The organism is Neobacillus sp. NRS-1170, from assembly GCF_050468025.1.
The window spans coordinates 1-57,671 of record NZ_JBITPF010000006.1 but is presented as its reverse complement, the minus strand read 5'-3'; the positions used below and the strand labels follow the sequence as shown (position 1 = coordinate 57,671).

General features: G+C 38.7%; 53 protein-coding genes and 1 other annotated feature. Of the genes, 12 read left to right on the top strand and 41 right to left on the bottom strand.

Annotated elements, in window-relative coordinates; translation table 11 throughout:
* A complete protein-coding gene (locus ACIFOT_RS01665; protein ID WP_430061043.1) occupies window positions 1–594 on the top strand; it encodes a YdcF family protein in 594 nt (197 codons plus the stop codon).
* 33 nt (window positions 595–627) lie between these two features.
* On the opposite strand, the gene ACIFOT_RS01660 is transcribed toward ACIFOT_RS01665, so the two are convergent.
* Together ACIFOT_RS01660 and proS are read right to left on the bottom strand one after the other, a co-directional pair.
* The gene (locus tag ACIFOT_RS01660) at window positions 628–1,188 is read right to left on the bottom strand and encodes a GNAT family N-acetyltransferase (protein WP_430061042.1); all 561 of its coding nucleotides are present in this window, start codon (window positions 1,186–1,188) and stop codon (window positions 628–630) included.
* Between the two features lie 192 nt (window positions 1,189–1,380).
* Complete coding sequence (proS, locus tag ACIFOT_RS01655; protein WP_430061040.1) at window positions 1,381–2,820, bottom strand: proline--tRNA ligase; 1,440 nt, start codon at window positions 2,818–2,820, stop codon at window positions 1,381–1,383.
* Window positions 2,821–2,859: 39 nt separating this feature from the next.
* Window positions 2,860–3,074 (bottom strand) — a binding site (T-box leader).
* 149 nt (window positions 3,075–3,223) lie between these two features.
* Between proS and ACIFOT_RS01650 the strand changes: the two genes are divergently transcribed.
* Together ACIFOT_RS01650 and ACIFOT_RS01645 are read left to right on the top strand one after the other, a co-directional pair.
* Window positions 3,224–3,361 (top strand): hypothetical protein, encoded by a 138-nt coding sequence (locus tag ACIFOT_RS01650; RefSeq protein ID WP_430061038.1) that lies wholly within the window; start codon window positions 3,224–3,226, stop codon window positions 3,359–3,361.
* Between the two features lie 109 nt (window positions 3,362–3,470).
* Window positions 3,471–4,346: a cupredoxin domain-containing protein gene (locus tag ACIFOT_RS01645; RefSeq protein WP_430061036.1), complete on the top strand. Its 876-nt coding sequence runs from the start codon at window positions 3,471–3,473 to the stop codon at window positions 4,344–4,346.
* Between the two features lie 47 nt (window positions 4,347–4,393).
* On the opposite strand, the gene ACIFOT_RS01640 is transcribed toward ACIFOT_RS01645, so the two are convergent.
* The 7 genes from ACIFOT_RS01640 to ACIFOT_RS01610 all read right to left on the bottom strand — a co-directional run bounded on the left by ACIFOT_RS01640 (window position 4,394) and on the right by ACIFOT_RS01610 (window position 10,568).
* Complete coding sequence (locus ACIFOT_RS01640; protein WP_430061034.1) at window positions 4,394–4,915, bottom strand: PepSY-associated TM helix domain-containing protein; 522 nt, start codon at window positions 4,913–4,915, stop codon at window positions 4,394–4,396.
* A gap of 101 nt (window positions 4,916–5,016) precedes the next feature.
* Window positions 5,017–6,279 (bottom strand): sensor histidine kinase, encoded by a 1,263-nt coding sequence (locus ACIFOT_RS01635; RefSeq protein WP_430061032.1) that lies wholly within the window; start codon window positions 6,277–6,279, stop codon window positions 5,017–5,019.
* Between the two features lie 9 nt (window positions 6,280–6,288).
* On the bottom strand, window positions 6,289–6,960 hold the full coding sequence (locus ACIFOT_RS01630; protein WP_430061030.1) for a response regulator transcription factor: 672 nt from the start codon (window positions 6,958–6,960) through the stop codon (window positions 6,289–6,291).
* Window positions 6,961–7,055: 95 nt separating this feature from the next.
* A complete protein-coding gene (locus ACIFOT_RS01625; RefSeq protein WP_430061028.1) occupies window positions 7,056–8,231 on the bottom strand; it encodes an ABC transporter permease in 1,176 nt (391 codons plus the stop codon).
* The gene (locus ACIFOT_RS01620; RefSeq protein ID WP_430061153.1) at window positions 8,200–8,877 is read right to left on the bottom strand and encodes an ABC transporter ATP-binding protein; all 678 of its coding nucleotides are present in this window, start codon (window positions 8,875–8,877) and stop codon (window positions 8,200–8,202) included. Before ACIFOT_RS01620 ends, ACIFOT_RS01625 begins: the two co-directional genes overlap by 32 nt.
* Window positions 8,878–8,909: 32 nt before the next feature.
* The gene (locus ACIFOT_RS01615) at window positions 8,910–9,887 is read right to left on the bottom strand and encodes an efflux RND transporter periplasmic adaptor subunit (protein ID WP_430061027.1); all 978 of its coding nucleotides are present in this window, start codon (window positions 9,885–9,887) and stop codon (window positions 8,910–8,912) included.
* 141 nt (window positions 9,888–10,028) lie between these two features.
* Window positions 10,029–10,568, bottom strand: coding sequence for a GNAT family N-acetyltransferase (locus tag ACIFOT_RS01610; RefSeq protein WP_430061025.1), 540 nt, complete (start codon window positions 10,566–10,568; stop codon window positions 10,029–10,031).
* Between the two features lie 142 nt (window positions 10,569–10,710).
* Between ACIFOT_RS01610 and ACIFOT_RS01605 the strand changes: the two genes are divergently transcribed.
* Window positions 10,711–12,195 carry a TerD family protein gene (locus ACIFOT_RS01605; protein WP_430061023.1) on the top strand — a complete coding sequence of 495 codons (1,485 nt, stop codon included), beginning with the start codon at window positions 10,711–10,713 and terminating at the stop codon, window positions 12,193–12,195.
* Window positions 12,196–12,245: 50 nt separating this feature from the next.
* On the opposite strand, the gene selB is transcribed toward ACIFOT_RS01605, so the two are convergent.
* The 3 genes from selB to ACIFOT_RS01590 form a co-directional block, all read right to left on the bottom strand.
* Complete coding sequence (selB, locus tag ACIFOT_RS01600; RefSeq protein WP_430061022.1) at window positions 12,246–14,129, bottom strand: selenocysteine-specific translation elongation factor; 1,884 nt, start codon at window positions 14,127–14,129, stop codon at window positions 12,246–12,248.
* A gap of 71 nt (window positions 14,130–14,200) precedes the next feature.
* Window positions 14,201–15,007, bottom strand: a complete 807-nt coding sequence (gene coaW / locus ACIFOT_RS01595) for a type II pantothenate kinase (RefSeq protein ID WP_430061020.1) — start codon at window positions 15,005–15,007, stop codon at window positions 14,201–14,203.
* Entirely contained in the window at window positions 14,982–15,500 is a 519-nt protein-coding gene (locus ACIFOT_RS01590; RefSeq protein WP_430061018.1) for a hypothetical protein, read from the bottom strand. Before ACIFOT_RS01590 ends, coaW begins: the two co-directional genes overlap by 26 nt.
* 662 nt (window positions 15,501–16,162) lie before the next feature.
* Between ACIFOT_RS01590 and ACIFOT_RS01585 the strand changes: the two genes are divergently transcribed.
* Entirely contained in the window at window positions 16,163–16,702 is a 540-nt protein-coding gene (locus ACIFOT_RS01585; protein ID WP_430061016.1) for a hypothetical protein, read from the top strand.
* A gap of 44 nt (window positions 16,703–16,746) precedes the next feature.
* Here the strand turns inward: ACIFOT_RS01585 and ACIFOT_RS01580 are convergent, their stop codons facing one another.
* Together ACIFOT_RS01580 and ACIFOT_RS01575 are read right to left on the bottom strand one after the other, a co-directional pair.
* The gene (locus tag ACIFOT_RS01580; protein WP_430061014.1) at window positions 16,747–17,214 is read right to left on the bottom strand and encodes a hypothetical protein; all 468 of its coding nucleotides are present in this window, start codon (window positions 17,212–17,214) and stop codon (window positions 16,747–16,749) included.
* The gene (locus ACIFOT_RS01575) at window positions 17,211–17,675 is read right to left on the bottom strand and encodes a GNAT family N-acetyltransferase (protein ID WP_430061012.1); all 465 of its coding nucleotides are present in this window, start codon (window positions 17,673–17,675) and stop codon (window positions 17,211–17,213) included. Before ACIFOT_RS01575 ends, ACIFOT_RS01580 begins: the two co-directional genes overlap by 4 nt.
* Window positions 17,676–17,834: 159 nt before the next feature.
* Between ACIFOT_RS01575 and ACIFOT_RS01570 the strand changes: the two genes are divergently transcribed.
* Window positions 17,835–18,152, top strand: a complete 318-nt coding sequence (locus ACIFOT_RS01570; RefSeq protein WP_430061010.1) for an antibiotic biosynthesis monooxygenase — start codon at window positions 17,835–17,837, stop codon at window positions 18,150–18,152.
* A 75-nt stretch (window positions 18,153–18,227) separates the two neighbouring features.
* On the opposite strand, the gene ACIFOT_RS01565 is transcribed toward ACIFOT_RS01570, so the two are convergent.
* The 5 genes from ACIFOT_RS01565 to ACIFOT_RS01545 form a co-directional block, all read right to left on the bottom strand.
* Window positions 18,228–21,365, bottom strand: coding sequence for an AAA family ATPase (locus ACIFOT_RS01565; RefSeq protein WP_430061008.1), 3,138 nt, complete (start codon window positions 21,363–21,365; stop codon window positions 18,228–18,230).
* Window positions 21,362–22,507 (bottom strand): exonuclease SbcCD subunit D, encoded by a 1,146-nt coding sequence (locus tag ACIFOT_RS01560; RefSeq protein WP_430061006.1) that lies wholly within the window; start codon window positions 22,505–22,507, stop codon window positions 21,362–21,364. Before ACIFOT_RS01560 ends, ACIFOT_RS01565 begins: the two co-directional genes overlap by 4 nt.
* 164 nt (window positions 22,508–22,671) lie before the next feature.
* Window positions 22,672–22,872 carry a cold-shock protein gene (locus tag ACIFOT_RS01555; RefSeq protein ID WP_026575162.1) on the bottom strand — a complete coding sequence of 67 codons (201 nt, stop codon included), beginning with the start codon at window positions 22,870–22,872 and terminating at the stop codon, window positions 22,672–22,674.
* 350 nt (window positions 22,873–23,222) lie between these two features.
* Window positions 23,223–23,579, bottom strand: a complete 357-nt coding sequence (locus ACIFOT_RS01550; RefSeq protein WP_430061004.1) for an ArsR/SmtB family transcription factor — start codon at window positions 23,577–23,579, stop codon at window positions 23,223–23,225.
* 21 nt (window positions 23,580–23,600) lie between these two features.
* Complete coding sequence (locus ACIFOT_RS01545) at window positions 23,601–25,346, bottom strand: SulP family inorganic anion transporter (RefSeq protein WP_430061002.1); 1,746 nt, start codon at window positions 25,344–25,346, stop codon at window positions 23,601–23,603.
* A 346-nt stretch (window positions 25,347–25,692) separates the two neighbouring features.
* Here ACIFOT_RS01545 and ACIFOT_RS01540 point away from each other — a divergent pair, with 346 nt between their 5' ends.
* Window positions 25,693–26,484, top strand: coding sequence for a TIGR00266 family protein (locus tag ACIFOT_RS01540; RefSeq protein WP_430061000.1), 792 nt, complete (start codon window positions 25,693–25,695; stop codon window positions 26,482–26,484).
* 315 nt (window positions 26,485–26,799) lie between these two features.
* Here ACIFOT_RS01540 and ACIFOT_RS01535 read toward each other — a convergent pair whose 3' ends face one another.
* From ACIFOT_RS01535 to pruA, 12 genes are all read right to left on the bottom strand, one after another.
* Window positions 26,800–27,282, bottom strand: coding sequence for a DinB family protein (locus ACIFOT_RS01535; protein WP_430060998.1), 483 nt, complete (start codon window positions 27,280–27,282; stop codon window positions 26,800–26,802).
* 74 nt (window positions 27,283–27,356) lie between these two features.
* Window positions 27,357–28,370 carry a hypothetical protein gene (locus tag ACIFOT_RS01530; RefSeq protein WP_430060996.1) on the bottom strand — a complete coding sequence of 338 codons (1,014 nt, stop codon included), beginning with the start codon at window positions 28,368–28,370 and terminating at the stop codon, window positions 27,357–27,359.
* Window positions 28,367–29,242 carry an ABC transporter permease subunit gene (locus ACIFOT_RS01525; RefSeq protein ID WP_430060994.1) on the bottom strand — a complete coding sequence of 292 codons (876 nt, stop codon included), beginning with the start codon at window positions 29,240–29,242 and terminating at the stop codon, window positions 28,367–28,369. The genes ACIFOT_RS01530 and ACIFOT_RS01525 overlap by 4 nt, the downstream gene beginning before the upstream one ends.
* A gap of 307 nt (window positions 29,243–29,549) precedes the next feature.
* Window positions 29,550–30,821 (bottom strand): DUF4153 domain-containing protein, encoded by a 1,272-nt coding sequence (locus tag ACIFOT_RS01520; protein ID WP_430060992.1) that lies wholly within the window; start codon window positions 30,819–30,821, stop codon window positions 29,550–29,552.
* Between the two features lie 69 nt (window positions 30,822–30,890).
* Complete coding sequence (locus ACIFOT_RS01515) at window positions 30,891–31,529, bottom strand: HAAS signaling domain-containing protein (protein ID WP_430060991.1); 639 nt, start codon at window positions 31,527–31,529, stop codon at window positions 30,891–30,893.
* A complete protein-coding gene (locus ACIFOT_RS01510; RefSeq protein WP_430060989.1) occupies window positions 31,510–31,857 on the bottom strand; it encodes a PadR family transcriptional regulator in 348 nt (115 codons plus the stop codon). The genes ACIFOT_RS01515 and ACIFOT_RS01510 overlap by 20 nt, the downstream gene beginning before the upstream one ends.
* Before the next feature lie 107 nt (window positions 31,858–31,964).
* The gene (locus ACIFOT_RS01505; RefSeq protein WP_430060987.1) at window positions 31,965–32,141 is read right to left on the bottom strand and encodes a hypothetical protein; all 177 of its coding nucleotides are present in this window, start codon (window positions 32,139–32,141) and stop codon (window positions 31,965–31,967) included.
* A gap of 88 nt (window positions 32,142–32,229) precedes the next feature.
* A complete protein-coding gene (locus ACIFOT_RS01500; protein ID WP_430060985.1) occupies window positions 32,230–33,672 on the bottom strand; it encodes an amino acid permease in 1,443 nt (480 codons plus the stop codon).
* Between the two features lie 333 nt (window positions 33,673–34,005).
* Window positions 34,006–34,260 carry a hypothetical protein gene (locus ACIFOT_RS01495; protein WP_430060983.1) on the bottom strand — a complete coding sequence of 85 codons (255 nt, stop codon included), beginning with the start codon at window positions 34,258–34,260 and terminating at the stop codon, window positions 34,006–34,008.
* Window positions 34,261–34,344: 84 nt separating this feature from the next.
* A complete protein-coding gene (locus ACIFOT_RS01490) occupies window positions 34,345–35,637 on the bottom strand; it encodes a Glu/Leu/Phe/Val family dehydrogenase (RefSeq protein WP_430060982.1) in 1,293 nt (430 codons plus the stop codon).
* Between the two features lie 102 nt (window positions 35,638–35,739).
* On the bottom strand, window positions 35,740–36,942 hold the full coding sequence (locus tag ACIFOT_RS01485; RefSeq protein WP_430060980.1) for an ornithine--oxo-acid transaminase: 1,203 nt from the start codon (window positions 36,940–36,942) through the stop codon (window positions 35,740–35,742).
* A 26-nt stretch (window positions 36,943–36,968) separates the two neighbouring features.
* A complete protein-coding gene (gene pruA / locus ACIFOT_RS01480; protein ID WP_430060978.1) occupies window positions 36,969–38,513 on the bottom strand; it encodes an L-glutamate gamma-semialdehyde dehydrogenase in 1,545 nt (514 codons plus the stop codon).
* A gap of 213 nt (window positions 38,514–38,726) precedes the next feature.
* Here pruA and ACIFOT_RS01475 point away from each other — a divergent pair, with 213 nt between their 5' ends.
* Window positions 38,727–40,145 carry a sigma-54 interaction domain-containing protein gene (locus ACIFOT_RS01475; protein ID WP_430060976.1) on the top strand — a complete coding sequence of 473 codons (1,419 nt, stop codon included), beginning with the start codon at window positions 38,727–38,729 and terminating at the stop codon, window positions 40,143–40,145.
* Window positions 40,146–40,617: 472 nt separating this feature from the next.
* Here ACIFOT_RS01475 and ACIFOT_RS01470 read toward each other — a convergent pair whose 3' ends face one another.
* Complete coding sequence (locus ACIFOT_RS01470) at window positions 40,618–41,346, bottom strand: hypothetical protein (protein WP_430060974.1); 729 nt, start codon at window positions 41,344–41,346, stop codon at window positions 40,618–40,620.
* Between the two features lie 186 nt (window positions 41,347–41,532).
* Window positions 41,533–42,525 (bottom strand): VanW family protein, encoded by a 993-nt coding sequence (locus ACIFOT_RS01465; protein ID WP_430060972.1) that lies wholly within the window; start codon window positions 42,523–42,525, stop codon window positions 41,533–41,535.
* 266 nt (window positions 42,526–42,791) lie between these two features.
* Between ACIFOT_RS01465 and ACIFOT_RS01460 the strand changes: the two genes are divergently transcribed.
* Both ACIFOT_RS01460 and ACIFOT_RS01455 read left to right on the top strand, forming a co-directional pair.
* Entirely contained in the window at window positions 42,792–43,109 is a 318-nt protein-coding gene (locus ACIFOT_RS01460) for a hypothetical protein (RefSeq protein ID WP_430060971.1), read from the top strand.
* A gap of 271 nt (window positions 43,110–43,380) precedes the next feature.
* Window positions 43,381–44,265, top strand: a complete 885-nt coding sequence (locus ACIFOT_RS01455) for an alpha/beta hydrolase (RefSeq protein WP_430060969.1) — start codon at window positions 43,381–43,383, stop codon at window positions 44,263–44,265.
* A gap of 135 nt (window positions 44,266–44,400) precedes the next feature.
* Here the strand turns inward: ACIFOT_RS01455 and ACIFOT_RS01450 are convergent, their stop codons facing one another.
* The 7 genes from ACIFOT_RS01450 to ACIFOT_RS01420 all read right to left on the bottom strand — a co-directional run bounded on the left by ACIFOT_RS01450 (window position 44,401) and on the right by ACIFOT_RS01420 (window position 52,619).
* The gene (locus ACIFOT_RS01450) at window positions 44,401–44,853 is read right to left on the bottom strand and encodes a nucleoside deaminase (RefSeq protein WP_430060967.1); all 453 of its coding nucleotides are present in this window, start codon (window positions 44,851–44,853) and stop codon (window positions 44,401–44,403) included.
* A 24-nt stretch (window positions 44,854–44,877) separates the two neighbouring features.
* Window positions 44,878–46,419, bottom strand: coding sequence for a xanthine permease (locus tag ACIFOT_RS01445; RefSeq protein ID WP_430060965.1), 1,542 nt, complete (start codon window positions 46,417–46,419; stop codon window positions 44,878–44,880).
* Between the two features lie 64 nt (window positions 46,420–46,483).
* Window positions 46,484–47,455: a carbamate kinase gene (arcC, locus tag ACIFOT_RS01440; protein WP_430060964.1), complete on the bottom strand. Its 972-nt coding sequence runs from the start codon at window positions 47,453–47,455 to the stop codon at window positions 46,484–46,486.
* A gap of 22 nt (window positions 47,456–47,477) precedes the next feature.
* Window positions 47,478–48,644: an ankyrin repeat domain-containing protein gene (locus tag ACIFOT_RS01435; RefSeq protein ID WP_430060962.1), complete on the bottom strand. Its 1,167-nt coding sequence runs from the start codon at window positions 48,642–48,644 to the stop codon at window positions 47,478–47,480.
* A gap of 117 nt (window positions 48,645–48,761) precedes the next feature.
* Window positions 48,762–50,189, bottom strand: coding sequence for a DUF1116 domain-containing protein (locus ACIFOT_RS01430; RefSeq protein WP_430060960.1), 1,428 nt, complete (start codon window positions 50,187–50,189; stop codon window positions 48,762–48,764).
* Window positions 50,190–50,191: 2 nt separating this feature from the next.
* The gene (fdrA, locus tag ACIFOT_RS01425; RefSeq protein ID WP_430060958.1) at window positions 50,192–51,739 is read right to left on the bottom strand and encodes an acyl-CoA synthetase FdrA; all 1,548 of its coding nucleotides are present in this window, start codon (window positions 51,737–51,739) and stop codon (window positions 50,192–50,194) included.
* Complete coding sequence (locus tag ACIFOT_RS01420) at window positions 51,717–52,619, bottom strand: DUF2877 domain-containing protein (protein WP_430060956.1); 903 nt, start codon at window positions 52,617–52,619, stop codon at window positions 51,717–51,719. Before ACIFOT_RS01420 ends, fdrA begins: the two co-directional genes overlap by 23 nt.
* 238 nt (window positions 52,620–52,857) lie before the next feature.
* On the opposite strand from ACIFOT_RS01420, the gene ACIFOT_RS01415 reads away from it, so the two are divergent.
* Both ACIFOT_RS01415 and ACIFOT_RS01410 read left to right on the top strand, forming a co-directional pair.
* A complete protein-coding gene (locus ACIFOT_RS01415) occupies window positions 52,858–54,567 on the top strand; it encodes a PucR family transcriptional regulator (RefSeq protein ID WP_430060954.1) in 1,710 nt (569 codons plus the stop codon).
* A gap of 306 nt (window positions 54,568–54,873) precedes the next feature.
* On the top strand, window positions 54,874–56,181 hold the full coding sequence (locus tag ACIFOT_RS01410; protein WP_430060952.1) for a cytosine permease: 1,308 nt from the start codon (window positions 54,874–54,876) through the stop codon (window positions 56,179–56,181).
* A gap of 100 nt (window positions 56,182–56,281) precedes the next feature.
* On the opposite strand, the gene ACIFOT_RS01405 is transcribed toward ACIFOT_RS01410, so the two are convergent.
* Window positions 56,282–57,502, bottom strand: coding sequence for an amidohydrolase (locus ACIFOT_RS01405; protein WP_430060950.1), 1,221 nt, complete (start codon window positions 57,500–57,502; stop codon window positions 56,282–56,284).
* Between the last annotated feature and the right edge of the window lie 169 nt (window positions 57,503–57,671).

The window sequence follows — 57,671 nt, the reverse complement described above, 5'->3', positions numbered from 1 at the left end:
ATGAAGAATAAGAAAAAAGTGTTTCATTTGCTGGGGTTATGTACAGCTCTAGGTCTAATCTATTTCACCTTTTTACAAGTTAAGATTAGTCAATATAGCCATTTGAAAGCACCCAAGAATGCTGATTATTTAATTGTCCTGGGGGCAAGGGTGAAAGGAACCGTCCCTTCACTGGCCTTTGCCAGCAGAATACATGCAGCTGCGAAATATTTAAAGGAAAATGAAAATACTATTGTCATTGCCTCTGGGGGGGAAGGCCCTGGGGAAGATATTTCCGAAGCGGAATCCATCAAGAGAGAGCTTATTAAAAAGGGAATTAGCGAGAGTCGGATTATCCTAGAAGACAAATCCACTGATACATATGAAAATATTCGTTTTTCAAAAAAACTAATTCAAAAGGGAGCAAAGGCTGGACTCATCGTTACAAATAATTTTCATATGTATCGGGCTATTTCAATTGCACGTGACAATGAATTGGAAGTGGAGGGAATACCTGCGAAGACTCCTTTGATAGCTGTACCGAAATCCTATTTTCGTGAATATTTAGCGATTACGAAATTTTATTTAAAGAGATATTTTCTAGATAGTATATAAGAGTACCAAAATCGGTACTCTTGGTTAATTGGTTTATACGGTTTTTGCATATATGCAAGTATCTCGTAGTTCTTTTCCATCTGCTGAAATAGCATCCTTTTTTAAAATACCTTCTAAATCGAAGCCTAATCTTTCAGCGATGGCTTTACTTCTTACATTTTTTGAATCGCAGCGAATTTCTACCCTCTTCGCTTGTAATTCAGTAAAAGCAAAATTCGTTATTGCTTCGACCGCCTCCGTAATGAACCCTTTTCCGCTATAACGCGAGTCAATCCAATAGCCAATCTCAAATTTCGGCACATCCCAGTTAATTCTATGTAAACCGGAAGATCCAATGAATTTGCCAGTCTCTTTATCATATAGGTGCAGCCTTAAATCTTCGCGGGTTAAAAACTTGGCGTGTGCATCACGCATGTTCGCTTCAACGTCCAGCTCAGTCTGCTCCCGATGGGCCCATGGCATCCATGGCTTTAGTTCCTCTATTGAAGCCTGCATAGCTTCGTAAACGGCTTGTCCGTCGCCAGGCAAGGGTTTGCGAATCACAAGTCTTTCTGTGGAAAATTCATCTGGAAAATCATTAAGTATAGGTTTCATCGTTTTTGTCCCCTTTCTCACATTTTAAAATTCGCTATAATTACTGAATTTCCTTTTATAAAAAGCATTTCGCTGATAAATTAGCTAGATTCGCCGATAAAAATAAAAAGTTTCGAATTGATCCTATTTTAAGAAGTATTACCTATTCAAAAGGGCCCTTCCGAATGGAAAGGCCCCATAAAAGTGTAATTTTTAGTATGCTTTTGCCCAATAAACCATCTTATCTGCTTCTTTTCCACAGCATACACATTTATCGGACAGATTTTCTTGTTCGAATGGGATACAACGAGATGTCGCCGTCGTGTCTTCTTTAATTTTTTCCTCGCAGGCTAACTCGCCGCACCACATTGCTTTAATAAAGCCTGGTTTTGCTTCAAGTGATTCCTTTAATTCAGGAAGTGTCAAGGCAACAGTGGTTCTTTCTTCACGGTGATTCAATGCTTTGTTATATAAATTGCTTTGAATGTCATCCAATAATTCAACTAACTTTGTTTCTAATTGATCCAAAGGAACAATTACCTTCTCTAACGTATCCCGTCTTACTAAAACAACTTGCTTGTTTTCAATGTCCTTTGGTCCGACTTCCAGACGAACTGGAATACCCTTCATCTCGTACTCATTGAACTTCCAGCCCGGCTTTTTGTCGCTGGCATCAATATCAACACGAGCAAAAGCCCCAAGAGAATTTTTCAAATCGTAGGCAAAATCAAGCACGCCTTCTTTATGCTGCGCAATTGGCACAATCATGACTTGAGTTGGTGCTGCTTTTGGCGGAATCACAAGACCACGGTCGTCGCCGTGAACCATGATAAGTGCTCCGATAATTCTTGTTGTAAAGCCCCATGATGTTTGGTGAACATATTGAAGCTTACCTTCTTTGTCCGTATATTGAATACCGAATGCTTCAGCAAACCCTGTACCAAAGTGATGGGAAGTTCCAGATTGTAATGCTTTTCCGTCGTGCATTAGGCTTTCAATTGTAAACGTAGCCTTAGCACCGGCAAATTTTTCTTTTTCCGTCTTTTGCCCTTTTACAACAGGAATCGCAAGAATTTCTTCACAAATTGCGGCATACACATTTAGCATTTTAATGGTTTCTTCCATCGCGTCCTCGTCAGTCGCATGGGCCGTATGCCCTTCCTGCCATAAGAACTCTAAGGTACGTAAGAATGGACGGGTTGTTTTTTCCCAGCGGACTACGTTAGCCCATTGGTTATACAGCTTTGGTAAATCTCTATAGGAATGAATGATATTTTTGTAATGCTCGCAGAATAATACCTCTGAAGTCGGACGGACAACTAATCTCTCTGCCAATTCTTCAGAACCGCCATGTGTAACCCACGCTACTTCAGGAGCAAAACCTTCAACATGATCTTTTTCTTTTTGAAGCAGGCTCTCTGGGATAAATAATGGCATATATACATTTTCATGCCCGGTTTCTTTAATGCGGCGGTCTAATTCATTTTTAATATTATCCCATAATGCATAACCGTATGGGCGGATAATCATTGAACCGCGGACGCTTGAATAATCAATTAAATCTGCTTTTGTGACAACATCTGTATACCACTGGGCGAAATCCTCGTCCATGCTGGTTACGTCTTTTACAAATTCCTTTGCCATTTTTGACACCTCATTATTAAAATTAAATATAAAAAGGCCTTGATCCTAAAAAGGGACCAAGGCCTGGCGGTACCACCCTAAATTTATAAAGCGATTGCTTTAAACTCTTTGCATGATAACGGATTTTATCCGCATGTATCTTCAAAATATCCGATACAGAACTCAGAGGCAGGTTCAAATGAGGATCTTAAGAAACCTTGCACCAATGGTTTCCTCTCTTTTTAAGACCGTTTCAATTTACTAGTCCTCGTCAATGTTTCAATAGTATTTTTTGAAAATTATATATGTCCCATCGCGAAAAGTCAAATAATATTTTGGCATATTTTTCATTAATCAACTAAAAACCACTTTAACCATAAATCTATATCGGTTAAAATGCAAATATTAGTAAAAATTGGGGTGAATGGCAAGCATGAAAAAAGATAAGGATGAGCTGGATCAGGAAGAGGAAGAAAAAGAATTATTGCTTGAACTTATTAGAATGCAAAATGAAACCCTAAAACGCATTTATAAAAATACTCTAGATAAAGAAAATAACTCAAAGCCTTAATTTTCATAAAACGTTCAATTGCTCCTATCTCCGATTCAAATATTTACAATTATAATATTCTTATGTTGTTTAATCTTAATAAACCCTAACGACATAAGAGGAGACAAATATGGACATTTTTTCGATTATTTCAGCAGCTATTGTTACGATTTGCTCAGGGTATTCTATTTTTCTTGTTTACTGCAAAAAAACCAAACTGGCAGGCACACAAGGTGTCATGATCAGTATGGTCATTGGGATTATCACAGGCCTGCTTTCAGGGAGTATCATCGGCATTTTATCCGGGGAGACCTTTCTTGTCATGGGAGTCAGTATGATTATTGGATTCGTTATTGGGTTCTTAGCTGGACATCCGATTGGATTATTGGCAATCTTAATGGGTTCGATTGCAGGTTTGATGGGTGGTATAAATGGCGCGATACTCGGAGTATTCCTTCAATTCTTAAATCCTGCGATTTTATTAGGTATTTTAGTTGGTTTTTATATTCTTATCATCGGTTTTGTCATTGTTTATATTTTTGTAGCGACAAATAGTAAATATTCTATAAATACCGAAGAGTTATCACCTTTTGCGATTATTGGAGCAGGAATTGTGCTTGTTTCCTTATTTTTATTTATGTATTCCAGCGATATGGTCAAAATTCCGGGCCAAACAGAAACCGCTCAGGCTCAAACCACTCAGGAAATTGCGAATACAGAGGTGGATGTGACAAAGGAACATACTCCAAAAGTAAAAATGCTTGTAACCGAAAAGGGTTATAGCCCTAACGTAATCAGGGTTAAAAAAGGGGTGCCTGTTGAATTGGATATCCAAAATCCGCTAGAGAACAGTTGTTTATCCACTTTTATGATTCCAGACTTTAATATTAATAACGTTAACCTTAAGACAGGTACAACCAATCTCACATTTACACCGGACAAATCAGGAGAATATACCTTTAGCTGCGGAATGCAAATGTTTAAAGGCACCATCATTGTAGAATAGAAATGAGCAAAAGCACACGAACCAAACCCGTGTGCTTTTTCCATATATTAATCTACTAATACCTCAAAATTTTCTTCTTGGCGTTTTCTTCTTTTTCGATCGGCACTGAGTACTTTAAGTGATAAATAGATACCTGACCCCGTTAAAAATATCATAGCAATTGCAGTTAGGTCGATCAACCATTTGATGTTTGTATTGCCAATTCTCCCTTCATGCAGACCTCTTATCGTGCTTAGGATAGAGCCCTGTCCCATACCTTCACCTCGTGCTCTGAAAGAGAAGTTACCGTTATTTCCAAACCCCGGTGGTCCTTGGAATTGACCATTCGCTTGACCTTGCATTTGACTGTTCGCTTGTCCTGAATTTTGACCCGTACCTTGACCTGCTTGGCCTTGATTAAATTGTCTTTGGTTAAATTGTCCCGGTTGGAAATTACCACGGCCGCCTTCTACCTGGGATTGTCCAATGAGCCAAGGTTCGTTCATCAGCAGTCCCGTGATGGACTCCATAAAGATTAGAACAGAAGCAATTAAGCCAATCCATAAATGTGCTCTTCTCATTTTTTTCATATAAATTGTTCTCCCTTCAAAATTCCAAGCTGTATTTGGACAAATTGCTAAGAATATTATGAAGGGCTTTCCTTAAGATTTTCTTAAAAAAAGAACCCAAATTAATTTTTTTGGGTTCTTGGAAAAATGATTTCAATTGTCGTGCCCTTTCCAAGGGTACTCTGAACTTTTGTTTTCCCATGATGTTTCTCAATGATCCATTTGGCGATGGATAAACCAAGACCGGTTCCTTCAGCGGCTGTCCGGGCTTTATCACTTTGATAAAAACGGTCAAAGATTTTAGGAATATCTTGTTCAGGAATGCCGATCCCATTATCCTTTACCTCAAGGATAATCGAAGAATGGGTTTGCCTGCAGGAAAGCAGGATATCCCCGCCATCGTTTGTGTATTTCATGGCATTATCTAACAAAATCACAATCAGCTGATGAATCCTTTCTTTATCAGCATAAAATCTAACTGGTTCATCGGCTTCTAACCGCAGCGACTTTTCTTGGTACATCGCAATTTCTTCGTAGTGTTGAAGGATTTCCTTTAAAAGGTCATCCAGCTGAAATGAATCTTTCTTCATTTCGATTTGATCGGAGTCTGACCGTGCCAGCGTTAAAAGGTTAGCTACCAGCTTGGACATTCGTCTTGATTCGGTAGAAATCGCAGACACATCGAGTATTTTATCCTTCACAGTGGCAGAAGGACTTCGGAACAATAAATCCGTCTTTGCCTGGATAACCGCAAGCGGCGTCCTTAACTCATGTGAAGCATCAGAAACAAACTCCTGCTGCTTCTGCCAGGCATTTTTAATCGGGACTAGAGCCTTGCCAGCCAGGAAATACCCCGCTGCTATCGCACAGATAATTCCAATCCCACAGCCTATCAGCATAATTAACAAAAGCCTGTCCAACAATTCCTTTTCTGAATTCACATTACGAATGAATTGAACAGTAAATTTCCCCAATACAGGATTATCCACTTTAAAAGCCACATATCGATATGAAAAGTTTTCTACATCAACATCCTGAAACGTTTTTAACTTTTTTGGTCGAATAATTTTTTCGTTATCTTGAAAAATCTCAGATTCTCGGTTTTGTTCTGCTACAAGATTGTTATTCTCATCCCAAATCAAGGTCATGATTCGCGGATCTCTCCGAATGAACCTGGGACCAGGCTCTGCTTCATCATGCTTAGCACTTAGCCCTGGCGGCCGTTGCTCTTCAATATGGTTCACGGATTCCAATAACGACTGATTTACATCCTTATAAAGCCGATTTTCTGTATAAAAATAAATGATGCTGCCAAGGATGCTAATCAAAATGATAAAGACTAAGGAGTTTAACAGAGTAAGTCTAATATGTGTTTGACGAAACATGATATACTCCTATTCCTCGCTAAGCATATAACCAACGCCACGAATCGTTTTGATATCTGCATGATACCCATAAGGTTCTAGTTTTTTTCGGAGTTGGTGCATAAACACTTCGACAATTGCTATCGTCGTATCGGAATCAAAGCCCCAAACCCTGTCATAAATTTGTTCTTTTGTTAAAATCGCGCCTTTGTTTTGAATCAAATATTCCAATAGCTCATACTGCTTAGTAGTAAGCTTTATAGAATCACCATCGACTTGAATATCTCTTTCCTTCCCGAGGAGCTCAATTCCCCGGTACTGAATCGTTTGATTGGTCGTTAAACTGCCGCTTCTTCTTAATAATGCCCGAATTCTTGCCTTTAGCTCAGCAGCCTGAAACGGCTTTACTAAATAATCGTCACCGCCGAAGTCCAAACCTTTTACTCGGTCCTCTAAGGAATCCCTGGCTGTCAGAAATAGGACAGGTATTTTGATGCCGTCCCGCCGGATGGTCTGCAACACTTCAAATCCGTCAATTTCCGGAATCATCACATCTAAGACAATCGCATCATGTATATTCTGCATTGCTAAAAACAATGCATCCTCCCCATTGGATGCTTGATCCACTTCAAATTCATCCGATAAAAGCTCGACAATGGATTCTAATAATGGAAGATTGTCTTCTACAACTAATAACCGCATATTAATCTCTCCAATTTTAATAAAGGCTTTTATAATACATTCATTATATAGCAAACGAAGCGGACACAACATAGTCGAGTCCGCTCTATACTTAATTATTCATAACGAAGGGCTTGAATCGGGTTTAATTTAGATGCTTTATTAGCAGGGAACACCCCAAATATCACACCGACAGCCAAGGAGAATAAGAAGGATAAAAGCATTACGGATGATGTAAAGGAAACGGTTAAACTTAGTATCGAGGAAAGTAGTTTCCCAATTCCGACTCCGGCTAGTATTCCAATTAGACCGCCAACACCACTTAATACGACTGCTTCAATAAGGAACTGGAGGAGAACATCACGCCTTTTCGCTCCAATGGCTTTGCGAATCCCGATTTCCTTTGTTCGTTCAGATACGGAAACAAGCATAATATTCATAATGCCAATGCCACCGACTAATAAGGAGATGCTGGCAATTCCGCCTAACATCATCGTCATCGTACTGGAAACTGAGCTCATCGTATCCATGATATCCTGCTGGTTGGTCACACTATAGGAATCACCTTTTCCTGGATACATTGAAGCCATTGCCATTTCTACTTCATTCATGACGAAATCCATTTGATCCTCGCTTTTTCCTTGTAAATAAACTTGGTTAATCGATGTGCTTTTCACTAACCGCTGACCGGTGCTAAGCGGGACAATCACGACATTATCGCCGCTTTGACCTAGCGAGCTTCCTTTAGATGCGAGAACCCCAACCACTTTAAAGGAAGTCCCTTCAATTTGAATATATTGACCGACAGGATTTTCCCCACCAAAAAAGGTGGATGCCGTTTCCGAACCGATAACGGCAATTTTCTGCCTATATTCAATATCAAGATCGTTAATAAAACGCCCATTACTTACCTTTGTATCCCGAACTTTGGAATAATCGGCATTGGTCCCTGTCAACGTAACTTGTGAAGTGGTCCGATCCCTTTTCACGTTTACACGGCCGGAAACCACCGGTGATAATGCTTTGACGCCATTCAGTTTACTCAGCTCATTTATTTTATCTTCTGTTAAGGTTAAATCCGTCCCAAAGGTATTAATCGTCAGAAGATTTGTTCCTAGTTGATTGATTTGGCTGGTTACGTTCTTTGCCGAACCTTGGGCGATCGACACGAGCACGATGACGGAGGAAACACCAATGATCATGCCGAGCATGGTTAATGCTGACCTTAGCTTATTACTTTGAATGCTGCGCAGTGCCATTTTAATAGATTGCAAAATTCCCAATGAGTTCACTCCCATTTTCTTGAAGCTGACCGTCCTGAATGCTGACCATTCGCCTTGCTTGTTTAGCAATCGCTAAATCGTGGGTAATTAAAATGATCGTATGGCCTAACTCATTTAATTCTTTCATAACCTGTAATATTTCCTTGCTGGTTTTACTGTCCAGTGCACCTGTCGGCTCATCAGCGAGAAGGATAGCTGGATTGCCAACAAGGGCTCTGGCAATCGCTACCCGTTGCTGCTGGCCTCCTGAAAGCTGTGTCGGTAAATGCCCTGCACGCTCCTTCAATCCAACCTTACTAAGACCCGCTAAAGCTTTCTCTCGTCGCTCTTTTGCTGGAACACCGCTATATAACAATGGCAGTTCCACATTTTCAAGTGCGGTTAATTTTGTTAATAGATTAAAATTTTGAAAAATAAATCCGATTTTTTGATTCCGAATCGTTGCTAACTGATTATCATTCATTTTTCCAATATCTTTACCATCAAGGAGATACTTACCGGCCTGTGGCCGGTCCAAGCACCCAATCATGTTCATTAAGGTTGATTTACCAGAACCTGAAGGGCCAATAATAGCTAAAAATTCTCCTTTTTCAATATCAAGAGAAACACTATTTAAGGCATGAACCGTTTCACCACCGAGTTTATAGGTTTTCATTAAGTTACTAATTTGAATAATCGGTCTCTCCACTAGTTTCCGCTCCTTCCAGTAAATTGCCTTTGTCCGGTTCCGCTGCGGTTAAAGCCGGCAGTGTTACCGAAACCGCCGAATCCTCCTCCAAAGTTGCTGCCCTGCATCATTCTTTGGCCATTATTCGAAGTACTTCCAGTGGCTAATTTCGGTAACTGAACGGTTTCTCCTGCCGTTACTCCATCGGTAATCTCCACAAAATCTTCATTCGCTAACCCCGTTTTAACAGTTTTTTGCTCGGTCCCTGAATTTTGATCCGTTGTATCTGATGATGCGATAATGACATATTTTTGATTATTGGACGTGTAAATGGCATCAAGTGGTACATAAAGGGCATTATCTTTACTTGCCGTTAATATACTTGCTTCTGTACTCATCCCAACTTTGAGGTTGTCTGGTTTATCGATATGGATTGTTACATCAAAAGTAGAAACACCATTAGATGAGGTCCCTTCCTCGGCAATAGCTGTAACTTTTCCCGTGTACGCTTGGTCAGGAAAGGCATTTACTTTTAAACTAACCGTTTGTCCATTTTTAATTTTTGGAATATCGAGTTCGTCAATTTGAACGACGGTTTGTAAGTCTTCATAGTTTGTTAAATGGGCAACAACTTGTCCGCTTGTTACACGTTCTCCTGCATTAACCGACATGGTGGTGACAACACCATCAGCAGGTGCTGTGACAGGGTCACTTCCGTCTATAAAGGTAATAAGCTCGTCCCCTTTCTTTACCTCTTCACCGGCAACGGCTAACACTTCGTCTATTTCATTGTTTTCAATTGTTGATTTAATGTCTTCACTCGTAACTGGCTGTACTGTTCCAGAACCACTGATTTTCACTTCTAATTTGCCTTGCTGGACAACGGCAGTCCTTACGCTGGCTGATGCCGTTTGTGTGCCATTTTTTGATGAATACCATTGGTAGCCAACAAATCCTACTACCAAAACACCCAAAGCAATATAGATCCATTTTTTCATTTTTGCCTGCTCCTTTTTGTTCCAGGCCGCCTGCCTGGAGAAGAATTATTTGGAATAAGCCTATTATTCAATTCATTTCTTAACTTTTCCTTAATGAAAATAATTGAAGCACGCTGAACCTTGAGTCAGCGTGCTTCTTTTCTATTTTAATAGATTAAAATATTCCGTTTTTACTATTCCATAGTAGGCCAAGTCTTCGTATTCTCCCCATTTAAGGACATGCTGCTTAAAGGTGCCTTCATGTTTCATCCCAATTTTCTCCATAATTCTCCAGGAGCCTTGATTGTTCGTAAATGCTGCTGCAAAAATTCGATTTAGATGGAGTTCTTCAAAGCCAAGTTTAATAACTTCCTTTGCCGCCTCAGTTCCATAGCCCCTTCGCCAATATTCCTTTCCAATCCAATAAGCCAGTTCCCCTCTTTCATGGTGGATATTGATCGAAAGGTTAATAATGCCTATTAACATACCATCCTCTTTTTTTGTGATAGCGAAAATAACAAGCTTTCCCTCTTTCTCAGCACCACACATCTTTAAAATAAACTGCTTCGCAGCTCCTTTTGGGTAAGGATGCGGAATGGTCAATGTAGTTTTTGCTATTTCATAATCTCCAGCAAGTTCTTCCACCCGCTCTGCATCACTTAATAGTAACGGCCTCAGCAGCAATCGTTCCGTTTCAATCATTTTCTTTATCCCTTCCCTATTGCATTTTTTTATTCATTTTAGCATAATATTCCATTACGAATTGACGAAAACTATTTTTTAATGAAACTTTTCAAAAGCTAAACCGTACATATTATTAATTAACAAATTAGGAGTGAAAAGTGTGGGTGTTACGCTTAGTAAAGGCCAGAAGGTGGATTTGACTAAATCCCATCCCGGCCTTCAAAACGTTGTTGTCGGCCTTGGATGGAATATTAATAACCTGGGTTCTAATTTTGATTTGGATGCTTCCGCATTTTTATTAGGTTCCACTGGAAAGGTAAACAGCGATCAAGATTTTGTTTTTTATAACAATCCCTCTGGTGGAAATGGTTCCATCCTATATAGTGGAGATAATCGTATTGGATCCGGAGTTAGGGATGATGAACAAATCAGAATTGATTTAAACAGAGTTCCTGATCATATACACCGAATTGCATTCACAATTACGATTCATGATGCCCAAGTGAAACGGCAAAATTTCGGACAGGTATCTGATTCCTACGTGCGGATTTTTAATGAATTGACGAATGAGGAGTTAATAAGATTTAACTTAGGAAGAGATTTCACAGTGGAAACTGCCATTGTCGCAGCAGAACTATACCGCCATAATGGAGAATGGAAATTTAATGCGATTGCTAGCGGATTTCAAGGCGGTTTAGCAGCATTATGCGGGAATTTTGGGATTACTGTTGACGATCCAGCCCCTTCCGTACCAATTCAGCCATCACCACAACAAAATTATCAACAGAGTCCGAGTACAAGTACCCAAAATTCATATCAGCAAAATACAAGTAATCATAATTCATATCAGCAAAACCAAACTCAATATGATCCATATAGGCAAAGTCAAAATAACCAACATAGTTATCAGCAGCCCATTCATTTGCAGCCCGAATCATCAAATCGGCAGCCTGCTTTTGGATATCCAGCGCAGAGCTATTCCACAGCCTCTCCTCCATCACATACATATGGCGGAGATGACATCATATGTCCGCGCTGTCACTCTTCGAACGTAAGGACCGGAAAGAAGGGCTTTGGTCTAGGCAAGGCAGCTGTTGGCGGTTTAATTCTTGGCCCTGTTGGCCTGCTCGGCGGTTTTATTGGAAAAAATCAATTAAAGTTTACCTGTAACAATTGTGGTAGCACCTGGTCTCCTTCCAATACGGATTATATGGAATGGGCCAATACGCAAAAAAGGAAAGCACAAGAATTATTTAATCGTTATAAAAGCCAGGATGTTTTGGAGGCAGTTGTGGCCGCATGTGCATTGACAGCGATGGCGGATGGTTACTTAGATGCTTCAGAAAGACAAAAGATGCTCGATTTTGTTCATCAAAGTGAAGAATTACGAGTTTTTGATACCAACAAAGTCATTCAGAAATTCAATATGTTCGTATCTAAAATGGAACATGACCGGATGATGGGCCGGGCTGAAGCCTTCCGTGCCTTAGGTAAAATAAGGTCAAAACCAGAAATCGCTCGATTAGTGGCCCGCTATTGTATTGCCATTGGATATGCTGATGGACAATTTGATCAAAATGAACAGCAGGTAGTTGCTGACATATGCCGCGAGCTGGGCTTAAATCCAGCTGAGTTTCTATCTTAATTAGACATAGCGAAAGCCTCGTTCCAAACTAGGAATCGAGGCTTTTCTTTTTATACTTTCCAAACCCGTTTATTTTCTACCCGCTTCGTTAGTCCTTGTGCATCCAATCGTTCTAAAAATGGAATCATGTATTTGCGTGAAAGCTCCAACACTTCCTTCGCTTCTCCCACATCAAACTCGGTGCCCGTTTGCCTGTGAAGCTTTTCCACTGCAGCTGCAAACACATCCCCATGATAAGCAAATTGTTCATCCAATGGAACTATCAAAGCTTCATCCGCTAGAAACCGTTTTAAATCCGGCAATATATTTTCAGGAATACCCGCTGCATTAAAATAATCTTTTACATAACGAACCTTTAATCCATCGCTTTTCATTTCCAACAGCATATTTTCTGTCCTCTTTGCCCAGCTTTTCGTCACATGAGGAACAAAGGAAGCTAATGAAACAAATTGTCCTCTTCGCTTAAATATGCCATTTGTGATTCCATTTTCGATCACATAATCCAGCAGCGATTTAGGAAATCTTTTTTGCATGGATTGCAGCAGCTCTGCTTTATTTAAACCCTGTTTCATCGAATAAGTTTGATGAAACTCCTGCAATCTATCAAAAATATCTTCTTCAATTGAATTGATTACTAGTCGAAGAGAGTATTCCTTTCCATTATATAAAACAAATTCTTCATCACCCAAATGATTGTTTAAGGTTGCTTCAACAAGTGCAGTCCGCTTTATCAGCTCAGTGAGCGGCAGGCTTTTCGCTTCGAATAAAGCAGCCGTAATTCGTTCTTTCGGAGAACCTGCCTTTTTCTTTTCAAGTTCTTCGATGGTTTGATTCCCAAAGCGATATTTTTGGCCTCTGGGGTCAATAACCCAGCCGCCGCCAATGGTTTCCTGCGGGCTTGGCCTGCGTAAAATAAAACGGTCGCCCCGCTTTGTGAGAATTTCTTCTTCAAGCCTTAGCTGGCAAAGGATTTCTCCATTTTCTTCTTTAATTTCATTTCGATCAAAGAAAACAATTCTTCCCATAACCTCCGCTGTACCAATATGCAGCTTAATCTGCATTCGCTGCTTAACTAAATGCTCGAGTTCATCAACAATTCGAATAGCTACATCAATAGTTTTCGTAACGATGAAATGTTCGGAAGAAACCAGCACATCCCCACGCTCCAGGTCTTCCTTAGAAACACCGGAGAGATTTATAGCCGCTCTTTGCCCTGCATAGGCTTTTTGTGCTGGATTATGATGGACTTGTATTTGACGGCTTCGAACCTCTATCCCTTTTGGCATGATGAGTAATGTCTGCCCTTCCTCGACTGTCCCTTCATATACCGTTCCACGGACAACGGTTCCCTGCCCTTTTACAGTGAACACCTGGTCAATCGGAAGGCGAAAAGCTCCTTTTGCATCCCGCATTTCTTGTTCCTTTAATGTCTGAATAATCAATTCTTTAATTTCACTGATTCCCTTATGGGAAAGGCTGTCCACCAGCACAAAGGGGGAATCCTCAAAAACGGTATCAGTAAGTTCTTCTAAAATATCATCCTTAACAAGTTCAATAAATTCCTCATCAACTCGGTCAATTTTCGTAATCGCAATTAAACCATTTTTCACACCCAAAAATTTTAAAATATCAAGATGTTCCCGCGTTTGCGGCATGACTCCTTCATCAGCAGCAACGACCAGCACGACAATGTCTATTCCAGCCACCCCAGCAATCATTTGCCTAATAAACCGTTCATGACCAGGAACGTCAATCACAGATATCTGAATTTCTTTATCTTCATATAATGGAGCAAATCCCAGTTCAATCGAGATTTGCCTTTCTTTTTCTTCTTTTAAACGGTCGGTATCGACATTGGTAAGTGCCTTTGTTAGGGAGGTTTTACCATGGTCAATATGTCCTGCCATTCCAATCGTAAAATATCGTTTTTCCAAGTTTGCCACCTACTTTATCGGTCTTCCCCTTTACTGTAGCTTTAAAAGGAACATTGTTCAAGCGAACTTTTTTAGACAAAATCATAAGCCCCAACAGCGCCGCAATATTCCCCTTTATCTAAAAAGACGGCTACTAGCTCAAATCTTTTCATATAGTATTCTAGTGTGGATGTTAAAGATTCATTTCCAATTAAGGTGCTGCCAATTATGACAACTGTTTTAACCTGATGAATAGCTGCAGATTGCATCGTTAGGAGGGCAATTGTTTCTGCGATCATATTTGTAACAGCAGCCATTCGATCGGCATCTGAATGCTTTACCTTAAATCCTTTTGCAAAGTTAGCAGCAGTTAAATGCCCATCAATTGGCGGTTCGGCCGATTCATAAATATCTTTTACCAGCAAATCGATATTCTCTTTTTCTCCTTTATTTGCAAGATTGATAAGATCCTGAAAATCTTCCTTTTTGGTTAATATGGAGCCAAGTCCGACAAATGTACCTCCGCCAATTCCACTGCCGAGGATTCGCTCATACTTTTTTCCAACTACTAAATGCCAGGATGTTCCCGTTCCAATGTTCACGATTAAAAAAGGTTGATTACTGCTTTTCCCCTCCTCAAGCATTAAAATTCTTGCCCCCTCACAGGTAGCTTGAAACTCAGGAATAAGGACGGCATTATGTAAATAATTTTTTTGAACTAGATGGGCCTTTCCCCCCGTTAAGCCGACACTTACATTTGGAGCTGCTATTTTGAACCATGTAATGGCTTCATTTAATTGATTTATAGGATACTTTTTAAAATGTTTTTTATTATTTTCCTGATAAAAAATTTTCACGAGTGACCCGCCTGCGTCAATTCCTGCTTTTTGATGTGGCAATTCTTTCACCCCCGTGATTATATAGAAATCGATATAATAAAACCAAGATAGATTGGACGAACAAATAAATACAGATGGAGTAAATAATGTTATAGCCACCTTTGTATTTAAAAACGCCCATTTTATGATAAATCCATTCAATTCCAACCGAAATGGCAGTAAATATTAGGATGAATAACACAAGTTGCTGATCTTTTATTCGAAGTTTTTTATAGAGGAACAAAAAAACATAGCCGGCTGGCGGATATAGGAAATATACCAGTATATCCATGACTGTATAAGCAGGTCCGTCCATAATATCATAAAAATCAAACGGAGTTGCACCGAAGGAATTATCAAAAAAACCAGATATGGTCAAGCTATATAAAAAGATAAGAACAGTAAATTGTTTTGAAAAAATCTTTGGAAGAAAGTAATAGATTATCCATGAGAAAAATAACGCAGCAATCACAAAGTAATCATTTAAACCAAAGCCTTTTTCTGTTAACAGCATCTCCTAAATCCACCTTCTTCCCGTCTAACCGCTTAAACCACTTCAATGCTATAATCATAAAAAACAAATATAGAAGATAATACCCTAATGTAAAAAAATGATTCCATTTCTTGAACCTATACAGTTCAAAACTGAGGCTTACTTTATCAAGCCCTAAAATGATTAAACAATAAATGAATAGGCACATTAGCTTTTTATTGTTTGGCCAGTTAAAAAATAGAAGTGTGAAAAATGATACAAACAAAGGTATAAACACACTTCTAAAAAGGAGAAAGGCAATATACAATTTTGGATCTATTGTTGTTTTCATCCATTTAAAGGTCTCAAATAAGCCTAAATAGGTCTGCGAATTAATGAGGCAGCTTAGTAATACAAGAAAAGCTACTTCCTTTTTCGTGCCCCAGCTTTTTTTACGATTAAAAATGAACAACCCCATCATTACCCAACTAATGACAAAATAAAAGGTTATGACCATCAAATCACCTTAATTGAACATTTTCCTGACATCAGTATTTCTATGGTTTCCTTTTTTTAAAAAAATACTTTATCGTTTCTAAATTGAAAAATTATTTCTTAGTTGGTCTAAATTTTTAACACAAATAATCTAAAAACTGATATTATTCTTTTGGGATTGAGAAAAAATTCAATAAAGGGGAATATTCATGACTAGTAAAAATCAAAGAATTCATATGGGTGACCACACAATCGATGTGAAAGCAACAAAAGAAGGAAACGTTGTTGCCAGTCTAAGTTCTGGATTATCTTTTAAAGTATTAGAAATTGAGAAAACCTCAAAAGGTGAAATTCGATTAAAAGAGATGGAGCTTGGTTCTGCTCATATTTCGTCTGAACATTTAGCACTCCTGCTGCACCATTCTGATTTAGCAGATGATGTTTTGAATTCCCTTGAAAAAGTGCGGCAGTTAATGACTAAAACAGTTGATTCTGTTCAATTAGGTAATAGAAATATTGTTGTAACTGTTGATAAGAACGGCAGCAAAACAGCAAAGTTAAATTCCGGAAATAGTTTTGGAGTTATCGAGTTGGAGAAAACCACTAATGGTATTCGCCTGAAAGAAATGGAAACAGGCTCTGCATTTTTAACTCCTGAAGAGTTTGCCGCTGTATTATTTTATGCTGATTTAGATGAAGATTTGGAATCCGAAATCAAAAAGGTCAAGGAGTTCTACAGCAGCAAGTAATTTTAACAATTAAGGAGCCTCAATTTCTGGGCTCCTTAATTGTTTTATTGAATTCTTATTGTTTTCAAATCGTTTAACAGCATGGATTTTTCATTTTCGTTTTGAACTTGCTCTGCATATTCTTGTGCTAGCTTCGTGTGTTCTTTCGCTAGGTCGTGCTGATTTAAAAGGACATTCGCCCGTCCTATTGCTTCATATGCATACCCTACATAAAAGGGTTCTATTTTATTCGCTAAACTAACATCCAAGCAGCGTTCCGCATAAAATTGTGCTCTTTCACCGTTACCAACGGTTGCATACACTCGTGAAAGCTGCCAGTAACCTATTGATAGATTTTTAGGGGTATGGTCCTCTACCTGAGTCCAATGCCAAAAGGATGAATGTGCAAGATGTACCATTTTCTCCTCTTCTTCTCTCGTTCTCTTTGTAAGATCAAGGATATCCCACGTTGCATTAAAATATTTTACGGCAAGTTGTTTGTGTGTAAATGTAGATTTTTCTTTAACTGTCATTGCATTTCTTCCTTTCTTTTTTCGAAATGGCTAATAAATAATCCAGGTACAACCTCAATATCCCCCGTTACCTGAAACCCATTTTTAAGATAAAGATTCTTGGCAGGCGTGTTTTCTTTCCCGGTTGATACATTAAATATCGGTAAGTCAGAATGATTTTTCTCAACATAGGTCAAAAGCTTTTGGGCGATCCCTTTTCGAAAATGGTTTGGATGGACAACCATTCGGCAAATCGTAACCACTTGCTCTTGAATAGTGTAAGAGATAGCCCCCGTCAACTCGCTATTTTCGAAATATCCAATAAAGGTTTCCCCACTCTCCTTTAGATCCTGCAAGGACTCCTTTAAGGGCGGTATTTCGAAAAAATTGATTAACTCCGCTTCAACAAGATAGGAAGCTCTTTGAAGGTCAAACAGTTCTTTTAGTGAATAATCATTTTGAAAATTTATCACTTTAATCATGGTGCTTTCTCCCTTATTATTGCAATATTCCACTTATATCTTTCTACGTTTCTATCAAAAATACCTCTCTACTTGGAAGTATTCATTATTATTGTTAATTTATTTATTTTATAAAATTGGGTATAGTTAATTAATCACAATATAAAAGGAGGAAAATGAATGTCTGAGTTAGTTTTTATGGCCCTTTATCGGCCAACGCCTGGTAATGAGGAAGAATTGATGGAAGTCTTGAAACTACATATCCCTACATTACGCGAAGAAGGATTAATAACAGACCGTGAGTTATTAACGCTTCAAGCTGAAGATGGTACTATTATCGAAATAGCTGAGTGGAAATCGACGGAAGCGATTGAAAATGCACACCAAAATCCAAATGTTATGGCAGTTTGGAATAAAATTGGTGCACTATCTAAATTGACTAGTCTATCAACTCTTGCTGAAGCTCAGTACCCGTTTCCTAACTTTAAAGCCCTTTAAAATTCGGTACAAAGCTAAAATAATAAAAAAAAGCAGTGCGATTTCACTGAAAGTGAAATCCACTGCTTCTTAAAATTAGTTTGTAAACATAAATTCAGTCGTACTTCCGGTTTGGCCTGAAATAACTTCCAGTCTGACATCTATTCGTTCTTTTAATTCCGGGACATGGGAGATGATGCCCACCAAGCGTCCGCTGCTTTGGATATCCATTAATGCTTCAATGGCCTGATCAAGTGATTCAGGATCAAGTGTACCGAAGCCTTCATCAATAAACATCGTTTCTAGGGAGACGCCGCCCGCATAATTTTGAACGACATCGGCAAGACCTAACGCTAAGGATAAAGATGCCTTAAAGCTTTCACCACCGGATAAAGTTTTAACATGGCGCTCTTGCCCCGTGTATTGGTCAAAAACAAGCAATTCCAAACCGCTTTGGGCATTCCCTTTTGAACGGTCTGTTTTCCTTAACAACTGAAAGCGCCCAGAAGTCATTTTCCTTAACCGTACATTGGCTTCACGAAGAATATCGTCCAAGAAAGACGCCAGTACATATCGTTCAAAGGTAATCCGGAAATTATTCTGTCCTTTGGCAATCTCGGAAAGATGGCCGATCAGCTTGTACCGTTCTTCAAGGACCTTCATTTTTTCATTCAAACGTTCAACCTGGTTGAAGATTTCCTCATTATCCCGTTTTTTCACAAAAAGATCGGTGCGTTGATTTGAGAGAATTTCAATTTCATTGCCAATCTTGCTTACCTCGGACTTAAGTCCTTCAACATCTGGTGTTTTCACACCAGCCAAAAATTCCGTTAACTCCTTCAATCGATCTGTTACTGAACGCAGCACTTCACGATAATCACGGATTTCATTTTCAAGCCTGCGAATTTCATTATCAATTAGTTTCGAAGCATGGTACACTCCAAAATTTTCAAATCCCTGTTCAGAAAGTCTATTTTTGAAGACTTCACGTTCTGTATTGAGCTCTTCCTGCTTTTCTTCAAAGTGTTTCATTGCATTCTGTAATCTGGCTGTTTCAGCCGCAAGCTTTTCTTTTACTGTTTGCAAACGCTGCTGCGCGTCTTCCAGTAGTTTCACCAAGTTTTCATGACTTTTACGTGCAACTGCAAGGGCATTTTCATATTCGGCCTCTGAACGAAGGTTCTCTGGAATAACATTCATCAATCTAGTCAGATTTGTTTTCTTTTCAGTAAATTGAATCGTTAATTCCGTCACTTCTCCAGCAAATTGCTGGATCTCTTTTTGTAATACTAGCTTTTGAGCTTCTCTTTTCTCTATCTCTGTCTTCACTTTCTCTAGCTGTTCAATTTGTTGAGATAATTCTCTTTGTGTAAGAATCAGACTATTTTTCGCAGCGACAACTTCGGACTTAACTAATGAATAATCACTTTCTTTAAATTCCACCCGCTGTATACGAATTTCCTGCAAAATTTCATCCAACGCTTCCCTTTGGACCTTTTCGGCAGATTGACTCTGGTAAAGGGCGGCCTCATCAGTAGACTTTTCTTTTTCCCAAAGGGCAGCTTTTTCTTTCGCAGCCTTCATATCCTGTTCCGTTGGAATTGTGTCATTTTGATTAAAGGCCGGTGCAGGATGGTGCTCAGAACCGCACACAGGACAGGCATCACCTGTTTGAAGCCTTGCTGCTAAAAGTGATGCCTGGCCATGAAGCCATTTATTCTCTAACACTTCCACAAGCGACTTCGCATCTGCTAAGCTTGCAGCTGTATTTTCATACCGTCCCGTTATGTGTTTAAGATTTTGCACCGCATTTTGATGGCGAATATGAAATGTTTGATATTTTTCTAGACGCTCTAACTCGGCATCAAGCTTTTCTACCTTCCCCTCATTTTCTAGGAAAGCAAACTTTCCCTTTTCGATTTCCGAACTTTGCTGCTGTAAAAATTTAAGTCGTTCATCTAATTGTAATAGTGTTTGTTCGGAATGACGATGTTTGTCCTGGGCATTTTTTAATAACGCTTCCACCCTAGAAGCCTCTTTAACCAAAGCGGCAAATGAATAGACATCCTCTTTCATATTCAAGAGTCGATTAACTTCGTCAAGCGCGGACTTACGCTCTCCTTCACGATCCATCTCTTTTTGAAGCTGCCCTTCATATTGGGTAAGCAGCACTTGTAATTTTTCAATATCGATCTTTATTGATTGGACATTTGCTCCAAGCTGGTCTTCTTCTTTTTTCAACCGATGACATAGCGCTTCTTGCTCGGCTAAAACGGCGGCCTTTTGGGCCCTTTGAACCTGCTTTTCTTTTTCTGTGAACAATTCCTCTTGAGAAATCAGCGTGCCTCGCTGCACCTTCAATTCCTCTTTCGTTTGCAATTGTTTTAGGATGGCTTCGGCTTCGAAAAGCTGATTCTTCAGCTTGTCCTGCTCCTGGGCCTTATCTTTCAATTGAAGGTCCAGCTGTTCGAGCTTTTCTCCTAATCCTGCTATTTCTCCTTGCAGAAGAGGCATGATAATTGTATCGTTTACGCTGTCTGCTTCCAAGAATTCACGCAACTCTTCATTTACGACAGCATGAATACGGCGAATCGCTTCATTCCTCGCTTGAACTTGATCTCCAACAGACCTTTTCAGCTCTGTAGCCTCATCCTTCAGCTTTTCTTCGACCATTTTATAAAATTGGGTATGAAAAAGCCTTTGTAAAATGACTTCTTTATCTTTACTGTCAGATGTTAATAGCTTGCGGAATTCGCCTTGGGGTATCATTAAGATTTGCCGGAATTGATTCGCATCAATCAGCATAATTTCTTTAATTTTCTCTTCCACATCGGTGATTTTAGAAGCGAGCAGCTTCTTCTCACCTGACTCATCCAACACAAAAAGCTCGGCTTTTGCACCAATTGATGTAAATCCTTCCCCTTTGTCTTTTTTCTTTTGCTGTTGAGGCGACCTGGTGATAGAATATACCTTGTTTCGAAGGGAAAAATCTAAAGAGACCTCAGTTAAAAGATCGTCCTTGGCAAATTGACTTCTTAACTCAGGGCCGTTCCTATCCTCCCCGCTCGCTTTGCCATAAATGGCATAACTAATAGCGTCGAAGATCGTTGTTTTACCTGCACCCGTTTTTCCAGAAATCACAAACATCGTCCGATTTCCCAGTTTGGAAAAGTCAATCGTCTCATTTCCTGCATAAGGGCCAAACGCTTGCATCGTCAGTTTTAATGGTCTCATTTCGCCATTTCCCCCTTTAGCACTTGTTCAATAACCCCAACCATTGCATCCTTTTTATCTTGGGTAAATTCGGACGTGGTCATTTCCGTATAAAATTGCTCAAATAACTCAATCTCTGATTTTTTCTCACTTCTGACAGCATTGAAAGATTGCTTTTTCTTTAAATCAGTAACATCAATTTTCCGCTCGAGGTGCAGAACATTTGGATAAACCTGACGCAGTTTATTAATCGGGTCAATTAAGGCCCCTTCATCAAGCAGGGTGATTTTTAAATAGTCATGAATTCGTTCTTTTTCATAAAAGTGCGGATCGAGTAGTTCTTCTAAATGTCCTTGCAGTTCCCGCATATCATGTTTTGGTGTGAGGGAACGGTAACGATGAGTAAAGTTACCTTTATCATCCATCTCAATGATTGAAATAGACTTGTTCTGTTTGGATTCGGAAAAAGAGTATTTTAAAAGGGATCCAGAATATTTCACTTTGTTGTGTTTAATAGCATCAGGACTGTGTAAGTGGCCAAGTGCGGTATATGAGAATGGTTCAAACAGTTCAGCACCGACACATCCAGAGCCCCCAACGGACAAAATCCGTTCGGAGTCTGAGGTTTGTCCTCCCAGAACAAAGGCATGACCGACCAAGACATTGGGTTCATTCGGATTTAGCGTTTCTTCCATTTTGCCAATAAGGGCTTTCATCGCATCCTGATGGGAATGGATGGAGTCATCGCTAAGAAGCTGTCTTACAACACCTGGTTCCGCATAAGGAACGAGATAAAAGTTAACCCCATTGATTTGGAAGGGTTTGAAGCTGTTTGTTAACTTGCCAGATAAATAGAATTGGCTATGCTTGTACCACGAGCTGCCAAAAGAAAGTCTTTCAGCACTATCGTGATTTCCGGCAATGGCCACGACAGGCGTTTTTAATTCAACGTTAATTTTAAAAAGAATTTCATCAAGTAACTCAACGGCATCGGTTGGCGGAACGGAACGATCGTATAAATCGCCAGCGATGACCACAGCATCAGGCTTTTCCTCGGCGACAATTTCTATAAATTGTTCAAGTGCTTCCCGCTGGTTTTCTGTCATATAAACACCATGGACCAGTTTGCCTAAATGCCAATCGGCTGTATGGATAAATTTCATTTGCTTCACCCCACTGCATTTTTTCTCAATGCTTCTATTATAGCAAAATACCATTCATTAAGGTCTTGGAAATGCTGGCAATATACTGGAATTAAGGATGATTTTTTTGTAAAATAAAAAACAGCCCGGCAATTTACCGGACTGTTATAATTGGTTTTTTTAAATTACTTCTTAGTTACGTTAGCAGCTTGTGGTCCACGAGCTCCTTCAACTACTTCGAAAGAAACTTCTTGACCTTCTTCTAAAGTTTTGAAACCTTCAGATTGGATTGCAGAATAGTGAACGAATACATCGTTTCCGTCTTCTGCTTCGATGAAACCGAAACCTTTTTCTGAATTAAACCATTTTACTTTACCGTTTTTCATGTAAAAAAATCCTCCTATTGGCTTGCATACAAGCCATGTGTAAAATTCACCAAATTACAACGTGATAGCTTTACTTCAGTTCCTCATCCAAACATCGGTTAAAACTTTGAACAAGCTTGTAACATAAATCTAATCTCGTGCAACGGCTGTTTAAAATATAACGCTTTTAGGCTTATATGTCAAGAAATGTAACGTTGACATAAACCAACACGATTCTACATATCTGCCAATTTCTGTTTGGAATATGACTATTAAATTGGTAAATGTACAAAGCCAGACAATGACTGCGGAGAATTTTGTCGAAAAGTATTTGTAATCGCTTTCTGTTGTTCACTAAAAGACCGAAGATTTTAATTCTTCGGCACCATAGTTTCTTCTTCATCTTCTTCTTTAAATTTATCCAATATTGTAATGGTATCAACAAGATGATTATTAAAGATTTGTCTGGCAACAGCCAACAGTTCAATAATCATCGGGTCCTTCAGTGTGTAAATGACCTTATTTCCCTCTTTAGTTCCTGTAACAATATTTTTGGCTCTCAAGATCGTAAGCTGTTGGGAGACAGCAGAGCCTTCACTGCCAACCAGAGTTTGGATTTCGTTGACGTTTTTATCACCTTCTGCTAAAAGCTCCAAAATGCGGATTCTCAAAGGATGCGCCAGTGCTTTAAAAAAATCCGCTTTAAACTGCTGCATTTCAAGATTCAATTCTTCCACTCCTAATTATTATTAGATGGTAGCAGTTAGTCCCTTCCTACCTTCTACCGCCTCAGTGGCAGATAGCTTCTTACATTCCCTGAATGCAAAATGCTTACAGCCAAGGCATTTATTTTTATTAATTTGCTCCAGGGCAAATTGAATGGCTTCTCCAGTATGTTCGAAAAAATGCTCCCCGCCAATCGTTTGATACAATCCAGTTCTCTTAAGTACGCTTTCCGGCTGGGCATTTAAGCCTGATATCAATACTATACCATTTTTCGAAAAATGATGAACAATACTAGATAAATTCGCTTCACCTGTTGTATCCATCAACGGGACCCTGCTCATTCGCAGCAATAAAATTTTGGGGCGGTAGTTTATTGTGCTCATGATGGTTTTTTCAAATGTTTCGGCTGCCCCGAAGAATAAAGGACCTTCGACATTAAAGATGCTGATTTGCGGACAGTCATGTGTATCAGTGACCATGCCAGTCTCTACTTTTTCATTTTTATGCTTTCGATTTGGCAAGGCCTTCGCCGTGACCATTAGGTCGCTCATCCGTTTAGTGAACAAAAGGGCTGACATGACAAGCCCTACCTCAACAGCGGTTGTCAAATTCACAAAAACGGTCAATAAAAACGTAACGAAGAGTACTAGTGAATCTGTCGATTTTGTTTTTAAAATATGAGCAAATACCTTCCTTTCACTCATATTCCAGGCGACGACCATCAAAATAGGTGCCATGCTGGCAAGTGGGATGTATGAAGCGTATGGTGCAAAAAACAGCAGCACAAGCAGAACAACAATCCCATGGATGATCCCTGAAAATGGCGAAACAGCACCATTTTTAATATTTGTAGCTGTCCGGGCAATCGCTCCAGTTGCAGGAATACCGCCGAATAATGGGGTGATCATATTTGCGATTCCCTGCCCGATTAATTCCTTATTACTATTATGCCGGCTATTTGTCATCCCATCGGCCACAACAGCAGACAGAAGTGATTCTATTCCGCCAAGCATCGCAATGATAAAGGCGGGCTTCAATAATTTCATAACTTGCTCAAGATTCAGGTTCGGTATATGGAGTGCAGGCAGTGTACTTGGAATTTCTCCATATGCCGTTCCAATGGTTGCGACTTGTGAGGGATAAAACAAGGTTGCTGCAAGTGTGGATACAATTAAGCCAATAAGCGGACCTGGAACTTTTGGTGCAATTTTTGGTGTAAAAATAACCGTTATTAAACATATGAGTGCTGTGATAATACTAAAAACATTCGTTGAGTTAAGATGGACAATGATTTCTTCAATGTTGCGTATAAATTCCTCATGCTTCTTGATTCCCTCTAAACCTAAGAAACTAGCTAATTGTCCAGTGAAAATCGTTACTGCAATCCCTGCAGTAAACCCGATTGTTACTGGTCTAGGGATATATTTAATGAGTGAACCAAGCTTCAGAACTCCCATCAAGAGAAGAATAACTCCGGCCATAAACCCAGCAATCATGAGATTTTCATAACCGTATGTCACTACCACTCCGAATAAAATTGGAATAAATGCACCGGTAGGACCGCCAATTTGATATTTCGATCCTCCAAGCAGAGAGATGAGAATCCCTGCAACAATCGTCGTATAGATTCCATACTCAGGCTTCACCCCTGAAGCAATGGCAAACGCCATACCAAGTGGAATTGCGATAACCCCGACAATCAAACCTGAAAGCAAATCCTTTGGCACGCTTTTTAATGAATATTGATGGAACCTATTTTCACTAAACATATGAACCCTTCTTATCTTTTTATTTTTGTATATCTGATTATTTGAATATAAAATAATTCACATATACTAGCAAGAGTTTTTGTTTGAAAAATAAACCAAAATTTTTTGCTTGTGTTCTCTGGTCCATAAATGTTAAGATGATTAAGCGATGAGCTGAATTGTGTAAGCCGAAAAACATTCCTTTTAGGAACACACAATGTGGAGTGTGGTTTTTCGCCTCAATACGCGAAAGACGTCTGTTTTTGACAGACGTCTTTTTATTTTATCTTCATTTAGAAATAGTATATTTTTCCTAAATTTTTTATAATGTAAGTAGGTGGACATTTTAAAATTTGGAGGGAATATTATGAACAATCACGAAATCGATTACAAGATTTATGGCGATGATATGCAGTTCGTGGAAATAGAACTTGATCCTCATGAAACGGTTGTAGCAGAAGCGGGAAGCTTCATGATGATGGAAGATGACATACATATGGAGACCATTTTTGGTGATGGATCTGGAGGCGGCGGCGGCGGCCTGATGGGAAAACTATTTAGTGCAGGTAAACGTGTTCTTACAGGTGAAAGCTTGTTTATGACTACCTTTACTAATGCCGGAGCAGGAAAAAAGCGGGTTTCCTTTGCCTCGCCATACCCTGGTAAAATCATTCCAATGGATTTAGGCCAACATGGCGGAAAAATCATATGTCAAAAGGATGCTTTCCTGGCAGCGGCAAAAGGCGTTCAGGTTGGAATAGAATTCCAGCGAAAAATTGGCGCAGGCTTTTTCGGCGGGGAAGGGTTTATTATGCAAAAGCTTGAAGGTGACGGGCTGGCATTCGTTCACGCAGGCGGAACCATTATTAAAAAAGACCTCCTACCCGGCCAAACCCTAAGGGTTGATACTGGTTGTTTAGTAGCAATGACCAGCAGTGTGGGTTATGATATTGAATTTGTTAAAGGCGTTAAGACTGCCTTGTTTGGCGGTGAAGGATTATTCTTCGCTACATTGCGTGGTCCAGGGTCTGTTTGGATTCAATCACTGCCATTCAGCCGTCTTGCCAGCCGAGTATTTGCTGCAGCTCCTTCCCGCGGCGGTGGAAAAGACGAAGGCAGCATTGCTAAAGGGCTCTTTGATATGTTTAATGGTGACTAATAATAAGTTTGAGCAGGATCCTAGATCCTGCTTTTTTTGTGTGCTTCGTTAGTAGTCAAAATTGTAGAATACCGCTTTATTTTTGTAGAATATCCACTCATATTTGTAGAATCTATCTAATTTTTTGAAGAATACCTTTTAATTTTGGAGTAAGCCCTCTTCGTTTTGTAGAATACTCCTAATAATTTGAAGAATGCTCTTAAAATATTGTAGAATCCCTCTATTTTCTTGTAGAATACACATTAATTTTTGTAGAATTCCTCCTTTCTCAATAGAAAAACCGGACCGAGGTCCGGTTTTTTTACACTATCCAGTTTAACTTACACCTTGTTCTTTATCCCAAGACCCCTGCATTTTACGAATGGTAACGATTTGGCCAATATGATAGGCATTGTGAAGTGTGATACTAGTTAAGGTCTCAATCCACGGATGATTCGTGTCTGGATTAACGGGCTGATTTAATTTCGTATCCTCACATTCACGAACCGCATTATACCAATCAGTCATGACACAATTAAACCTCTCGACAGCCTCGGTCCAGTCTAGCACATTAGTGAAAGTAGAATCATTATCCCCTTCCATTTCAGGAATCGGGATCCCTTTAAACCGATTTAAATAACGTTCATTCCAAAAAACCAAATGACTGAGGATTTCCAAAATTGAGTTTTCGGATTTCTCCCCTTTCCATAATGCCTGCTTATCGGTAAGCCCTGCTGCAGCACTTTGAAAGGATACAAACCAGCCATTTGTGTTATGAGTTAATAAAAACTGCTCGAGGATGACCTCTTTTCGATCCATGTATATCACTCCCTTATTATTTTAAAAATTATTCTTATAATCTACTTTTTAGTATTTATTTTTCCATTTCACTTCTAAAGCTTACGGACAAACTCAAATAGTCCACGTTTTACAAATATATTGCCTTCAACTTTAGATAATTTTTTCTTCTTTTCTTTCTTTTTCACAACTTGCAGGCCATTCATGTTTTCTTCTAATTCTTTTTTAATCATATTAACAATAGCAATGACAATAAAAAACCCTATCACAGGACAAAAGATCGTCCAGGGAGCAAGCAAAAATTCATTAAAATTCTGGCCGATTAATCCTGCCCATTCATTAGTGATTGTTGCCGGATGTGGCGGTGGATTATCTGGGTCATCAATTCCAAAGATCCCCGCCCTATTCCTTCCGCCAAGAAACATACCAAACAGCCCAAGCTGCATCGTTATCTGAAGCGTACTGATCAGCTGCTGAACGGTAAATAAAACGCTGTAAGAACGTAAATAGGGCAGCAATTGTCTTCTTATAAGATGAAATTTACCAGCACCCATCAAAATTGAACTTTGAACGAAGGATGTTTTTAATAACTCATCCGTTACATCTGATGCGAATATTGTTACAGATGGGACCCCAATAAAAACGAGAATAATAATTTGATAGGTTACAATCGATGAGATGGCTACATCATTAAAATCTCCGACAATCGGAATCATTAAAATAATACCTATTAGAATTAGAGGGATATAACGGAAGGGCAGGAAAAAGTCCTTCACATAACTTTTTAAAAACGGGGTCCAGATTGATAGAAAAATCCCCAATAATCCACCAATTATTACCCTTAATATGGCGACTCCAAATGTAGAAATAAGCGTGAATTTTGCTCCATATAGCAAAAGCCAATGGATATCTTCACCATTTCGATTGGTTCCAAGTATATGCTTTTTGGAAGGTGGAAACGGAGCCCTGCCAATGATCTGGCCCTGTTCATTTTTAACTAAAACCTGATGATTATAATCTTTCGGTCCATAGGCGGGATAGAAAATACTCATTAATAACAATAGAAGTAGTAAGGAAGAACCGATGATTGTTTTTTTATATTTCTTCATATCGTTACACGCTCCTTCCCTCTTATTAACTTTGAAATCGTCCAGCCTGCCGCTTCAATGACCACCAATGGAAGCGAAAACAATAACAAACAGACTACGAGCGAGACGAAATCTCCTCCCATAGAAATGATTTTAAAAAATTGCTGTGTAAATCCATTTATATTAAACAAATATTCAACTAAATAAATATTAGAAAGTAATACCCAAACAATGGTCCTAAGCTGTAATACAGAAAGTGGAAAAATGTTTCTCATAATATGTATAAGCAGAGTCCTGAGGCGGTTGATCCCTTTGGCTTTCGCATAGAGCACATATTGTTGGGTTTGTTCATCGGTTATTACCTTAATTAAAAACTGAATCAATAAAAATAAAGGCAGGAAGGAGACTGTCATGATTGGGACAAAGTACGGCTTTGCACCAAAAACACCATATAACTGTAAAAATTTAATGCCTGTTTTTTTATAGAGCATTATGACAAAAAACTGAAATAAAAAAATCACTAATAAATCTGGAACTGCTTCAAAAAAGTTAATACCACTTTTTAAATTATTTCTCAGCTTCTCTGGTGCGAGCATAACCAAAACTGCAAATACCAAACCCATGAAAATAATAAAGATTAAACTAAAAAATAGAATCGTAATTGAATACTGATAACTTTCCGCAATGTTCAATTGCTTAAAAAACGACAGATAGGCAGCATCTTTTATTCGAAATAAAGATTGAAAATCTGACTTCACACCCCCAAAAAATGCTTTAAAATTAAACACAACATGATCTTTTCCAATTCCTAATAAGAATGGAAGTTTAAAAATAAATAGGAACCCGGCAATAATCAAAACAAGTCGAATAATATTACGTATAAAACGTTTCATTTCATCCCCTCACAAAAATCAACTTTTTAAAATATTTGCAATTTAGATAGACGAAATATTTATGAAAAAGTTACACCAAAAAAAGAAAAGCATGCAAATTTTTTTTGCATGCTTTTTTTCTAGTTCAAATCAAGCTTTTTAAGTTTTGCAAAAGCCTGCTCTCTTTTTAAATTATAGGACTGCCAAGGGTTATTTTCTGTTAGGGCCTGCTGCTTCCGTTTAATCAATATTCCATCTAACCCATTTATTGATTTATCCCTTTCATAAAGGTCAATTAATCCAATCACACCTGTGTAGGATAGGTTGTTTAGATAGTAAATATCGATCTTCCCGCTTTCCGTGTAGCGATCATATTCTCCTTCACCACCATTTTATCTAAGTCTATTACTGTGATGGATGTGAAATAAATTAAAGATGAAATAAAGTAAAAATGAAACAATGACAGTTTTTCAACCCAGACCTTTACCAATGTATACATGAAAATGACAACAAGGAATATCATGAACGAATGGGCAAGTATCCTTGTAAAGGTGAATCCATATGCGTCTTCGTACATGCCTAAACGCATAAAAGCAGATATGAGCATAACAAAACTAGCCAATACCAAAATTGTAAGTAAAATTTGCATGAACCGCTTTACAAAATTAGTCCCATGATTAACGACAGTCAGTACTACTACTGTAATCGACAAATTTATCATCGTTACAAACAATAGCTCAAAGAAGCCTTTTCGTGCGTACTCTGCGTACGTATAATCCCCTTGCAAAGAACCGCTGAAGAAATATTTAAACTGAACCATCGTAAATAATAAATATACCGCATTGATTACAATTAAAATCGTTATGGTAATAATCGAATCAAGCTTAGAACCTTGAACATTAGCGGTCTGTTTGATAACTTTTATTTGTTTTTTAAAAAGGATCTGCATGAATCCAAAAAAGCCCGCGGTATAGAAGAGAATAATTACAACCCTAAAAATACTTTGCAAATCGATGACGTTAAACCACTCCGGTATTCCGCCTATCATCCGTTTAAACTGCGCATCTGCCGACATGAGTAAATTAAGTACGATAATTAAAACAGGCAGTGAAATGACCAATCCAATTAATACTTTTTTCCATATGACGGTCTTCCTCTCGTCAACACCTTGTTTCAATCCCTTTGCAAATACACCAGAAAAAGCGGCATTATATTTTACTGAATCTAGAAGCATGGAAAATAAATAGGGAAACATCCCAAGTTGATTCCACTTCATATGTTTCGGGCTGGTGACTAAAACAAGATGAAAGATGACCAAGGAAGGAATAGCTATAATATTGAGTCCATAAGTAACTTCGTTGTCATTCAAGAAAAAGCTTGCAGACAAGAGCCAGATACAACAAAGGATCAGATAGCCCATTCTTTGATGGGAAAAAGTGTATCGGCGGTAACGCCAAAAAAATACCGCGTAAAAACCTGAAATAAATACAAAATAAGAAATTCCAATTTTACCCCGAAAAAAGGATTCTTCCCCTAAAATACCAAGCAGTAAGCAAAAACCCAAAAAAAGCCAATCTGATTTACTAATTTTCTTTTCCAACGTCATCCCTCTTTTATGTAGAATTTCTATATATATAGTTTTACTAGGTATATATTCAAAAAAAACTGCTTATATCGATGCTTTCCTTCCCCAGCGGTAGCCAAACCAGCTAATTGGATAAAGAAAAATGGTCAAAATGATACAAGCAAAAATAAATGTTTTCGTTAATAAAGGTGCAAACCAGGAATGAGGTATGATTTCAAATACTGTCAGAACCATTAACAATAAGTTAGGGATTAGAGAAAGCAAGAATGTTTTTCTTAAAAGGGTTTTCCCCCTATGACCAAAACCTTTGCCGATTTCATATCCGAGCAATGCCCAAAAAAACATGTATAGAATGGCAATTAGAATAGGAATAGAGGTTAAATGTTGCCAAAGGACAGACAGCCATTCCCATTGATAAAGATTATGGGCTAACGTTATTATACTTCCTCCACCGAAAAAGATAATATTTAACAGGATGAACAGCCATTTCATATTACTAGGTGTAACCGATAGCTCCTCGTTCCACAAGCCAGAAATCTCAGCCGGACTGCCCAAACGGGAGACGATTCTATCATAGATTTCAGCTTCAGTATGACAATCATAGGATTCAATCAGGATTTCTTCAATATGGGATTCATATTCAAGAAGAATATTCTCTTTTTCTTTATGGTTTATCAATCCCATTGATAATTCTTCAAGAAACCTATTCTTTGACCGTTCCATGCTTCGATCTCCCAATTACTTTATTCATTACTTGAACAAAATCCTGCCATTCGCGAGTTTTCTCATCTAACAGTTCTCTACCGGCATTTGTAATCCGATAATATTTACGTGCTGGACCTTTTTCCTGCTCCTGCCAGTAGCATTCAATATAATCCTGCTTCTCTAGCTTGTGCAAGGCCGGATATAAGGTCCCTTCTTTCACGCTCAAGCCATTATCGCTGCGCTGTTCCAGCTCTTTCACTAATTCATAGCCGTACATATCGCGCTCATTTAATAATTGCAATAAAATTAACGAGGTGCTGCCTTTCACTAATTCGCGGTTAAACATTTTCTCACCTACCTAGAAATATTAGGTACATAGAAATTCTACATCGTTCTAATTCATTTGTAAAGAAAAATAGTGACGAAGTTTTCAATCGTCACTGATTTTTTCTATTATTTCATTTTTAGGTCGTTTTTTTGGCGCTTAATGAACTGGTCTCTTTCACCGCCATCTGATAATACCTCTTTGAACGCATGATTTGCTTTGTCCCCCAACAACATTTCTGATGACCGAATCGTTTTTGGCGGCAGGTTATTATTTGGAGCAGCCTGTTCATTCCAATTTCCCATTTCTATCACCTCGATTTTATTGTTTGAAGTTTGGACAGGAATATCCCAAAAAACGCTTGGAATTTACATCCCAAGCGTTTTTACGATATTAAATAATCATTTTTTTGTTGTCCTGAAGCTGAAGTTCTTGTTCTTCGGTTCCGTCCTGATCACGGTTCTTTTTAATTTTAAAATGATAGATCAGGTAACATGCAGCCACAAATGGAACTCCAAGATATAGTGCCAGCCTTTGGTCTGGGTCAAACGCTAAACTAACAAGAACGGAAACGTTTAAGACTAATGCAATAATCGGAAGAAGTGGAAATAAAGGTGTCTTAAATTTAAGATCTTCCACTTTACCGCCTTCGCGAATAAACTTTCTACGGAAAGCAATTTGTGAGGCTGTGATGGAAATCCATCCGACTTGTGCCCCTAATCCTGCAACGGAGAGAAGCCACATAAAGACTGTTTCTTCTGCAAAAAATCCTGAAAGTAAGGATAATAGTGCAATACCGATTGTAAAAAATAAAGCGTTAATAGGAACTCCACTTTTGTTTACTTTTGTAAGTTTTGGACTGGTCATTTTTTCTTTAGACATCGCATAAAGCATACGTGTAGCTGCATAAAGACCAGAATTCGCAACTGAAAGAAGTGCTGTAAGAATAACAAAGTTCATAATATCTGCTGCATATGGAATTCCGATGCTATCAAAAACGATAACAAATGGACTTTCGACAACACCTGCTTTTTCCATCGGAATTAATCCAGCTAAAACAAAGATCGCTAAAACGAAGAAGAACAGTGTCCGCCAAACTGTTTGTCTAATTGATTTTGGAATGGTTTTCTCCGGATCATCACTTTCACCTGCTGCAATACCAATTAATTCAGTACCTTGGAACGAGAAGTTAACCGCAATCATCGTAACGATTAGTGCTGTAAATCCGTGCGGCATAATCCCATGTGCTGTAAAATTAGATAAAAATGGTGCAGCATGTCCGCCTTTCATGTCAATTAGACCGAACATAGCAGCGCCGCCTAAAACAATAAACATAATTATGGCTAAAATTTTAATGCTGGAAAACCAAAATTCTGCTTCACCAAACGCTTTTGCTGAAAGAGCATTAAGTGCAAATAATAGAATCGCAAATATCGCACACCAAATCCAAATCGGTGAATGAGGGAACCATCTTTGCATGAGCTGACCGGCAGATAATAATTCTAGCGCCACCGTAACAGACCAGCCGAGCCAATAGAGCCATCCAAGTGCGAACCCTGTTCCCGGTCCAATAAATTTGGTCGTATACGTTTGAAAGGACCCTGAAACTGGCATGGCTACTGATAGTTCACCCAGACAAACCATGGTCAAAAACATAATTAAGCCCCCGACAATATAGGAAAGAATGGCACCGGTTGGTCCTGCTTGGCTAATTGTATATCCTGAGCCAAGGAATAGACCGGATCCAATAACCCCTCCTAGCGAAATCATAAATAGATGTCTGGACTTCATCGTTCTTTGTAATTCATTTGATGCATTGTTTCCCGGTAAATTCATTAAATTTCCCCCTTGTTCCCTTGATGAAGAATGCGCTTTCAAATTTAAGACGAGTAATGTTAAAATAGGATAATTTTTGTTAGAAGAAAGTATTTTACCTTCTTGGCACAAATGAAAGATTAAAATATTTGTCGAAATTTATCAACCGCCAAATCTTTCTAAATTTATCACTATTTCTACTATTTATAAATGCAATTTTTATGCCAACTTTTAAAATCCTAATTTGTGAATATTTTTCGAACAAATCCGCCAATTTATTTTGCATATTTGAAAAATATTTTGCACTTTAAACGCAAAAATACTCTTCCCATTAAAATGGGAAGAGTATGATTTTTAATCACTGCCTGTAATTAGTAAATCATCTTGAATAATAGCTAGAGAAGTTTCTTTGGTAACTCTTTGGCCCTTCTTTACATGCAGTGATGTAATATGACCGCTTATGCCAATCGAAATCTCTTCAATCTTACCGTTATGGGTTTTAATTTGGAATAATTTTTCCCACTCATAAACATGGTTGTTTTCCTTAGTTAAAACTTTTTCTACGGTGCCGGAACAAGGACTGTAAATAGTTTCCTTTACCTTTTGCAATTTCTTCACTCCTATTTTGATTTCGTTACAGTCATAGCGGATTCTTATATAGGTGAAAGATGAGTTACCATTTATTTTGAGGTTTTATACCCAGCCGCGGAATCTTGATGCCTCGGCCACTTTTTTAATACCAACCATATAGGCTGCTAAACGCATATCTACTTGGTGTGTTTCAGCTGTTTGATAAATATTTTCAAATGAACCAACCATTACCTTTGCCAGTTTTTCATTTACTTCTTCTTCTGACCAATAGTAGCCTTGATTATTTTGCACCCATTCAAAATAGGAGACTGTTACACCGCCGGCACTTGCTAAAATATCCGGAACGAGTAGGACACCGCGTTCTGTCAGGATTGTTGTTGCCTCAAGTGTGGTTGGCCCATTTGCCGCTTCAACAACGATGGAGGCCTTAATATTTGCTGCATTTTCCGCCGTAATTTGGTTGGAAATGGCAGCAGGAACAAGGATATCACAGTCTAGTTCAAGCAGTTCTTTATTCGTAATCGTATTTTTAAATAATTGTGAGAAAGAGCCGAAACTGTCTCTTCTTTCGAGCAAGTAATCAATATCTAGTCCGTTCGGATCGTAAACACCGCCATATACGTCAGAAACAGCGACAACTTTTGCACCGGCATCATGCATAAATTTAGCTAAGAAGCTTCCGGCATTTCCAAATCCCTGAATAACGACGCGCGCCCCTTGTAACTCGATACCTTTTTTCTTAACTGCTTCTTCAATACAAATGGTTACGCCTTGGGCAGTCGCAGTTTCACGACCTTGCGATCCGCCTAATACGATCGGTTTTCCAGTAATAAATCCTGGTGAATCAAACTCCCGTAAACGGCTGTACTCATCCATCATCCAGGCCATTATCTGCGAATTTGTGTAAACATCTGGAGCTGGAATATCTTTTGTTGGTCCCACAATTTGGCTGATGGCACGAACGTATCCGCGGCTTAATCTTTCAAGCTCTCTAAAAGACATCTTACGCGGGTCGCAAATTATGCCGCCTTTACCTCCGCCATATGGAAGATCTGTAATTCCGCACTTTAAGCTCATCCAAATCGACAAGGCTTTTACTTCCTCTTCGTCTACCTCAGGATGAAAGCGGACGCCGCCTTTTGTTGGTCCTACCGCATCGTTATGCTGGGAGCGATACCCTGTAAAAATTTTGACCGAACCGTCATCCATTCGCACTGGAATTCGAACTGTTAGCATACGAATTGGTTCTTTCAATAATTCATACATTTCGTTTGCATAGCCTAATTTATTCAGCGCTTTTTGAATGACTGTTTGTGTTGAAAAAAATAAATTTAATGATTCTTGCTCTTTTTGCTGTTCTTTCGTAATTTCATCTACCACTTTGTTAGCAGACATTTCGGCACCCCGTCGTATTATAAAATATGTTTTCTGTTAAACTTGTTTGTTGATTTCCGCTTCAATCACCAATGGCTTTTAACATCAGCCTGTTGAATGTTACTACGATAATACTGCTTGAATTTTTGCAATGGCCCAGTCGATTTCTTCTTTTGAAATGATTAGCGGCGGTGCAAAGCGAATCACTGTATCATGTGTTTCTTTACATAATAAGCCTTCTTCTTTTAATTTTTCGCAATATGGTCTTGCTGCTTCTGTTAATTCAACACCGATAAACAAGCCTTTGCCTCGTACTTCTTTAATCATCGGATTGTTAATTGTTTTTAATTGGTCAAGGAAGTATTTTCCTAGTTCTAAAGAGCGTTCCGCCAATTTTTCTTCTTCAATAACATCTAATGCTGCCAGGGATACAGCACAAGCAAGCGGATTTCCGCCAAATGTTGATCCGTGTGAACCTGGATTAAATACACCTAACACATCAGAATTGGCAACAACACAAGAAATTGGGAATACGCCGCCTCCTAGTGCTTTTCCTAAGATCAACATATCTGGCTCTACTTCTTCCCAATCACAAGCAAACATTTTTCCTGTACGAGCTAACCCAACTTGAATCTCATCAGCAATAAATAAGACGTTGTTTTCTTTACATAAGTCTGATGCTGCCTTTAAAAACCCTTCAGGCGGTAAGAGAATTCCAGCTTCACCTTGAATTGGTTCCATTAAGAACGCAGCTGTATTTGGAGTAATTGCTGCCTTTAACGCTTCAAGGTCACCATACGGAATTAATTTGATTCCTGGAAGCATTGGTCCGAATCCGCGTTTATACTCAGGATCAGAGGATAAAGAAACTGCTCCCATTGTCCGGCCATGGAAGTTTCCTATGCAAGCAATGATCTCAGCTTGATTTTCAGCAATTCCCTTCACATCATAACCCCAGCGGCGGGCAGCCTTTAGTGCTGTTTCAACCGCTTCTGCTCCTGTGTTCATTGGAAGGGCCATATCTTTATTTGTCAGCTTACAAATTTTTTCATACCATGGTCCAAGCTGATCATTGTGAAAGGCACGGGAAGTTAAGGTCACTTTATCTGCTTGGTCTTTTAATGCTTGAATAATTTTAGGATGACGGTGTCCCTGGTTGACCGCTGAATAGGCACTAAGCATATCCATGTAACGATGTCCTTCAGGATTTTCCACCCAAACACCTTCTGCCTTGGCGATAACGATTGGCAGCGGATGGTAATTGTTCGCACCGAATTTTTGAGTTTGCTCAATAATAGTGGTTGATTTTATTGTTGTTACGTTCATAATCTTTTCCTCCTTATTTAAATGCCTTATAGCATTTCAGATGTTGTTTTTGCCTGCATATGAAGAAGTAAGTAATCAGGTCCGCCTGCTTTAGAATCTGTGCCTGACATATTGAATCCGCCAAATGGCTGATATCCAACGATTGCCCCTGTACATGTGCGGTTAAAATAAAGGTTTCCAACATGGAACTCTTCGCGAGCTCTTTCAATATGTTCGCGGTTGTTTGAGATTAAGGCTCCTGTTAAACCATAGTCCGTATTATTGGCGACTTGCATCATATGGTCAAAATCACGTGCTTTGCAGAATGTCACAACCGGCCCGAAAATTTCTTCCTGCATCAGGCGGGCATTTTCATCTAGATCCGCAAATATCGTTGGTTGAATGAAGTAACCAGTTGAGTCGTCTCCTTCTCCACCAGTCATTAGCCTGCCTTCTTCCTTACCAATTTCGATATAGTTCATGATTTTCTTGAACGATTTCTCATCAATTACTGGTCCCATATAAGTTTCAAGTGATTCCGGGTTTCCTAGTTTTAGTGTTTTCGTTAAGGCAACAGCTTTTTCGAGGACTTCATCATAAACATCCTGATGAACCACAGCACGGGAGCCTGCAGAACATTTTTGACCTGAGAATCCGAAAGCAGAATAAACAATGGAAGCTGCGGCTAAATCCAAATCAGCATCATTATCTACAACCACAGTGTCTTTTCCGCCCATTTCTGCAATTACGCGTTTTAACCAAATTTGTCCTGGATTTACCTTTGCAGCGCGCTCATAAATTCGGCATCCCACTTCACGTGAACCTGTGAAGGATACAAAACGTGTTTTCGGATGATCTACAAGATAGTCACCAATTTGTGCGCCACTGCCTGGGACAAAGTTTAATACTCCACTTGGCAGCCCTGCTTCATGCATTAACTCAACAAATTTTGCAGCAACAATTGGCGTAGAGTTTGCAGGCTTTAATAGAACGGTATTACCGGAAACAATCGCTGCCACTGTTGTACCTGCCATAATCGCTAATGGGAAATTAAATGGTGAAATAATGATCCCAACTCCTAATGGAATATAGCTAAATTGGTTATACTCGCCGGCGCGGCTTTGGACTGGTACACCTTCTTTGATTTTCAACATTTGTCTGCCATAGTACTCAATGAAGTCAATCGCTTCAGCAGTATCAGCATCCGCTTCTTTCCACGGCTTTCCAGCTTCTTTTACTAGATAACTAGAAAATTCGTGCTTTCGGCGGCGCAAGATAGCAGCAGCACGGAATAAGATATTGGCTCGGTGCTCCGGTTTCCATGTTTTCCATGATTCAAAGGCCGTCAATGCCGCAGTCATCGCTTTTTCCGCTAATTCTTGATTGGCCATTGAAACGCTGCCGATGACCTCTTCTTTATTAGCCGGATTAATAGAAACGATTTTTTCTTCCGTCGTAAGCTTTTCTCCGCCAATGACCACTGGGTAATGAGTTCCTAACTGGGATTGGACATATGCTAGTGCCTCTTCAAAAGCTTTCAAATTTTTCTCATCTGCAAAATTAGTAAATGGTTCATGTGTATACGCTTGCATTTTTTTACCCCCTTTTATTGTTCCATTAAAACAATATGCAAGTTCCGTGCCAACATTATTTTTGCGGTTTTATGGGGTTCTTGATTAAACGCCCGCCATTATTTTTTGCATAAACCTGCATTATTTTTACCATAACGCAAAATTATTTTGCATTTATACGTTTTTTTTGATTAAATAGGTGCATAAAGGATTAAACAAAGGAATGAAGTCATCATGGAAAGTAAGAATCAGGCCATCCACTACTTACAATATTTAAATCGGATATATAAACGGATATTAGACGAGGTCGATGTCGGTGTACATGCCGTAGACGAAACAGGCAGGTCTATTATTTATAATAAAAAAATGATGCAAATGGAATCAATGGATTTTCAAGACGTTATCAATAAAAAGTTATTAGATGTGTTCATGTTTAAGGATGACCAATCTAGTACTCTCGTAAAAGCACTGCAGGAAGGCAAGGAAACTGCCAACGTTAAACAAACCTATTTTAATAATAAAGGCCAAGCAATCACAACGATAAACAATACCATCCCTATTTATCATGGAGATGTCCTGCAAGGTGCTGTAGAGATTGCAAACGATGTGACGAAATTAGAACGTCTCATGAAGGGAAATTTGAATAAGGGGTCTACTAGGTATACCTTTGATAAAATTATTGGAAAAAGCCCTGCTATTAGAGAGGTCATCGAATCGGCCACCCGTGCCAGCCGTACCTCTTCCTATGTATTAATTGTCGGCGAGACCGGCACAGGGAAAGAGCTTTTTGCCCAAAGCATTCATAATGCCAGCAGCCGGTTATCTGCTCCCTTTATCTCGCAAAATTGTGCAGCCTTACCTGACAATTTAATTGAAGGTCTGCTCTTCGGAACAAAACGAGGAGCATTTACAGGAGCAACAGATCACCCAGGATTATTTGAACAGGCTGAAGGCGGCACGTTATTGCTTGATGAAATCAATTCCTTAAATTTAAATCTTCAGGCAAAATTATTGCGTGTTCTTCAAGAAAAGATGATACGACGCATCGGGGATACCAAAGATACACCTGTTGATGTCAGAGTCATTGCCAATATAAATGAGGATCCGATTGATGCAATCGCCAATAATCATTTGCGAAAAGATTTATATTACCGCCTGGGTGTGGTGACCATCTTTATTCCGCCATTAAGAGAAAGAAAAGAAGATATACCGTTATTAGTGGAGCACTTTATCGAAAAATATAATGAACGCTTCCATATGAATGTTCAAGGGTTATCTGATGAGGTTAAACAATCCTTCTTTGAATATGAATGGCATGGTAATGTCCGTGAATTAGAGCATATTATTGAAGCTGCGATGAACATTATGATGGATGAGGAAATTATTCGTTACTCCCATTTACCCTATCAGTATCGCAGTAGAATGCAGCTGAAAGAACGGATGATCCCTATTTCAACTGTAGATACTTTTATTAATGAAAATGCAGAAACCACGGTTCCATTAAAGGACCAATTGGAATTATTTGAAAAATCTTATATCGAACATGTCTTGAAAAAAAATGATTTCAATATTTCTAAGACTGCGGGACTTCTAGGATTAAGCCGGCAAAGCCTGCAATATCGGATGAAGAAATTAAACATTGGTAATAGTTAAAAAGATAAACCTCTAGGCAAAAAACGCTCACAAAAGTGAGCGTTTTTACATATAAAATATTATCAAACAATAATAAAGAAGTTTGATAAATGGAAATACAAGCATAAAAATTCCATTTTTCCCCCATACTAATGTAAAAAGATGAGGTGAATTAAATGGGACTTCTCAACTCATTTAACCAATGGAAAGAGACCAGATATCAAAATCATGTTTCAAATATGAAAGACCAAGGCAAATGTCCTGATTGCCAAGGCAGAGGTTATACAGTTTATCCCTATAATGAATTTGCATATTTTAATTCCTTTGAATGTCCAGGGTGTCAAGGCAGCGGCAACTATACGGACTGGGAGGAAACGAGATAATTCTTAAAGAACCTTTAACAGCTCTAGCTGTTAAAGGTTCTTTAATTTGGCTATTTATTTGCGCTCCATTCAACATAGTTTCAAAATCAGCCATTACCTCTAACACAGCTTTAAATTAATCCTAAGCGAATAGCTTTGTTTATTTTTTTTTCTAATTTAGTCGATATCTGTCCTAGGTGTAAAGCATCACGCAATTCCTCTTTTGTTAGAGCTGTTTCTTCATCGTCAATGACTTCTGATACGACAACTTGAAAATCGTCCGGCAGTTCGATAATCGAGTCAAGTCCTAAAGACTGAATAATCTCCTTAAGATTATTCTCTTCCGAACTCATTTCTTGTGAGGATTTATGAATCTCCTTAGAAGTTTTATTAAAATCTTTTTTGGCCTGTTTTAATTGTTTAAGAAAATTTTTTTTGGCATTGATTGTATCTTGAAGATAGTCATATTTGGCCTTCATTAACTGATATTTTATTTTTTTCTTCTCTTGGTTAATTTCATTGACATATTGCTTTTTTAGGTCATTAAGCTTTGCAAGAACGAATTCGCGACGCTTTGCCATAAACGTATCAATTTCATCAAGCTTTTGACTTAATTCATTCATTGTTTCTTCTACTCGTGTTTGATCCCTTTTCACTCGATCATATTCTTCCTGTGTTGCTTCACCCCGATTAAACGCTTCTTCCGTTTTAAGAAACCGATCATTGACATCCGCAAAAACCATTTTTCTTACTTCCAATTCTTCTAAGATTCCTTTTGTTGCAGTATCATAACTCTCTTTCACTTTCATCGCTTCTTCAATAAAGTTTTGCTTCATTGAGGTGTATTTACTTTGTTCCATCCCATTGTTCCCCCTTCACCCGCTAAAATATTTTTTCTATAGACGATTTCACCCGTTATTAATCAAAATATGCAGCAAGTCAAGTGATGGTTTAATATTCAAGAATAAATGGGTTTACTTCTTTAAACAAAAAGACCAGCATTTTAAGGATGCTGGCCGAAGGTTAAAAAAATAAAGATTTCCTATTTAAATTGCTTTCTTAATCAGACTTTTATACGCATTTGAAGTTCTTACTTCAACTGTAAGAGAACCTTTTCTTACAATAGCTTTTAAGACAATCGGTACACCAGTGGTATTTTTAAATCTAAAATCCTTACCTCCATAGGATACTGTTGCATCCCTTCCTTCAGGGACGTATCCGACATGAAGGGAATGATGATGCTTTTCAATATAGCTGACAGCAAGCTGATCAATGGCATTATAAAGTGTTGAAGAAGTCTGACAAATCCCGCCGCCATACCCATCAACTAATTTCCCATCCTGAATCTCAGGTGCTTTTTGATAGCCGTGGGCTGCATCACTTGGACCAACGGTAGTATTATAAGAGAAGCTGTCTTGGACACCGATGATTACATTATTAATAGCAGCTGCGGATAAAGCAATGTTTTTTGACCTGCCAACAATCCCGCTATTAAAATGGGTCGTATAAGAGGCGACAACTGTCTCCCCTAATTGGGATACGTCTTCCACCTTATAACCACTGGCAGTTACATATAGCGGGACTTCTACATTGCCGCCTGTTTCTGAAAGCTGGAGGATCTTTCCTGTCAATTCATCCTCATCTAGAATGGTTTGCGGAGTCCCCTTGATTACCTGACCATTTGCATCCAATTTATCAAGAATCATTCTTTTATCATATCCAGGGATATCTTTTGTTCCCCGTGCAAAATCCTTCGCCATTTTTGCTATTTCAGCTTTATATTTTTCAATGTCGGTTTTAAATCCCATATCCTTTGGAGAAATTGTTTTTATAACCGTTTTAGTACTCGGGTCGATAATATTAACAAAAACAGGTTTCTCTTCTTCTTGTTTCTTAGGTTCTTCCTTCTTTACTATTTTTTTCTCTTGCTTTTCCGTTGCATGTGCTACCTTTTCTTTTGTTGATTGCACCGAACAGCCTGCCAAACCTATTAAACTACCTGCTAATAAAAATGAAATTGCCCATTTTAATTTTGTCATTTCCCCCAGCTTTTCCCCTTCTGATTTACGTCGTTTTAATCTTAGACGTCTTCAACCACAATTTTGTTTCAAAAAAATTCCAAAATACTGCATTGAAAATATGAAACTTGTATCTTTAATTTTCAATTCTATCACTTTATAGAAAATAAAATAATGACAAAAGTACTAAAAAAGAGAAAAACTCATTTTCTATTTTTACCTATGAATATTTAAGACCAATTTGCAAATATTAACAACAAAATGGAAATTAATTGGGGGTGTTAAAAATGTCTGTGTATGTTTATCAGACGTTTGAAATCAAACAGGATAAATTTAAAGAGGGGATTGATAATCTAAAAGAGATCAAAAAATTTCGGAATGAAAATTATGACCATAAGGTTGAAATATTGACTCCCATATCCGGTAAAGATCATACATATGCACTACTATCGACCTATGAAGGGTTAGCTGAAATGGAACTGCAAAATAAAAAGATGTTTGATGATGAAGAATATCTGAAGCTTATTGGTGATTTCTTTCTTGAAAATATCATTCAAGGCAGTATGTTTACGCAAATATACAGAGCGTTAAATGAGATGAAATAAACTTAAAAATATAGAACATACCATCATAGTATGTTCTATATTTTTTTGCTATACTTCTTGAAACTTAGGGTAATTTGCTGGGTTGGTGATAGTAACCCTTTCCAATTTTGCACTCTATTGTACAACTTGCATAAATGAAAGGCTCCCTTTTTGGTTTGCGTGGACAATTTATTAATTGCTTTTTTAGAATACAATTCTTAATGTAATGAAGGATGACAGATCCTTTAATAAAAGGCTGGATTTACTATCATAATTGGACGTGAGAATAGGAATGAAGAAAACAGTAATATACAAGCAAATTAACTATTGTTCTATAAAGGCTGATTTTTATGGGACCGGCCGCGAAAACTCTCCAGTGGTTATTTATATTCATGGGGGCGGGCTCGTTTGGGGAACAAGAGAAGAAATGACAGAAGAAATGATCAAGTTGTACACAGATAATGGGATATCCCTTTTTTCAATCGACTACCGATTAGCCCCAGAGACAAAACTACAAGATATCCTTGAGGATGTTGAAGACGCCTATCTTTGGCTGCAAACAGAAGGAGCAAAACGATTTTCGATTGATCCAAAAAAGATTGCAGTAGTGGGCAGTTCAGCCGGTGGATTTTTGGCCCTTTCTGCAGGGACATTTAAACATAAACCGCGTGCAATTATCTCCTTTTATGGATATGGAGATCTATTAGGCGGCTGGGCAACAAGTCCGAGTAAATATTACCTTGAAAAGGACCTTGTTCCGAGAAACCTTGCTAATGCACTAGTTACAGATCAGCCGATTACAGAGGCATCTGTAGAGCAGAGATTCCTCCTTTATATGTATGCAAGGCAACACGGAGTTTGGATTGAAGAAATCACTGGTATTAATCCTGCTGTTAATAAAGAGGCACTCCGTTCTTTTTGTCCCATACACAATGTTACGAAAGAGTATCCGCCAACACTTTTGTTACATGGTACAAAAGATACGGATGTCCCTTTCGAGCAGTCTGTTTTTATGAGAGCTGCTATCTTAAAACAGTCCGTCGCAGCAAGATTAATAACCATCGCTAACGGAGAACATGTATTTGATAAAGAATTCCATAATCCCATTGTTCAAAGTGCACTAAAGCAAGTCATTGAATTTCTACACACTCACCTTACAGAAAAAGATGATCTATAAAGTAGCACTAAAAAAACGACTTTAACATTCATAAATTTGAATATTAAAGTCGTTTTTTATTATAAAGGGCTAGTTTGTCCCTAATCTTCATCAATTAGTTTCGAATTTTACAGACCGGAATTTTTCGCATATTTGTTACTTATCGTTAAGCTTATGAAAATGCTCAAATAAGTAATCGCAATCATTTCTTGGTTCTACTTTAACCATTTTTATAACACTATCATCTTCACCTTTTAAATATTTGCGCAAGTGCATATCTGAAAACCCATGCTTATCAGCATCTTCTTTTGTATTAACGTAGTAAACCTCATTAATACCCGCCCAAATCATGACAGATACACACATCGGACATGGCTCACAAGTTGCATACATTACGCAATCTGATAAATCAAAGGTCCCTAATTTTTTACAAGCTTCTCTAACAGCAACCAGCTCTGCATGTGCAGAAGGGTCAGTATCTCTCATCATTGTATTGCTTACAGCTGCAATGACTTCACCATTGCGTACAATTGTGGCACCAAATGGTCCGCCAATTTTTTTGTTCATTCCTTCAATCGTTGCATCTACAGCCATTTTAATGTAATCCATAGCCTAATTCCTCCAAGTTTACTTTTACTCTGTAACAGGACCAATGTTTTCTTTCTTATTTACATAGAGTTTATATACTAAAAATCCTGCAATTAGTAGATATCCCCAAACGAAAGGCATAGCAGTTGTTTGTGCAAATCCGATAGTGTTTGTATGAATGGCACCAACAAAGGTTAAAACGGCCCCTAACACTGCAGCTATTATGCCTCCAATAGGCGTGTTACGGATCGTAAATATAGCTATACAACCCCAAAGAACACTAGTAATTGGAGCACCATTACCTAAAGCGACCAAGCCATCGTAGAAAAGTCCAGAATTGTGCAGTGCAAGTGTAGAAACTTGATTTGCAGCATTCCCTACCGACATACCTGTAGCTGAAATTGCATTATTAACAGCCGTAAGTGCCCAAGTAGCAACCCATGGGAAGAAACATACAAATATTACCGGGACTTCAAATTGCGGACTGTTTTTGACAGCTTGATGCCCTGTTACAATCGCAATAAACACGAGCATCGGTACAATAGCCGCAATTGGGATAACAGCTAGCAACAGACCCATAAGACTTAAAATCGATAATAAGAATATTGCAACAGAGCTAGCAATAGAATAGCCTATACCTGCACCAACTTCTTTCCAACCTGCATGACCTACATATACTGTTACTGGGAATGGGTTACCGCAAAGGCCGCCTATTGCAGAACAAATACCGTTTGTAAGCATAACGTCTCTAGTTTTGTATTCATCCCCACAAACAGCAGCAGCTTCAACGTTTTCCAGATTAAAAATGTAGTTTGCCAACCCTAGAGGTACAGCAGTTAATAAATATGGCAGAGCAGCGTCAATATGGTCGAAAAGCCCATTTAAATGCAACATAGGAGGATTAAAGCCAAATGATTTCAGAGCTTCAGTAACCTCAGCAGGACTTTGATATCCGAATAGCCAAGCAATTGCAGTTCCAATTACGATTAATAATAAACCCGTAGGTATTTTCTTCAATATTGGATGTTTACTTAACCAGTTCATGAAGATGATGATAATTGCAACAAATGCCACAACAGGCATTTCAAAAGATTGCAGCATTGGGTTCATACCCAAGAATACAAATGCCAAACCTGCCAAGGCTGCCAACAATACAGTTCTTGGGACGAACTTTCTAAGAGTATCACCCAGGAATGCACCTATTATTAGCATGGTGGCCTCAAAAAAACACCAAAGCACACCGACTGTTGTTGTGAAAGCAGCATCCTTTGTTTGATGATATAGAGGAAGCATAATAACAAATACGATAAGAAAAATACCAGGTGAACTAGAACCTGATGGTAGTGCGGTAATATCTTTTCTACCTGTTTTCTTAGCTAATTTATATGCAAAATAAGCAAAAACAAGGCCAGAAAGAAGTACAGCAAGTCCAAAACCAGGAACAATTTGTTTAAAAACAAACTCTTTTGGCATTCCAACTACAGTAAGTAATAATGAGATCATAACCAAAAAGTCTGTCAAAACATTAACGAACAAACCGAAGGAAGCTGCAAAGTCTCCTTTTTTCCATAAAGATATATTTCCCATGTAAAATTCTCCTTAAAAACGAATTATTTCTTATTGCAGCTAAGTTGTAAAAAGCATTAATTTCCTATATGGTCATGAGATGCTTTTTTTTTACAATATGAGTGCCTGCTTTTTCTTGAATGGCATCCTTTAGACTTTCAGGGTTTGTGATGATGACCCTGGAACCGCCCTTTTCCAAGAAGTTTATACTTGCTTCAATTTTAGGAAGCATGCTACCTGGAGGGAAGTGGCCTTCTGCAACATACTGTTTTGTTTCTTCAATTGAAATATTTTCAAGCGCCTGTTGATTTGGCTTGCCAAAATGAATGCAAACTCTGGAGACGCCAGTCGTAATAATCAAGGTATCTGCCTGAACTTGTTCAGCTAATAGGCTTGTTGCAAAGTCTTTATCAATTACGGCATCAATGCCCACATACTTATTGTTTTCTGTTTTAACGACTGGAATACCGCCGCCGCCGACAGCAATGACAACAAAACCGGCCTCAATTAAGGTTTTAATTGCGTCTTTTTCTACAATATCAATTGGTTTCGGTGACGGTACCACTCTTCTGTAGCCGCGGCCGGAGTCTTCAATAAACATCCAATCCGGATGTTCTTTCTTCATTTCCTCTGCTTGTTCAAAAGTAAAGAATGAACCTACAGGCTTCGTTGGATTTTCAAAATTCGGGTCATCTGCACTAACTGCAACCTGCGTAATAACCGTTGCGACTTTTTTGTTAATGCCTCTTTTCGTAAATTCATTAATCAAAGCTTGTTGTACTTGATAACCGATTCCTCCCTGGGTTTCGGCGCCGCAATTGACCAGAGGCACTTCCGGCATTCCGGCAACTTCATTGGCAATTTCAGATCTTCTTAGACCGAACCCCACCTGCGGACCGTTACCATGGGTAACAACCACGTTTAAGCCCTCGGCAACCATATCAGCGATATTTACCGCCGTTTCGCTGACGGCTTCATATTGATCCTGAACGGAATCACGTCCATTTTCGCGGACTAATGAATTCCCTCCGATTGCGACAATCACTAATTTTTCCACTGCGTTCTCTCCTATCTGTTTTCTAGTTGTTTTTTAATAATTTAATAGACTGCTCTTTATGGAGTTGATATAAGGGGTTCGACGGATCATGTTTAATGGCATTCTCAATTTCTTCTATCGCTTCCCTATGTCTCCCTAATGATCTTAGACTGTTAGCCTTGTGGAAGGAGAAATCATAGCGATGCGGCTGCATTGCAAGCAGCTTATCCATTTCCCGTACTGCTTCCTCATGTCTGCCCAATTCTCTTAAATAATTGGATTTGTGGTAACGGTAAAACGTTTCTTCAGGGTTTAATTCACAAGCTTTATCATATTCTGTAAGCGCTTCCTCAGTCTTGTTCATTAATCTTAAGCAATTTGCTGTGTAGAAATAGAAATCTAGATCATTGGAATTGATTGCTAAAGCTTTGTTGAACTCTTCCAGCGCTTCTTCGTATCGCTTTAATTCTTGCAAGCAATATCCTTTGTAGAAATAATAATCAAGATTGCCTGGTTCCTCTGAAAGAGCTTGATTGATTACTAGAATTGCCTCATCAAAGCTATTTTCTTTATATAGCTTTTTGGCTGTTTGAATTGCTTGGTTATCTTCTTGATATTCCTTTTTAAGAATTTTAACTACTTTATCCTGCTTTAATTCTGCGGCATGCTGAAGGGATGATTTTCCGTCTCGATCTGGCAAATTCACATCTGCCCCTGCTTCCACAAGAACTTCAATAATGTTAGAGTATAATCGGCCACCATTACCCAAAATCACAGATTCTAGAAGAGCTGACCAGCCTAAATTATTCACATGATTAACAGGAACTCCTGCATCTAAGCATACTTGAACTGTTTTTAAATACCCTTTCTCACTTGAAGGTAATAGGGCTGTACCTCCAAAACGATTGACACTATCAAGGTCCGCTCCATACTTTAACATCAGGCTAAGAATTTCATGAAAACCATTTGCACCAGAACAAATGAAAGGTGTTAGCTGGGTAATATCTCTGGTATTAACATCACTGCCTGCTTCTAACAACTGTTTTACAGTATTTAATTGATTTTTTTGAGTCGCAGCCATTAATGCTGTCCGGCCATTTTCATCTTTAAAATCAACACTGGCGCCGTCCTGTAGTAATCTTTGTACTGCTTCTGAATCTCCCTGTTCACTTGCATTGATAAGTTCCATATTTAAGGATTTATTCTCCATTTATAAACGCTCCTGTTCTAATGTCCTCCAACTCTGTTCCAATGACGCATTTGGGGAAGTTACCAAAACCAAATTATCAAGGTTTCGGAAATCACCTTCCCCAATACGCGCAATTGATTAATGAATATTTTCGCTTAAGGCCAACATTGCTTTCTCAAAAGCTTCTACTGGAGGGTGGGTAATCCCCGCACCAATCATTCCGATACCAGCCTCTTTATGGGCAATTGCGGTATTTATAATTGGCATAATTCCGGTTTGAACAACTTTTCGAACATCTATTCCAGTTGGAATTCCCATAAAATCAAGTAAAGGAATTGTCACGTTAGGGTTTTGCTCTGTGGTAATTTCCTTCATTTTAGTTGTAAAACCGATCGCTTCTTCTACTGTACCACCTACTAATGCAACAATTGCTGGAGCAGTTGCCATAGCAAATCCGCCGAATCCATATGTTTCAGTGATGGCACTATCACCAATATCAAGTCCGGAATCCTCCGGCTTGTAACCAGCAAACATTGGACCAATTACTTTTTGTGCTAGACCAGTAAACCATGTGTTTCCAGCCATTCCACTGACACGGATTCCGAATTCCACACCGTTACGAGCCATGGTTGTCACAATGGTACTATTTTCAATACCATGAGCAGCATCAAGGGCACATTTCGCCATTGCCATCCAGGTTGGACCGGAGAAATAATCGCTGCTTGCTACGAAATCCAATACATCCTTCTTCTGCTCGATTGTGTAATCTGTTTGCAAAATATAAGGAGCTAATGCTTGTATTAATAGGGTTGTTCCAGCAACATTTCGGTTGTGGCACTCATCTCCCATGTGAAGGGCCTGTGCAAGCATCAAACGTAAATTAATGCCATCTAAATTTAGTTTCATAGCATCTCTTAAAATAGGACCAAATACATCACGCATCCATTCTAAACGATCGATGACACTCTGATCATTAGCGCCCATTCTAAGAATTTTTGCTAGCTGTTCACTTAAGTTTGTATAGGCAATATTTCCATATGTTTTATTCTCAACGATATGCATGAACATTGATGCAGAAGTAACACCGGCCATAGATCCAACACAGTTGTGTTCATGACATGGTGAGAATGTAATTTCACCAGATGCAGCAAGTTCGGCTGCCTCCTCTAAATCCTTGGCCAAGCCTTCAAATATCAGCGCACCGGTAACAGCACCCTTCATCGGACCATTCATTTTATCCCAAGTGATTGGAGGTCCGGCATGAAGAATGGTTGTTTTTGTCATACCAGGAACACAGTTAATCGCTTGATCATAACCAATTAATACTGGCTGCGAATTTATAATTCTTTCAACTGCCAATCTATTAGCTTCTTCAATTTTTTCCATAATAGCTGGATTTTCAAGTTTATCAAGTGCAGCAATTAAAGCAGGATTCCCTCTTCCAGGAGGTGTCCACTCTAAATGAATGACTTGTGCACCTTGTTGTAATAAATCATCTTTGAATGACTCAATTCCTACATTGACAACATGTGGCTTACTGTTAAAAAGTTCATTAATCTTACTCATGACTATTCTCCCTTCACAACAAATTCACGAGCCAATAAACCTGCATTCTGCATGCTGCTTGCATGAGTTACATCAGCAGCCAGCAGTTTATTAATTTGCTCTTCATAATCTTGCGGATCTAATTCTGTACCAAGTACATATCCAATGATTTCTAAATGTCTTCCTTCTTGTTCCGCCTGCTGTTTTGCTTCTATCATTGCAGGAAGGAACGCTCCGACTGGATCTTCGTGAGCACCGTAGCCTAAAACAAAGTCCATTACGATAACACCAACGGATGGATCTTTTGCCTCTTGAATAAACCTTTCTAGACGAGTAGACGGATCAATCATTGGGTGCGGCTTTCCTTGCGTGTATTCATCATCGCCAAAGTCGATGAATGTATGCTCCTGGCTTGTATATCTATCTTTCAAACGAAATTCTGGATTTCTTTGAATGTTACTGTAAACATTGTCAAACTTCTCCATTGCCGCATGCATTGCTTCATCAGCCAACGTTCCGCCGCTGAAAAGTCCACGAATATATTTCTGTTCCGCAGTTAACTTTGTGCGAACTTCTTCGATGAGCGGAATATTTAAGGCTCGTTTGTTTAACTTGCTTTCATCTGCTCCAGCTATAATTACTGCTTTAAGTGCAGCTTCTTTGGACATTTTTGCAAAATGGGCGCCCGCAGCAGTAATTTTTTCTTCATCACCGCCAACAAACCAAACGACAACCGGTTTTTTACATGATTTAATTTTTGCTAACACTTTCTCTTCCACGCTAGATGCAGGCGGCTTTGAAACAAGAACGATTACTTTTGTTTCTTCATCGTCTTCAAGTGCTTGAATACCATCAAGCATCATGATTCCTCCTACCTCTTCTTTCAAATCTCTTCCACCTGTACCGATCAATTGGGAAATTCCGCCGCCAAATTCGTGGATGCGTACGCTTACCTCTTGGCTGCCAGTTCCAGATGCCGCAACAATACCGATGTTTCCTTTTCTTACAGCATTTGCGAAGCAGAGGGCTGTATTGCCAATAATCGCTGTTCCACAGTCAGGGCCCATCATTAATAAACCTTTTTCATGAGCTAAATTCTTTAATTCAATTTCATCTTCGATGCTTACATTGTCGCTGAACATCATGACATGTAAATCCTTCTCAAGAGCTTTTCTGGCTTCTCTGGCTGCATATGCCCCATTTACAGCAATAATCGTCAAGTTCGCATCTGGGTTATTTTCGGCTGCAGCGGAAATCGTGGAATATTTAATATCACTTTTCCCTTTTTTGCCCGAATCCTTTTTAGTAAATAAATCATTAATTTTTGCGAAAGCGTTTTCGCACAGTTCTTCAGTTTCAGCTTTTACTAAAATGATTAAATCACTTGTTCCAGCTTCCTCCACTTCAGTTGTCATTAAACCGACATTTTTCATAACCTCTTTATTCATTTCTGTTCCCATTGCAATAATGGCCTGTTCAACACCATCAATTTGATTTGCTTTCGTTGATAGCGACATTAATGATACTGAATCGAAATATGTGTTTGGCTTAATTAAAGCTTGTACGATCATACACTTTTCCTCCTGCTTTTATATTGGCCTCCAATCCACAGACAAGACCCAATGCAATATCTGTTCCGGATGAAGAACCGATGTTTAATACTTTATTTAAAGAGAGAATTAAGTCTTCTTCATTCTCAATGAGTAAGGCGTTGAGTAACGATATGATAGACTCTCTCACTTTACCAATTGATGCTTTTTTTAATGCCATCCAGCTAATATCATTTGTTAAGGTTTTGGCCTTGCTGACAACCCCTTTACAGAATGATCTTCCCGCATAGAATGGGCTGTTCAACATATTAAAAGTGGTGAATACCCCTACTAAAAAATCATCACCAGATGGTGTGAGCCCCGGTCCGAGACCAATAATCGAAATGGCATGATCAAAAGCAGATGACATTCTGCTCTCTGCCAATTCGTCTAAAAGTAAATTAGTCCGACGGTTGAGCGTACGAGACATTTCAGCTTCAAACGGGTTATTAGGTACTTGTCTTTTTATACCGCCGCCTTTTCCATGAATGCCAATATATTTCCTCATCACTACTAAATTTCGATTAAGGATGTCGTCATTGATCGGGAAGGCCGGGATAATACTCTCCCATTTTTCGGCTTTATTAATGGTAACCGCAAGCTTATTCCCAATGAGCAAAATATCTTTTTCCACATGCACCCGTTCATTCACTTTAATTTCCATTGACTTAAAATGATCAATATCATTAATTATGGTATTGGGGCCATTATCTACATTACTGGATGCAATAGTATATAACTCACCATTTTCGAAACATTTAATGTTAAATGTCCGATTGAATACACTATGAACAATACCAGTGAATTTTAGATCTTCCAGCCTCTGTATAAAGTCCACATCGCCAGATATTGTACTTATCACGAAAGACACCTCATAAATCCTAATTTACTATTGGACCAACCGTTCCTCCTTTTAAAAAGAAAATTGTTCCCAGGAATTGATATACAATTATCATTTGACAAAGTATAAAGCTTACATGATTATTCTAGATATAATGCATAACACCGTCATCGTTTATTAAATCCAAAAAGCGATATATTCAATTGTGCAATTTGTACAATCGATTGTGTTTAATTTATGACAAAGGAGCGGGAAAAACTTGCTTACTGTTAAAGAACTGTTTGATATCGAGGCTATTGACGGGATAAAAATAGTTGCTGGAGAAAAAGGAATAAATAATGAAATATCGATTGTAAATATTATTGAAAATCCTGATGCATTTGACTGGCTTTCACCAAATGAACTACTCCTATCTACTGGCTACATTTTTAAAGGTAATGAAGAGCTTCAAAATAAAATCATTAAAGAGTTAGCTGAAATTAATTGTGCCGGGCTTGTCGTGAAAATGAAACGCTACTTTGACAAACTCCCGCAAAATATGATAGACCAAGCTAACAATTATGGTTTGCCTCTATTGGAACTGCCGTTTGGATACACTCTTTCAAGGGTTATTTCCATTATTAATGAGAAAGCATCAGGAAGGTACGATTTATTAAATAGAAAAACTCTGGACATACATAACTTATTTTTCAGAATTACCCTGGAGGGCGGTGGAATTGAACGTATATCATCAGTGCTATCCGAAACCATAAGTAATCCCATAATCATCGTCGATCAGGATTGGAAACTTGTACACTACACTGAACACATCAATAACAAAATACCACTTTCTTATTGTTTTGATTTAATAAAAAATAGGCCTACTTTTTCTAAGGAATTTATTGATTCCATACCTAAGGACATTAATGAAATGAAAAGGTCCATCAAAAGGATATATAGTCTAGAAGAGATGGAAATAAAGTGCCGTATTCTTCCTGTCGCTGGTGCAAATAATGTTTATGGATACATCATCGTGTGGGAAACTGTTCGAGAACTGACCGAGTTTGACTTTATCATTTTAGAACAGGCCTCAACAAACATCGCATTAGAAAGAATAAAAGCAAAGGAAATAGAGGAAGTAAAGTTGAAAATCAGACATGACTTCTTTGATGATTTGCTGACTGGTAAAATTACCTCAAGTGAAACAATTCAAACCCTAAGTGAAATGCACGGATTAAATTCGCAATACAAGTATTTTAGTATGGTAATTAATATTGAATCCAACGACCAGGAACAATATGAGGATTTAGTTGCCAGAAAGGTTCAAATGGAGAACAAATCCAAAAAGTGTGTGGATCTAGTTTATGAGCATTCAAATTTTGCAAATGGAGAGGTTACTTGTTTTTATCGAAACAATCGAATTATTATTTTGATTGGTCAGCATGAAACTAGACCATCTATTTCTACCAATGAAGCAAAACAATATGCAAAAAAAGTATACGATATAATGGAGAAACAGATAAGCAATACGATTTTTTTAATTGGCATTGGCAGGCAGTATGAAAGGATCCAATCCCTCCATAAGAGTTTTTCTGAAGCCAATGAATCCATTAGGCTTATGCAAAAATTCGATGACCGTGGAGGAATCTCACATTTTGAAGATCATACCGTCTATCATTTCCTGGATTCAAATATTAAGGATATGGAACTCGAAGATTTTTTCATGAAACGTCTCGGAAAAATTTATGAGCATGATAAATTGCATGGCACCGGATATATCAATACATTGGAAAATTACTTTCACAATAACCTTAATATCAGCGAAAGCGCAAAAGCGATGTTTTTGCATAGAAATACTCTTATCTATCGAATTGAAAAAATCAAGGAAATCTTAAGCACTGATTTAAAAAACGCGGAAGAACTGCTTCAAATTCAATTAGCTTTAAAAATATACAGATTGTTGAACAAAAAACTTCAACTAGAATCATAATAAAAATTGGTTAAACCTTACAGAACTGCTTCCCTGCTGTGAAAGGAATATGAATACTCCTTGCACAGCAGGGTTTTTTATTAATATTACTCATACAATTCAAAATTTTTTCACAAACCTTTGTGCGTTATGCCTAAGTAACTTGACAATTTTTTAGTTGCTATATCCAAAGACCGTTAAAATTTTCCTCTTTAAAATAGGTATCAGGATCCTAAAGTAAGCGCTTAAAAAAAGGAAAGGTTGTGAAGAATTAAACAAATTAACACCTTAAATATAACTATCAACCAACCAATGAGGAGAAAATCTATGTCTACCAATAATATGGATAATAAGCTTTTGGACCCAGAGTTTGAAACCACTCCTGTCCCAAACGAATACAGAAAATCACTATCATCAGTTGCAGCAGTTTGGTTTGGATTTCCAATGGTATTAACAAGTGCCGTTATCGGCGGTGTGATTACAGCCATGCTTGGATTCAAAGTTGGTGTTACCGCAATACTGGCCGGAAACATGCTTCTATGCCTCGTTGTCGGTGCATTAAGCTATTTGGCAGGAAAAACTGGTGAAAATTTTGCCATGACTGCTCAAAAAACCTTTGGCCGTTTTGGCTATATGGCGGTTTCCGGATTACTTTCAACAGTTGTTGTTGGATGGTTTGCCCTAATGGTAGGTCTTACTGGGGATACAATGGCCCGTTCATTTGGTGCCCCTATGTTATTAATGACCTTGCTAGGCGGAGTTCTCTATGTTGCCGCAACTTTTATTGGAATAAAAGCGTTAACGATATTAGGCTGGGTTGCAGCTCCCTTATATCTCATTCTAGGTATTGTTTCAATTGGTATCTCGTTCAAAACTGGAAATACAGATATCTTTAATTATGAACCAATGACCGGTGCGGGTCTGATGTCGTTTGGTGCAGCAGTCACCTTGGTTTTTGCGACGTTTGCTGATTCCGGCACTATGACAGCTGACTTTACACGTTGGTCCAAAAATGGACGTGAAGGATTTTTAGCGGCATTTACAGCCTTCCCATTTGGGAAGTTTATTGCAGAAGTTGTTGGTGCAATTATTGTAGCAACTGGTGTCATTCAAAATCCTGTAACAAACGGCGGGGACTTTATGCCAATTTTATCTGGACAGGGCCCATTCCTTTCCATGTTGGCTATCATATTCGTGTTTATCAATCTTGGAGTTGGGTGTACACACTGTTTATATAATGGTGCCGTCGGATTTTCACATATGACTGGAAAAAGTATGAGATCTTTAACGATCATACTAGGGATTATTGGAATTATTGCTGCTGTTTCCGGCATCTGGAACGCCTTCCAAAGCTGGTTAGAGCTTCTTGGATTAATTGTTCCGCCTATCGCGACAATCATTATTATGGACCAGCTAATCCTTCGGAGAAGTCAGACTGTTGATACTGCGAAATGGAAACCGCTGGCATTTGTTGCTTGGGGAATGGCCGCCATAGTTGCACTAGTGGTCAATTTCTCCGCTCCACAGCTTTCCGTTGTGGCATTCGGTATAGGTACTGAAGCATTGTTCTATTACGTTGGCACCCTTTTAATAAAATCCTCAACGAGAGAGAGTGCTAACAAGAAAGCAATGTAACTAGTAACCCCAAAAATGGGCTACCGAAAAATGCAAAAGGGAACGGTGACTTCCGTTCCCTTTTTTATCTTTTCTTGTTTATGAAATTTCCATTATGTTTTTAGAATTGCCCTGAGATCACTTTCCCTTTAAAGATAACAGCCTCACGTTTTGGTGTTCTTGCAACGGCTTCTGCTGAACAAGAAGCATTTAGTAAAACAAAGTTGGCATCCTCGCCATTAAGCGGCCAGGCCATTTCTCCATCTTTTGTTAATGGTGTTGGTCCGCCTGTTGCAATTTTTAACGACTGGGCAAGCGATCGTTCATCACTTTTCCGATAAAGCTCACAATATTTTGTTACTTTTTCTAATAGATCCCCTGTTCCGTATGGGCCCCATGAGTCATAGAAGCCATCACAGCCAAGAAAGACACTGACTCCCTTTCGTTCAAATAACTCGATTGGCGGTAATGTTCTGTTTATGGGGATAGTGGACATGATCGACATACCTAGAGCACTTAATTTATCAGCGATTTCTTCTTGCTGCGGGAGCGGAACATCACCTAAACAAAAGGCATGGCTGACAGCAACGCGATTGTGCCATTTTGCGTCTGCTGCCAATTCTGCTAATTTATCGACTGTATAAAAACCAACATGGCCGCCGTCATGCAAATGAATATCAACATCAGCATTAAATTCTACCGCAAGGTTCATAACCTCATAGAGAGACTTTTCGATGTTATGATCAATTCCAGCTGGGTCTAAACCGCCAATTAGCTGAGCACCTGATCTCATCGCTTCTTTCATTAGCGGAAGTACCTTCTCTCTTAAAAGGCCGTGCTGTGGGAATGCGACAATTTCATAGGTTAGTTTATCTGAATAATCCTCAAGAGCTGCTTTGACGCCTTCTAAATTTTTCAAACCGATATAGGGGTCAATATTCACATGAGTGCGAATATGTGAAGCACCTTGTGATAGCAGTAAGTCGATCATTGCACTTGCCCGCTGTTTAGTGGTTGGAGCCAATTCCGCTAATTCCATCGCTTCCAAATGTAATCGCTCTTCCAAATTTTTGGCCGGTATTGGGGCCTTCCAATTTAGTGAAAGATAGGTTTTATCTAGATGGTTATGCATTTCTTTAAAAGTTGGCACCGCCAAATATCCTTTTCCATCAACCGTTTTCTCGCCAGATGGAATTGGGAAACTAAACTTCTGCTTTTCGACTATTTTTCCATCGTGTATTTTTAAATGAAAAAGTTCTGTCTTTGTTTCATAGACTCCATTTTCATCCTGGTCGTAGCCTGTTTCTAACCGTACATTTTTTAACCAATATGAGGTTGTCATTGTATCTCCTCCTTATACATCTCTTTTAAACTTTGCTGTTGATTTGCACTCCAGGCGCTTTGCTTTCCGCGGGCGTGCCGGGGAGCCTCCTCGGCGCTTTTGCGCCTCCGGGGTCTCCCCTGCCCCGTACTCCCGCAGGAGTCTTCGCGCCTTCCGCTCCAATCAACAG

Excerpts from the sequence above, each read along its gene's own strand:
- ACIFOT_RS01640 (WP_430061034.1), bottom strand. The coding sequence starts at position 4,915 with ATGAAAAAAATGAGAAGAGCACATTTATGGATTGGCTTAATTGCTTCT.
- ACIFOT_RS01475 (WP_430060976.1), top strand. The coding sequence starts at position 38,727 with ATGGAAAGTAAGAATCAGGCCATCCACTACTTACAATATTTAAATCGG.
- ACIFOT_RS01660 (WP_430061042.1), bottom strand. The coding sequence starts at position 1,188 with ATGAAACCTATACTTAATGATTTTCCAGATGAATTTTCCACAGAAAGA.
- ACIFOT_RS01565 (WP_430061008.1), bottom strand. The coding sequence starts at position 21,365 with ATGAGACCATTAAAACTGACGATGCAAGCGTTTGGCCCTTATGCAGGA.
- ACIFOT_RS01485 (WP_430060980.1), bottom strand. The coding sequence starts at position 36,942 with ATGAACGTAACAACAATAAAATCAACCACTATTATTGAGCAAACTCAA.
- ACIFOT_RS01515 (WP_430060991.1), bottom strand. The coding sequence starts at position 31,529 with ATGGAACGGTCAAAGAATAGGTTTCTTGAAGAATTATCAATGGGATTG.
- ACIFOT_RS01450 (WP_430060967.1), bottom strand. The coding sequence starts at position 44,853 with ATGGATTACATTAAAATGGCTGTAGATGCAACGATTGAAGGAATGAAC.
- ACIFOT_RS01650 (WP_430061038.1), top strand. The coding sequence starts at position 3,224 with ATGAAAAAAGATAAGGATGAGCTGGATCAGGAAGAGGAAGAAAAAGAA.
- ACIFOT_RS01455 (WP_430060969.1), top strand. The coding sequence starts at position 43,381 with ATGAAGAAAACAGTAATATACAAGCAAATTAACTATTGTTCTATAAAG.
- ACIFOT_RS01490 (WP_430060982.1), bottom strand. The coding sequence starts at position 35,637 with ATGTCTGCTAACAAAGTGGTAGATGAAATTACGAAAGAACAGCAAAAA.
- ACIFOT_RS01530 (WP_430060996.1), bottom strand. The coding sequence starts at position 28,370 with ATGAAGAAATATAAAAAAACAATCATCGGTTCTTCCTTACTACTTCTA.
- ACIFOT_RS01505 (WP_430060987.1), bottom strand. The coding sequence starts at position 32,141 with ATGGGAAATTGGAATGAACAGGCTGCTCCAAATAATAACCTGCCGCCA.
- ACIFOT_RS01575 (WP_430061012.1), bottom strand. The coding sequence starts at position 17,675 with ATGATTAAAGTGATAAATTTTCAAAATGATTATTCACTAAAAGAACTG.
- ACIFOT_RS01460 (WP_430060971.1), top strand. The coding sequence starts at position 42,792 with ATGTCTGTGTATGTTTATCAGACGTTTGAAATCAAACAGGATAAATTT.
- ACIFOT_RS01445 (WP_430060965.1), bottom strand. The coding sequence starts at position 46,419 with ATGGGAAATATATCTTTATGGAAAAAAGGAGACTTTGCAGCTTCCTTC.
- ACIFOT_RS01585 (WP_430061016.1), top strand. The coding sequence starts at position 16,163 with ATGACTAGTAAAAATCAAAGAATTCATATGGGTGACCACACAATCGAT.
- ACIFOT_RS01500 (WP_430060985.1), bottom strand. The coding sequence starts at position 33,672 with ATGAATTTACCGGGAAACAATGCATCAAATGAATTACAAAGAACGATG.
- ACIFOT_RS01430 (WP_430060960.1), bottom strand. The coding sequence starts at position 50,189 with ATGAGTAAGATTAATGAACTTTTTAACAGTAAGCCACATGTTGTCAAT.
- pruA (WP_430060978.1), bottom strand. The coding sequence starts at position 38,513 with ATGCAAGCGTATACACATGAACCATTTACTAATTTTGCAGATGAGAAA.
- ACIFOT_RS01610 (WP_430061025.1), bottom strand. The coding sequence starts at position 10,568 with ATGATTGAAACGGAACGATTGCTGCTGAGGCCGTTACTATTAAGTGAT.
- ACIFOT_RS01535 (WP_430060998.1), bottom strand. The coding sequence starts at position 27,282 with ATGGATCGAAAAGAGGTCATCCTCGAGCAGTTTTTATTAACTCATAAC.
- ACIFOT_RS01630 (WP_430061030.1), bottom strand. The coding sequence starts at position 6,960 with ATGCGGTTATTAGTTGTAGAAGACAATCTTCCATTATTAGAATCCATT.
- ACIFOT_RS01465 (WP_430060972.1), bottom strand. The coding sequence starts at position 42,525 with ATGACAAAATTAAAATGGGCAATTTCATTTTTATTAGCAGGTAGTTTA.
- ACIFOT_RS01435 (WP_430060962.1), bottom strand. The coding sequence starts at position 48,644 with ATGGAGAATAAATCCTTAAATATGGAACTTATCAATGCAAGTGAACAG.
- ACIFOT_RS01555 (WP_026575162.1), bottom strand. The coding sequence starts at position 22,872 with ATGAAAAACGGTAAAGTAAAATGGTTTAATTCAGAAAAAGGTTTCGGT.
- ACIFOT_RS01645 (WP_430061036.1), top strand. The coding sequence starts at position 3,471 with ATGGACATTTTTTCGATTATTTCAGCAGCTATTGTTACGATTTGCTCA.
- ACIFOT_RS01580 (WP_430061014.1), bottom strand. The coding sequence starts at position 17,214 with ATGACAGTTAAAGAAAAATCTACATTTACACACAAACAACTTGCCGTA.
- ACIFOT_RS01615 (WP_430061027.1), bottom strand. The coding sequence starts at position 9,887 with ATGAAAAAATGGATCTATATTGCTTTGGGTGTTTTGGTAGTAGGATTT.
- ACIFOT_RS01525 (WP_430060994.1), bottom strand. The coding sequence starts at position 29,242 with ATGAAACGTTTTATACGTAATATTATTCGACTTGTTTTGATTATTGCC.
- ACIFOT_RS01540 (WP_430061000.1), top strand. The coding sequence starts at position 25,693 with ATGAACAATCACGAAATCGATTACAAGATTTATGGCGATGATATGCAG.
- ACIFOT_RS01545 (WP_430061002.1), bottom strand. The coding sequence starts at position 25,346 with ATGTTTAGTGAAAATAGGTTCCATCAATATTCATTAAAAAGCGTGCCA.
- ACIFOT_RS01635 (WP_430061032.1), bottom strand. The coding sequence starts at position 6,279 with ATGTTTCGTCAAACACATATTAGACTTACTCTGTTAAACTCCTTAGTC.
- ACIFOT_RS01510 (WP_430060989.1), bottom strand. The coding sequence starts at position 31,857 with ATGTTTAACCGCGAATTAGTGAAAGGCAGCACCTCGTTAATTTTATTG.
- ACIFOT_RS01405 (WP_430060950.1), bottom strand. The coding sequence starts at position 57,502 with ATGACAACCTCATATTGGTTAAAAAATGTACGGTTAGAAACAGGCTAC.
- ACIFOT_RS01470 (WP_430060974.1), bottom strand. The coding sequence starts at position 41,346 with ATGGAACAAAGTAAATACACCTCAATGAAGCAAAACTTTATTGAAGAA.
- fdrA (WP_430060958.1), bottom strand. The coding sequence starts at position 51,739 with ATGATCGTACAAGCTTTAATTAAGCCAAACACATATTTCGATTCAGTA.
- ACIFOT_RS01410 (WP_430060952.1), top strand. The coding sequence starts at position 54,874 with ATGTCTACCAATAATATGGATAATAAGCTTTTGGACCCAGAGTTTGAA.
- ACIFOT_RS01665 (WP_430061043.1), top strand. The coding sequence starts at position 1 with ATGAAGAATAAGAAAAAAGTGTTTCATTTGCTGGGGTTATGTACAGCT.
- ACIFOT_RS01570 (WP_430061010.1), top strand. The coding sequence starts at position 17,835 with ATGTCTGAGTTAGTTTTTATGGCCCTTTATCGGCCAACGCCTGGTAAT.
- ACIFOT_RS01590 (WP_430061018.1), bottom strand. The coding sequence starts at position 15,500 with ATGCTGTTAACAGAAAAAGGCTTTGGTTTAAATGATTACTTTGTGATT.
- ACIFOT_RS01620 (WP_430061153.1), bottom strand. The coding sequence starts at position 8,877 with ATGAAAACCTATAAACTCGGTGGTGAAACGGTTCATGCCTTAAATAGT.
- ACIFOT_RS01560 (WP_430061006.1), bottom strand. The coding sequence starts at position 22,507 with ATGAAATTTATCCATACAGCCGATTGGCATTTAGGCAAACTGGTCCAT.